Source organism: Campylobacter sp. CN_NE2, from assembly GCF_027797465.1.
Lineage (GTDB): Bacteria > Campylobacterota > Campylobacteria > Campylobacterales > Campylobacteraceae > Campylobacter_B.
Genome location: NZ_CP115608.1, coordinates 1,495,980 through 1,536,821, shown reverse-complemented (window position 1 = coordinate 1,536,821; position 40,842 = coordinate 1,495,980). Strand labels below are relative to the sequence as shown.

The following is a 40,842-nucleotide window of genomic DNA, read 5'->3' as shown; positions in this document are numbered from 1 at the left end:
GGGTTGTTAAGGGGGAAAGGGGCGCTTCGCAAGTCAGCCCCTTTCCCCCTTAAAAAAGCAACTTGCAAAATAATTAAATTTACAAGAATAATTTCGATACCAAATTTGATTGAATTTTTAAATTTGTAAATTCATATTGTGGTGGGCAAGGATGCCCACCCTACGATACTTAAAGTTGATTTACACAGATTAGATTGACAAATTTGAATAATCGTTAATTACTATTCAATTCATCAAGTAAATTTTTATATGTATCAAATTCATCTTTTATGTATTTTGTAAATTCTTGTATTGCTTCATTTTTAGTAAAAAAATAATCAACTAAATCGTTATTATTCTGATTGAATTTACTAGTATCCTTATTGGCAAATCTATCTTTATAAATAACAAATCCCTTTAATTTTAATTGCTCTTTTTCATTTTCATCAATATTTCTGTTTTTTGAGTAAATACCAAAATAAGGTTTTTTGCAACCAAAATACCAAGCAAATCTAAAAACAAAATTATCTTTTTCATTTATTATTATGTTAAAACCGTTGTCATTACCAAATTGTTCGTATTCAATTCGAGAATTTTTATAGATATTAGATGCCTGAATTTTATTTATAAAATTTTCAAAAACTTTTTCCCTATCCTTGTCTGAATTTTCAGTAATCGCCTTTAAAACTTCATAATTTTCCTTGTTCCAAAGCTCTTTTGTTTCCATAACTAACTCCTTATAATTTCCGCAAATTTTATCAATAATTTTAGAATAATCCCGAATATAAAGGCTTAAATTCGTAATATTTCCAACTTCGTTCAAACACATTTCAAGCCAAGTTTTTATTTCTGTACCATAGTGGATACTTTTAAATTTGGCTATAAAAATTCCATTTTCATCTAGAATTTGATTTTTTTCATCGTTTAATCTATACTCTCCCAAGCTATATTTGCTTGGATTTTCCCTATCAAGTGATAGATATAAAACAAATAATTTATTTTCTGGTTTATTTTCTGGTTTTGCTTTAATTTCATCGATATATCTTTGGATTTGTTTTTCTTGGTCTGCTGCATAAATTTTATTTTCTAAAATTATATGATTTTCTCCATCTGTCATGTAAATATCAATATTTTTATATTCCATATAAACTTTTGCATTGCGTAAATTTATAAAATTTTTTAATTCAATGGTTTTTAAAAACAATTTTAAAAACAAATCCTTTTGATAATGTTTTTCCAACGGATTTAAAAGCGAATAAATAAATTTAGAATGTAATCCAACTTCGTCATTTTCTTTTCGCAAAACAGAAAAAATATTAAATTCGTTTATTCCACGCAGTTTTCTAGTTTCAAATTCATTTTTTAAAATTTTTGCTTGTTCTTTTATTTTTTTAAATTTTTCTGAAAGCTCATCTGCCATAAAATATCCTTTCTAAAATTTAATCATTTTTCACCACAAACCCGCAAAAACGCCCTGTTTGCTTCTCTCGGCGATATGAGTAAAGCGAATTTTCGCAATGAGTGCAAAATTTGCTAAATTTGAATTTCTTTATGCCAAGTTCGCTAAATTCAGACTTTAAAGCCAAATTCATATCAAATTTATCGCCACGCTTAAAGGCGTTAAATTCGCCAAGGTCCAAATCGCTTACTTCGTAGCAACTGCCCCTTATATTTGCCCCCACAATCACGCTTAAATCGCAAATTTTCGTGCCGTAAATTTCACTCATTTTCAAAGCTGTTTTGGTTACGATTTTTTGCGTAACCCCAGCCCTACCGGCATGAGCCACGCCCACTGCGCCGCTTTTTTCATCGAGCAACAAAACAGGCGAACAATCCGCCACCATGACACACAGCCCCACACCTTTTAAATTCGTTATCATTGCGTCGCACTCAGGGAAAATTTTCACAAATTCGCTTTGCAAATTTTCACTTTTAAATTCGCCAAATTCAAAGAATTTATCAAATTTCGCCCCAAATTCAGCCATAAATTTTTCATCTACAACGCAAATTTTATCGCTATGAATTTGGTTCATAAAGATTAAATTTTGCAACTCTAAACCCAGCAAATTTGCCATTTTCAGGCGATTTTGCAAAACGCTTTTAAAATCATCGCCAACATGAAAAGCAAGGTTAAATTTGCCAAATTTACCCAAATTTTCGCCGTTCAAATTTTTCGGCGCAGTATCCTTAAAAATTGCGTCAGCTAAACCAAATTTATCGGTAAAGCCGAATTTAAAGGCATTTAGTAAAGGCTTGAAATCAAATTCACCTGATCCCACGACAAACTCTCTTTTTTCTCGCCCACAAAGCCCAAAATTCGCGCTGCGTATCTTGCGAGCAGATCGGTTTCGACATTTACTTTTCGCCCTGCTTGAAACTCGCCAAATAGCGTATCTTTCATAGTTTGCGGGATTATTGTTAGGCGAATTGCGTTAGGCAAGACTTCGTTTATGGTAAGGCTAACGCCGTCAATCGCCACGGAGCCTTTGTTTGCGACAAACGGCATTAAATTTTTTGGCAAATTTATAAAAAAATCATATCCGCTTTTTAGCTTTGTGATTTTTGTGATTTCGCCCACGCCGTCGACGTGTCCTTGCACCAAATGCCCGTCAATGCGCTCTCCCAAACGCATAGCAGGTTCGATATGCACTCTGTCTCTGAAATTTTGCGTGGCTATCAGCCCTGCCGTTTCGCTCGAAATCTCCACGACAAAGCCGTCAGCTAAAATTTGCGTTACGCTAAGACACGCGCCGTTTATAGCGATACTATCGCCGATATGCTCAGGCTTAAATTTTGCCCGAATTCGAAGCGAATTCCCGCTAAAACTAACGACTTCGGCGATTTCCCTAATTAGTCCGTTAAACATAAACTTCCTTTTAATTTTTTGCTGAATTTTATATAAAATTTGCTAAAAATTCCCCATATTTTACGAATTAAAGTGCAAATTTTCGAATTAATTAAATTTTTTAATGCTTTTTTAAGTGGGAAGGGGGCTGACTTTCGAAGCGCCCCCTTCCCACTTAACAACCCCCAACCCCTGCACGCACAAAGTGGCAAATTTAAAAAACTTTCGTTTTTTAAATTTGCGAATTTTTCGATTTATATTTTTAAAATTTAATTTTTGCTAAAATCTCTTTTCAAAAATTTAAGGGAAAATCTAATGAACTATGATATTATCGTTATCGGTGGCGGACACGCAGGGATCGAAGCTAGTCTTGCTGCTGCAAAAATGGGAGCAAAAACACTTTTAATCACGATTTTGGCTGAGCAAATCGGCGCAGCAAGTTGCAACCCTGCAATCGGCGGTCTTGCCAAAGGGCATTTGGTAAAAGAACTCGACGCCTTAGGCGGTCAAATGGGTCGCACCACAGATGAGTGCGGCATTCAGTTTCGCATACTAAATGAGAGCAAAGGTCCTGCCGTGCGTGGTAGCAGAGCTCAAATCGATATGGATAAATACCGCATTTATATGCGAAATTTGCTTTTAAATACGCCAAATTTAGACATCACACAAGAAATCGCAACCGAAATTTTAAGCGAATTTAAGGGCGACAAACCCCAAGTTACAGGCGTTAAAACGCACCTTGATAATATTTACAGCGCAAAAAAAGTCATCATCACAACAGGCACTTTTTTAAATGGCATCATCCACACAGGCACGGCTCAGCTAAATGCGGGCAGGGTCGGCGAACTAAGTAGCACCGAACTTAGCAAATCATTAGCGAATTTTGGGCTAAATTTAGGTAGGCTAAAAACGGGAACTTGCCCAAGAATCGATGCAAAAAGCATTGATTTTAGCGTCCTTGAAGCACAAGGCGGGGACGAAATGCCTAAGCCATTTAGCTTTCGCACGAAAGATTTTGCCCCAAATCAGCTTCCTTGCTATATCGGCTACACAAACGAGCAAACGCACGAGATTATTCGCTCAGATTTTCATCGCGCACCGCTTTTTACGGGGCAGATTAGGAGCACGGGTCCAAGATACTGCCCTAGTATCGAAACCAAAATTTACGAATTTCCTGAGAGAGAACGCCACCACATTTTTATCGAGCCACAAACGGACGCAGCTAGTGAATACTATCTAAACGGGCTTTCTACGAGTTTGCCGTATGATACGCAGGTTAAAATGATTCGCTCCATAAAAGGCTTAGAAAATGCTAAAATCGTTCGTCCCGGATACGCTGTGGAGTATGATTTTGTCGATCCAACAGAGCTTAAACACGATTTGCAGACAAAAAAGGTCGCAGGTCTGTATCTAGCAGGGCAAATCAACGGCACCACAGGCTACGAAGAAGCCGCCGCACAAGGGCTAATGGCTGGGATAAATGCTGCGCTAAATTTGCAAGGCAAAGAGCCTTTGATTTTACGCAGAGACGAAGCATATATCGGCGTTTTGATAGATGATCTTGTTACAAAAGGGACAAAAGAGCCATATCGTGTTTTTACAAGTAGGGCCGAGTTTAGACTACTTTTGCGTGAAGATAACTCCGTTTTAAGGCTTGGCGAATACGGGCGAAATGTGGGGCTGCTTGACGAAGCGACCTATGAGCGAATTTGCAAATTTAAAAACTACATACAAAAAGGTATGGATTTTCTTTTAGAAACGACGGTAACGCCGTGCAAAGAGACTTTACAAATGCTATCAAATTTGGGCGAAGAGCCGATTTCGCAAAATTCAACGCTTCAAAAAATCGTAGCACGAAAAAGCTTTACGAAAGAGAAGCTAAAAGCCTTAAATCCGATGTTTGGCGAATTTTCAGACGGCGTTTTAGAAGAGATTTCAACGCAGTGCAAGTATTATTTTTATATCCAAATGCAAAAGGCAGAAGTGGAAAAAATGAAAGGTATGCTAGGCGTGAAAATCCCTGCTGAGCTTGATTTTAGCAAGATTTCTGGACTTAGCAATGAAGTGGTTGAAAAGCTTAAAAAATTTGCTCCTCCGACGCTGTTTGCGGCGAGTGAAATCAGTGGCATAACACCTGCGGCGATTGATATTTTGCATATTTACATTAAACAAAAGTATAGTTAAATTTCAAATTAAATGAGCCTAGCTTTTGCGTGATTCGTCGCGTTCGCTTCCTTGCAACGCACAGCAAGTGCGTTTCAGTCGCTCACACTCGAAAACGCACGAAATCGTCGGCATTTGGTTACCAAATTTAAGTTGAAACAAGCCTTTAATTCCCCGAACTTGAACGAATTAAAGCCCAAATTTGCAAATTCAAAAAATTTGGCAAAATTAAAATTTACAAATTTAAGCCAAAATTTCTTATAATCAAATTTGCAAATTTACAAATCAAGGGACACAAAATGCCTTATAAAACCGATACGATTTTTACTTTTGATGAATACAAAAAATTTAATAACTCCATTAAAGGCAAATGGCTAACTAGAATAATTTTTATAATATTCGGAATTTGGATTTTATATTCGCTATTTTGGGATTTTTACTGGATTTTCGAAGACGGCTTTATAAGCAACACGCTTTTTATAAATTTAGGAGCTTTGATTTGGCTTGGCGGACTTTATTATTACGCCAATGTTTATTTTGTCAAAAAGACATTTTATTCAAATAAACTCTCGGCAAATCAGCACTCATTTTTTGAATTTTTTGAAGATTATTTTACCCAAAAGACAAACGATTTTAACCAAAATGTAAGCGCCGATTTCTCCCAGATAAAATACGAAGATTTATATAAAATTGTAGAAACAAAGACAAATTTTTATCTATTTGTCGGAAATATTTTAGCCTTTACTATTATAAAACAAAACTGCTCTGCCGAGCTGATAGAATTTTTACGAAAAATCAAAATAGAATTTAAAAAATAGTCTGAATTTGTGAATTTTAGGCTACGAGCCAAAATTCTTAATGAGATTCTTCGCCTTGCTCTGCAAGGCTCAGAATGACGAAAAATTAAATTTACAACAATAACTTTAACTCATTTTCAAATGCAGATTTCGGATAAAGCCCAAGCAGCTGCTTTACGATTTTTCCATTTTTATCAAATATCACGCTCATAGGCGTTCCCATTACGCCACCGACCATATTTGCTAGATACATTGCAGATTTTTTGCTTGTGGCTGTCGGAAATGAAATATTTTTTTCTTTTAGCGTTTTTATATCTTTATCCAGCCCATGCGAATCGCCCAAAACGCCGATAATTCGCACATTTTCACCAAATTCTTTTGCTAAATTTTCTAAAATCGGCGCTTGCTCGGCACACGCACCACAATCGCTAGAAAAAAAGTATAAAACAAAAGGCTTATCATGCCCTATGATTTTTAACTCTTTTTTTGAGCTATCAAATGTCGTTTTAAAGCCATCTTCGTCATTTAGCGTCATGTGGTGGCGTTCGTTTCCCCCGCAACCTAGCACAAAAAATGCAACCAAAATCAAAATAAATTTTTTCATATTTTTCCTTTTTTAATTTCTATTTTATCTAATTTTCCGTGTTTCAAACGCACGATTTTATCGGCATTTAAGCCAAGCTTTTCGTTGTGCGTTACTAAAAGTAGCGTTTTGCCTTCGCTTCTTAACTCATTAAATAAATTTAGCACAATCTCTTCGTTTGCTTCGTCTAAATTTCCTGTTGGTTCGTCGGCGATGATGATTTCAGGCTCGTTTATCAAAGCCCTTGCTATGCAAACTCTTTGCTGTTCGCCACCACTTAGTTCGCTTGGTCTGTGAGAAATTCTATGGGCCAAACCCACTTTTTCTAAGGCTTTTTTGGCACTTTGCAAATCCACACAAGAGTGGTAATATTGATTTAACATTACATTTTCAACGGCATTTAGATACGGCACAAGGTGAAATTGCTGGAAAACTAGCCCTATTTTTTTACGGCGAAACTCTAAAATTTGCTCTTCGTTTAGATGACTTGCGTCGCTTCCGCCTAAAAAATATGAGCCATTTGTGAGAGTATCCATAAGGCTTAAAATATTTACCAAAGTGCTTTTTCCGCTTCCGCTTGGTCCCATTATGCTGACCCACTCGCCCTTATTTACGCTAAAAGAAATATCATCAAGTGCTTTTACTTCGCCAAAATATTTACACACGCTATCAAGTTTTAAAATTTCCATATTATTCCTTTAATAAATTTGCTAAATTTGGATTTAAAGCCCGTTTTATCGGATAATAACTAGCACCAAACGCAAAAATAAGGCTTAAAATCACAGCGCTAAGTAGTCCTACAAACCTAAAATCAACTCCGCTTGAAAAAATCAAAAAGCCTAGCAAATTTGCTAAAAAATATCCAAGCAACGCCCCCAAAACTGAGCCTATCACGCAAATCGTTAAAATTTCAGCCAAAATCATTTTTAATAAATTATCCCTACTTGCTCCAATCGCTCGAAGCAATGCAAATTCTTTAATCCTAGCAAATAAAATCGCGCTAAGGCTCGTATTTATACAAATGGAAGTTATAAATAAAATCACTAGACCGATTAAAAGCATTAAAAGTTTGATTTTATCCAAAATCACCCCTTGTGCTTTTGAAATTTTGCTAATCGGCTCAAAAACGGCGTTTTCATCGCTTAAATTTTGCGAAATTTGCTTGATTTCATCGTAATTTCCAGCAACAATGGCTTGGGCGTAATTTAGCGAATTTGGCATATCAAAAATACGCTGAGCTAATTCAAGCGAGATGATTAAAAGTCCGTCTTCCTTGCCGCCGTCATAAACTATGCCTTTGATTTTCACTTTTGTAGGCATTTTTCCTTTTGGCGTGATTTCGATACTCTCGCCAACTTTTACGCCTAAAAGTTTAGCCAAATCCTGCCCGATTAAAGCATTTTTATCGTCAAAATCGATATTTATAAATTCGCCCGATTTTAAATCCAAAAACGGCATAACTAACCTTAAATTTGAAAAATTTACTCCCATTACGACGCCGCTACTAACGCCTAAATTCGCACTTGCAAAAAGATATTTGTTATATGCTTTTAAATTTGGTATTTTTTCAAATTTGGTATCCAAAATTTGCTCATTTATATGCGAATTTTCAAAATCTTTTGGGCTTATAATCAAATTTGCTCCATAAGAGTTTAGTTCGCTACCGACTTTTTTTTCAATATCGGCATAGATATTTACAAATGCCGCTGTTACGGCACTTCCAAGCATAATGGCTAGAAAAATAACAAATCCCCTTAAACCACTTCCTAAAATGCTTTTAAATATTAGATTTTTAAAAAATGCGCTATTTCCTACCATATAGCACCTCAGCAGGAAGTAATTTTATAACGCTTTTTAGCGGCAAAATCGAACCAAAAATGCAAATTAGTAGCCCAAAAATCACGCTCAAAGGCAAAACCATAAAACTAATGCCAATTGGTGAGCCAAAAATTTGATAACCGATAATAAAGCTTAAAATATAGCCCAAAATCGCCCCGCAAATCGAAGCTATCACACATACGATGAAAGTTTCAGTCGCAAACTGCGTATAAATCATAAAATTTCCAGCCCCCAAAGCTTTTAAAAGCCCAATCTCTTTTTTTCGCCTGTGAATTTCGCTAGTTAGCAAACTCGTAATACAAATCGCAGAGATAAAAAGCGATAAAATGCTAACGACTGCCATTAAATTTTGGATTTTTTTAGTTATTCCGCTTTGAGTTTCGCTTACACTTAAAAGTGCCTTTGCCGTGGCGTTTGGAAAATCTTCGGTTATTTGATACGCAATCGAACTAACATAAGCCGAACAATACCATTTATCATACGCCACCGCATCTAAGCTCTCAAAATCTCGCCTTGCTTTTACGGATAAATCATCTTCTGGGATCGTCATTGCGCTGACTTCTGCTTTGGCGATGAGACCTGCTTTATCTGTGATTTTTTGCACCAAATTTAGGCTCGTTATGATTTTATCCGACATTTCATCGCCGTTTTTTAAAATTCCTACGACTTTTACTTCAAATTCGCCCAAATTTAGCTTTTCGTCAAGCTTTAAATTTAGCCTTTCGCCGACTAAAACTTCATCTAAACTATCATCTTTTGGAAATCTACCATCAACGACCCAAAACGGATAAAGCGTAGCAACTCCGCTTTTAAAATCGCTCTCGCCTTCGATAGGAATAACCTTATCAAAATAAGTTCCAACAATCTCAAATTCATTAAATTTAGTAGATAAAAACGGCGCAAAAGCGACAATGTTATTTCGCCAAAAAATTTCTTTTATCTTATGCAAATCTTTTTCATTTAAATAATCTTCATTTTTAAGCGGCGAATACTCTTTCCCGGCTATTTCGATACTTAAATTTTGCGAACTAGGCAAAACCACGATATTTGAGCCGTAGCTTCGAAGCTCTTTTGCGACTTCATCGCCGATTTTAAGCGTGATATTTAGCATACAAGCGATCAAACTCACACTTAGCAAAATGGTTAGAAAAGCTAAAATTTTATTATCTTTTGAATTTAAAATCGAAGCTTTTATTATGCGAAAAAACATTATTTTAGCTCCTTTAAAACGCCGTTTGTATCAACAAATTTTTCAGGGTTTGCTTCAAATTCGGCTTGGTTTTTTGCGTCTTCAAAAAAATAAGTTCGCCCGTAATATAAATATCTAAATTTAGAGTTATTTTTGATTTTTTCTCTACTTACGGGATCGGTTACTATTTTTTCGACCACTTCGCTAAAAAAACTAGCTCCATTTTCAATCTCTTTAAGCGAGATTATTATCTCTTTTCCGTCAAATTTATATTCGAGCGGAATAGGATTGCAGCCTCCTGCTTTGCCGACACTTGGCAAGAAAATTCGCACATTACAACTAATGCAGATTAACTCATCACCTTTTTTTACATAGCCCATATCGCCACAAATGCTACAAGCATCAAAAACGGCAACGGGAGCGAGTTTATCTTTAAATTTATTGATTAAGAAAAATCGCACTTTATGCCCGTCATCTGTGATATAGGCGTAGCGATGAAGTTTGTTATCTTTTAAAATTTCGGCGTTAAATTTAAATTCATTATTTATAGGTTCGATTATGGTTGGATTATCTATTTTAGGTGGTTTTGAAGCAACTAAAATATAAAAAAGCGAGATAAAAATGATAACCCCACCACAAAGCAAAGCATAAAAAAATTCGCTAAATGCTTTAAATTTGCCGGCTTTAAATTCTCTAAATTCGATAATATTTTCTTTATTTTTGCATTTTTCAAATTTAAGCCCAAATGCCCCTAAAATAATCAAAATCAAAGAAAAAATAATCGGTAAAAAGCTATTAAAATATATAATTTTTGCAATCACAGAAAGCAGTTTTGGTGTCGTTTTAATAATACCTTCTTGCATAAGCGAAAGTCCAAAAAAGCCTAATCTATCGATAATCAACAGAAAAAGAATTAAAACAAAAAAGCAAATTTTGACTTTTTTATTTACCCTTTTTAAAAGCGAATTTAAAAGAAAAAATATGCAAATGAAAATCAAAAATGCAAAACTAGCCATAAATAAATTTGATAAACTTAGGCTATCTAAAAGCGAACTAGTAAAAATTTTAAAATTTGCACTTATAAATTTATAGTCATAACCATAAGTCATAGCAAGTAAAAAGACTATCACAGCAGTCAGATAAACGCTTTTAAATTTAAATAAAATCGGAAAAATTATCAACAATAAAATGCAAATTATGTCAAAAAATATTTTTGCCGTGTCGTTATTTGCCGAAACAGCAAATGCGCTAAAACAGGCAAAACCAAAGATCACGCCACAAACAATAGGGATAAATAGCTCTTTGATATAATTTGTTCTTTGCAAAAAAGACGATATTAAAACTAACGGAAATATCGCAAGTGCAACTTGATAAAAAAATATACTCATTTATAGCCTTGTAAATTTGATTAAATTCCGCCAAGCACGGAGCTTGACGGAAATTTTGGATTACTCTTTTGGAGTTCCTGTGTATTGGAATTTATAATTTACATCAAATGCATCCCACCATTTACCAACGCCGGTTGCCTCATCGGCATGTCGTCCGAAACCTTGAACGCTAGGATTTTCGATATGAAAAGTTAGCTCATAGTTACCAACTCCGCCGTCCATTTTGATATTTGCGCCGTAGTGCGGTCCGTCGCTTGCTACCATAGGCATAAATGTGCCCTCTTTTACTTTGCCGTTATCTGTGTTTTTTAGTATGTAAGAAACTTTTAAATACGGAATCCACTCGCCTTCGCCAAAGCCGTTTTTGTTGCCTTCTATCGCGTGAATATCGGCTTCTAGGTGAATATCTGCTAGGCTTGGGGCTAGATCAATGCCTTTTGGTTCCATGTCGATTGGTTGCAAATAAACAGCAGCTATTTCCATGCCGTTGATTTCAACAGGTTCGCCGATAGGTTGTTCTCCTGCGAACGCAATACTTGAAGCAAGGCTTAATGCCAACACTGATGAAAATAATTTTTTCATTTTATTTCTCCTTTGATAAGATTTTTCTTTCTCATTATAAAAATTCCGATAATTAGTGCCGAAATTAAGAGAATTTGTGGAATTAAACTCTCTAAATATGGATAAATTCCAAGCCATGAAATGGTTGGGAAATTTTCTATAATATGTGGCACAAAAAGTTTGCCTTCAACTAGCTCCATAACGCCTTTTCCGACAAAAACAATCGACATATAAAAAATGATTGCCGAAGTGATAAGGAAAAACGGCTTAATTGCGATTTTAAGCGAGAAAAATTTAACCACAAAATAAACCGCAGCAAGTGCCACAAGCCCGACTGCAAAGCCAAGAGCTACCATACTTAACGCTGAGCTTGATTTGGCATCAAAAATTAACGCCATGTAAAATAACACGGTCTCAGCCCCTTCTCTATAAACAGCTAAAAACACAGTCCACCAAAGCGTTTTGCTATCCCCGCTACTTAGACTTTGGCTAACTTGCCCTTGTATGTAGCTTGACCATTTTTTTGCTCCTGCGTTTGAAAGTAGCCAAAAACCGACATAAAATAGCAAGAAAACGGCGATTAGCATAACAACGCCTTCTAAAATCTCCCTGCTTTGGGCTGCCATTTGTGAGCCAAAGATTAAATTTACGGCATAAGCTGTAACTAGACTTAAAATAACGGCAACCGCTAACGAGCTATAAACTATGCCTAAATGCTTTGAATTTCCTGTTTTGATAAGATAAGCGATGACTGCCGTAACGATAATCAAAGCCTCAAAACCCTCGCGTAAAATAATGATAAAAGCATAAAGAAACAAATCCCAGTTGCTTGATTTTTTGGTTAAATCAAGGCTTTGTTCTAACTGCTCAAAAAGCCTATTCGCAACCGCGATGATTTCGCTTTTATCTGCTTTGTTTTGCATTAGGGCAACGATTTTGCTAAAACTAGCTTCCGTATCTACTTTTAATTGCGAATTTTTAGCACCAACAAGAGCTTCCATACCGCTTGCTTCGTATTCGTCAAAATAAATATCTCCCGCATCGCTAACGGCTGAGTTTATATCGCCATTTTCATAGAGCTTCAAAGCTTCTGCCATTTTTTTACGAATATTTTCAACAACAACGCTAAAATCTGCTTGATCTGCAATTTCTTCTTCTTGCATTTCCTGCATTATGGCTTTTGGCGCAAGAGCGTAAGATTCACTAGGCAATTTTGCGATACTTGTGTTAAGCAAATCATCAATATCTTTTAAAGCTTGAACCACTTGTGTTTGGCTCATTTGCGTGTTTTTGCTAATAACAGCACCCATAACCTGCTGAATCATTTGATCCATTTTAGCCGAATCATATCGTCTAACGGCGATTTCAAGCTGTTTATTGCGATAAAGATCAAATTTAGCCCTGTTTAACGCTTCCTTCATAGCTTCGCCGTCGTTTTTTTCGTAAGCTTCTTTTGCGTTTTTAAGCTCATTTGAAATTTGATTATAAATATTTACCCACGGATTTGCGTTTTGCGTTAAATTTGTCTGGTTTAAATTTTCATTTTTAGGTTCGATTTTAGCAGCACTAATACCGCCGTCATCGCTTCGCTCAGCAACTAGTTTATGTCCGCTTTCAATCACAGGTAAAATTTCGATGATTTCGGCATTTAGTTTATCTATCATAGCTTGAATTTCATCGATCGGTTTTTCATTTTTTATCGCTTTGCGAATATCGCCAAACTGCTTTTCCATAGCGTAGGATTTTTTTTGACCTAAATTTATACGAATTCCGGCTTCCAAATTTTCAAAATGCCCAAAATATGCTTGTTGCGTAAGTTGCCTTGCTTCTGCGTTTTTTCCGTCTTTATAAAGCGTGATTACTTCTTTAAATTTATTTTCTATCTCTTTTGCTTCATTGGCATAATCAGCACCAAATAAAATCGTAAAAGATAAAATAAAATAAATGCTAAATTTTATAAATTTCATAAATCGCCTTTTAAATTTATGTTATGAAAATTATTTTCATATAATGAGCGTAATTTTATAGTTAAATTTCTTAAAAAGCTATAAAAATTTTTATATTATCAATTTGATTAAAAAACGATATTTAGAGATTTTAAATAAAAATTTTAATTTTTTATTTAAGTATATTTATGATAATCTTATTTAAAATTATCAATTAAAAATGATTTTGAATTTAATAAAATTCAAAAAGAAAATATAATGATAAATGATAAAGCTTATAAATTTAGTAAAACGGGGCAAAGTTATGAATTTTATGAGATAAAAATTCGGTAGCTAAATTTAGCTACCGAATTTAAAATTTTAGTGAAGTTTTTCCCAAACTTTCTTTTTCCAAAGTCCTGCAAATACAGCTAAAATCGCAAAATAGATCATAATCCAAATGGTTGTTTTCTCTCTTTCGCTTTTTTTGCTATCGCCGACATTTTCTAAGTACGCAACGACTTGATCTTCTGCTTGTTGATTTAAACCAACGCGTGGCATAGAAGTTCCCGGTAATCTTTTTTGTGGATCGTTAATAAATTCATGCAGATAACTAGCTCTTTTTGATCTAATCATCATAGACAAATCAGGCGGTGTTGAGCCCATATATTTGCTAAGCGCGTCAATATTGCTAGTCATTGCTTTGTTGTCATATTTTACATCGTGGCAACGGCTACAAGCGTTATCAAATACCGCTGAGTTTTCCATCTCTTTTGGTGCGATTGATTTTAAATAGGCTACAATGTCGGCTAGTTCTTGGTTTATATCACCGCCAAGACCGAAAAATCCCGGCATAGGAAACGGAGTTTCATCGCCGAATTTATGACCCAATTTTAATGCCATAACAGGATCTTTGATGATAGCGGCTAAGAATTTTTCATCATATAAATAACCTGCTGTGCTTAAATCAGGCGGATTTACGCCATAAGCATCACTAGCTGTTTCGCCGTCCATAGGAGCAGGAAGTCCTGCTGCTTCTACGCCGTGACATGCCGTACAACCTGCATTTATAAATGTTTCAGCTCCCGTTGAAGCATCACCTTTACTAAAATCAATTTGATTTACTTCGTTCCAAAACAAAGTCGCTTTATCTTGATTTTCTTTTGCCAAATTTAAATCAGCTTCTGCCGCTGCGATAGCTTTTTCGTCATTGCGAGATTTTGCATTTTCAAGTGCGCTTTGAGCCATATCGATATTGTCTTTTGTAGATAAAGCGTCCCCTTGACTAAAATCATAATTCACAGGTGCAACATGCGGACTTAGTTTTGAGTGAGCATAAGGCTCGATAAACCAATATGTAACCAAAACACTTACGATAAGGATTAATAATACTTTTAGTTCTTTATTCATCTGTTTTACCTTTCTTTTCTTTCAGCTATTGTTATCAAAGGCAAAAATACTACTATTAAGAATATGTATATTATAGATAGCAAAAATCCCCAGTAAGTATTTAATACACCAAGCGTAGATCCGTCAGCAGGTAATTTACCAAATAGACTTAAAAGTATCATATCAATAACCAAAACCCAAAACCAGACCAAATATGCTTTGTTTTTGTGTGCCGGTTCTACAACGCTACTTCTATCCATCCAAGGAACTAAAATCAGTGAAATTCCGGCAAACGCAAACGCTATAAGACCAATGTCTGCTGCTTTTAAAGGACCAACATCAAAGAAAAATCCTCTTAAAATTTCATATTGCCACAAGAAATACCACTCAGGATAAATATGAGCAGGTGTTTTCATATCATTTGCAGGATCAAAGTTAATCGGATCCATAGCAAAATCAAAGTGAAAACCTACCAAGTAGAAGAAGAAAATCATAAAGATTGATAGGTAGAAAAAGTCTTTTGATAAAAATCCCGGCCAAAATGGAATAACTTTGCTCTCTTTTGTTTCGCCTTTTAAGTATTTTTCTGCTTCAAGCTCAAAATCAATCTCTTCGCCCTCTAAATTATTTACATGCGGAAATCTTAAAGCATAAAAGTGAAGCGCAATCACGGCAATAACAACAATCGGCAATAAACAAACATGGAGCATGAAAAATCTAGTTAGTGTTGGATCACTTACGGCATAATCACCTCTAATCCACTCAACAACAGCATCCCCAATAACAGGAATTCCGCCAAATAAATTTGTGATAACCATCGCAGCCCAGTAGCTCATTTGTCCCCAAGGAAGCATATATCCACTAAATGCTTCGGCTGAGAAAATCATAAATAGTAGCATACCGCTTACCCAAATCATCTCTCTGCCTTGTTTGTAAGAGCGATAATAAAGTCCAGTAAATAAGTGGATATACATTACTAAAAATACAACAGAAGCAGCAACAGCGTGTATATGTCGCCATAGCCAACCATACTCAACTTCTTGCATGATAGTTTTATTTACGCTATCAAACGCTAATGCTGCGTCCGGTTTATAATACATTACAAGCATTAAACCGCTTAAAAATAAAACAACAAAAAGCGTCATCAAAATAACGCCCATAGCCCATAGGAAGTTAATATTTTTTGGAATCCAATATTCACTCACCATAACTTTCATAAATTTTTTAACAGCTAGTCTTTGATCAAACCAATCTAAAAGGCTAGTAGCTTTTGTGATATGTGCCATATTTTATCCCTCCTACGCTTGCATTAAGGCTTTATATTCAGGGCCTTCTTCGCCCAAAACTATCTTAGTGCCTTCGATTTTAAACGGCGGAATATCAAGCGGTCTTGGCGGTGGTCCAAAAACATTTTCGCCACTCACATCAAACTGACCCCCATGACAGGCACATACAAAAAGTTGTTTGCTAGGATTATAGCTAGGAATACAACCCAAATGTGTGCAAAGACCGATACATACTATATATCTAGCACCATCGACTACAATATCTCTTTTTTCGTTTGCTTCCATTTGTGCGGTTTTTTTAAGCACAAAAATAGGTTTTTTTCGCCATTGAGTTACATAGAGTTCGCCTTCTTTAACGCCACCCAAATCAATAGTCGTAAAACCCGCTGCTCTAACGCTAGGAAGCGGATCCCACGATTTTTTCAAACCGCCAAGTGCCAATATGCCACCCACAGCAGCAGTCGCACCAAAGGCAAGTCCAATAAAATCGCGTCGTTCTTTAAATTTTACAGACATTATCCAATCCTTTCTAAAAATAAAAAATCCTAAAATTATATCCAAATAAATATTAAATGAAAATGATATTTTAGATAAATAATAAAAATTTTATTTTATAAAAAGCCTAATTTTAGATAAAAATCCCAATTTTAGGCAATTTATATAAATTTAATATATGTTTAAAATTTTCTTAAACTTAAAAATGGAAAAATTTAATTTTTGATAAACAAAATTAATTTTGGAAGAAAATTTTGACAAATTTTAAGCAAATTTTTAGCACTAAAAGGCGAAAATTCTAAATTATTTCAAAAAATTTAAAGGCAAATTTATGAAAGAAATTTTAAACAAATTTACTCCTGCTTTAATCAAACAGATAATTTTTATGATTGTTTTAAATGCCATTTATAGTGGTTCAAGCATAGCGATTCTATCGTTTATAAATAAATATTTGCTAAAACTTGAAACAAAAAATCTTCAAATAATGTTTTTCTTTTTTGCTTTACTTTTGCTGTTTTTAGGGCTTTCTATACTATCTCGTGCCGTGCTTTGCAAAATCGAAACAAATTTTGTGTTTAATCTTAGAAGCAAAATCATAAAACAAATCATCGACACAAAATACCAAAAAATCGAGCAAGCAGGTCAGGCAAATTTACTTGCGTCCCTTTCTAGCGACATTTCTCGCTTGACTGACGGCTTTATGCGAATTTCCGAACTCGTCCAAGGTGTGATGATGGTGATTTTCGTGGGAATTTATATCGCTTATATCTCTTTTGATATGTTTTTATTTTTGTTTTTTTGGATTGGTGCATTGATGATTATTTGGCACTTTTTTATGAAAAAGGTTATTGCAAATTTCGACGCTTACAGGCAGGGCGAAGATGCACTTTATAAAAACTATAAAGCAAGTATCGAAGGACATAAAGAGCTTTCTATCAACTCTGTTAAAGCAAAAAATTTATACGAAAACAAATTTCTGCCAAATGCAACAAATTTACGCCAAACATCGCTAAGAGCGCAAATTTATCAGGCTTTTGCTAGTAATTTTATGAGCATTATGCTTTTAGGCGCAGTTGGTGTTGTGCTTTATTACGGGCTTGGCGGAAGCAAAGAAGATCTTGCAAATGCCGTAACCGTTGCACTTACTGTTTTGTTTTTAAGAGGGCCTTTGATGACCGTTGCCTTTTCGTTTCCTAGTTTGCTTCGTGCAAAAATCGCTTTTAATAAAATTCAAGATTTAAATTTGGACGAATTTAAGCCTGAATTTTGGAGTGAAAGTCTGCCTGAGTGGAAAAGCCTAAAACTAAAAAACATAAATTTCAGATACAAAAACAGCGAATTTGGTTTAAAAAATATAAATTTAGAGATAAATAGTGGCGAAATCGTGTTTTTAGTAGGCGATAACGGAAGCGGAAAATCAACGCTTTTTATGATTTTAGCAGGACTTTATGAAGCCACTAGCGGGGAAATTTGGGTAGATGACACCAAAATCACGGAGCAAAATTTACAAAGTTATCGAAATAACATAAGTGCGATTTTTAGCGACTTTTACCTGTTTGACGATGTTTTGGGAGATGAAGAGATCGCCAAAGCATGGCTAGAAAAAATGGCATTAACAGGTAAAGTAAATATCGAAAAAGGTGAAAAAAGCGAAAACGAAGCAAGTAAATTTGCCAAATTTAGCACGACAAATCTTTCTAGTGGTCAGCGAAAACGCCTTGCGATGGTTAGCACACTTTTAGAAAATAATAAATTTTTAATGCTTGATGAGTGGGCAGCCGATCAAGATCCTGTTTTTAGAAAGCAGTTTTACGAAGAAATTTTAGGAACCCTAAAAGCCAAAGGTTATACGATTTTTGCAATCAGCCACGATGATAGATATTTTGAGTATGCAGATAAAATTTACAAAATGAAAAACGGCGAAATTTCTCGCTTAAAATAGGCTTAAAATTTATTAAATTTTGGTCAATTTTGATAAAAATTAAATCTATTTTAAATTTTTTATTTGCCTATATATTTAAGAATTTAGCAAAAAGTTCGCAAAAAATGGCACTAATTTGTAATTTAAGAATAAATTTTATCGATTAGTAAAAAGTAAATAAAATTTTAAATAAATATTTATTTTTTTTCATTATAATGCCACTTGCAATTTACCTGAAAGGATATAAAAATGAAAAAATCACTAATCGTTTGCGCTGCTCTTGCAGCTTTTGCATGTAGTTCTTTTGCGGCTGACGGCGAAGCACTATTTAAAAAATGTGCTGCTTGTCATGGTGCAAAAGCAGAAAAATCTTACCTAAATAAGGTTCCTGTACTTACAACTTTGGACAAAGAAGCTAGACTAGCTGATATGAAAGCTTACAAAGCAGGCACAATCGGCGAAGGCAAAGGTAAAATCGGCATGGGTGCAGTTATGAAAGGTCAAATGGCTACTATGAGCGATGACGATATGGCTGCTGTTAATGATTTCATCGAAACTTTGAAATAATAACTCTATTTCTTATGCGACGGGGATTGAGTCTTCGTCGCATTTTTTATTTTTAATCAAATTTATTTTTAAATTCCAAAAGATTTTTTGCTCATCAGATTAAAATGACAACAATAACAATAATTTGCAAAAGAATTAACGCAAATTTAAATCATTTGTAGGGCAGATAAGCTTATTTACCACAACCACTTTAAAGCAAAATTTATCTTTTAGTAGTCAAATCAAAATCCAAAATCTAAACGAAAGGAGCAAAATCATGCGAGATAAAGCGATTTTGGCGAATTTTCGCCGTGAAATTTCATTAAAAAGTCGCGTTGTAAAATCTAAAAAAATTTACAATCGCAAAAAGGCAAAAGCTGAACTTAACGCACAAAAAGTGCATTAATTTAAGTTTTTTAACATAAAATTTAAATTAACGCACTTTGGATTTTTTGTAGTTTTATTAAAAATTTTCGGTGGGCAAGGATGCCCACCCTACGATACTATTTAATTTTCCAATTAATTTTCCCATTTTTTATCCTTTCGAATTTTAATGTTTTTATTAAAATTTTTCTGTTCTTTGTTTATTTTATGACATATTAAAATAAATATAAAAAGCAATATAAAACCAAATAATATCTTTAAATTTCTCCTAAAATACAGAAAATCCCAAAATTTATCATCTCGTTTTAATAGTTGTTTGCCGTCGCAGTAGGAGTATTCTGATAGTATTTTATATTTGACTAATTTTAATATTATACATTTCTTAGTTACAAATTCTTGTTTAAGTTGTTTGCAAAATAGCTGACCAAATTCTTTATAATCATCATAGTAAATTTGCGATTTATATCCGTATAATGATGATATAAATTTTTCATAAGCCGCATCAGGTCCGACCCCAGTGCTGTTTAATACTTGCCAAGAAAAATCATTGATTTTTATCCTACAACCACTACCGCCCCTATAACTATCAAATTCTTTAAATTCTTCAATAACTCCTTGAAAAATTTGTGGATTTTTAACATCTTTTTCCGTTGGCGAATTCAAATAAATAACCGAAAATAGTATAAAAATAACAAATGGTAATAATAAAAGCATAAACCCCGAAATATTATATTTTCTATCAAAAGCAAATTTGATTAAATCATAAAATCTATCCACATAAACAATCGGATTTTTAAATTTCATTTCTATCCTTTCATTTTCGGCACAAAGCCGTAATTAAATGCAAACTTACAAATTCAAAAACGCCTAATGCTTTGCATTTCTCGCAATGACATTATATAGCAACTTAAATTACAAATGCCGACGATTTTTCGTCAGGCAAACGAAGAGCTAGACTAAATTCGTCTGCCCGAGTTTGCATGACGAAAAAGCTAGGCTCGGTTCAACTTAATAAATTCAAAAAGATTTTTTATTTAGTTTTAAAATTTTCGGTCGTATCGTTATATCTGCAACCACCGACTTTGTGCGTAAAATTTCCAAAACCAAATTTGCTATCTCTTCCGCGTCGATATATGAGCTCTCATCGTCGCTTGGCTCAAAACGCAAATCATCGTAAAACGGCGTTTTGACGATGTCAGGGTTTATACATGTAACCTTGATTTCTTTGCGATTTTCTTCAAAAAGCGAGAGCAAAAAAGCCCTTAGCCCTGCCTTAGAAGCACTATACGCACAAGAAAATTTACTAAAACGCAAAGCTTCAATCGATGAAATGCCGATGATATGGGCGTGGTTGCGTTTTAAATTTTTAAGCAAAAGCGAAGTTATGATTAAATTTGCGCTTAAATTTATATTGATTAAATTTGCGATTTCGCCTGCTTTTTGGCATTCAAGCGGGTCAAATTTGCCAACACCCGCACAGAGCAAAAGTGCCGAAATTTCGTGCTTTTGCGAGAGTTCGCTAACTTCTTTTTCAAGCTCATTTAAATTTTCAAAACGGCTTTTTAGTGTCAAAATTTCATAGCCGTTTGCTTTTAAAATTTTCGCGCACTCCCCGCCGATACCGCCACCAACGCCCGTTACCAAAGCTTTCATCTTGCCCCCTTTAAGGCGATTTTTTCAAAATATGCCTTTTTCATCGCCCTTTCCATCTCGTCATTTGAGCCAAACTCATAGCCAAAACACTCGCTCCAAAGCAATTTTTCTTCCATACACATATAAAAAAATACCTTGCCATGCCACTTTGTAAAACTTTCATAGGCGAATTTAAACATCTCTTTTTTGATTTCGTGTGGATACGAAAATTTGCCGTTGATTTCGCACAAAGGCATTTGCAAAATTTTTGATTTTCGTTTTCTCTCACGCAATTTTTTGATAACGCTTTTTATAAATGTAAGCGTGCCAAAGCTCACACAAGCGATATTTTGCGGGTCAAATTCGCTTTGTAAATGCGCGAAAATGTCAGCGTATTCGCTTTGATAATTTTCATACCAAACCATCGGGTGAAAGTGAAAACCAACCAAAATTCCTTTATCGCTCAAAGCCTTTGCCGCTTTTAATCTCGCGTTTAAATTTGCACTAAAATGCTCTTCATTTTCCACTATTGTAGGTGTATTTAGCGAAAAAGTTGCGATTAAATTCTTTGGAATTTCGTTTTCTAGCAAAAATTTAATATTATCAGATTTGCTTTTAAGCTCTAAAATCACATTTGGATTGTTTTTCGCAAATTCACAAAGAGCCGATAAAATGCCGAATTTATCGCCCCACATAAGCGAGTCCGAGCTTTGACCTGTGCCGATATGATAGATTTGGTTTGGATTGAGCTTTAAATTCTTTAAATTTTTAGCAAATTCGGTATTAAAGCCGATTTTACCACCGTTGTAAAAAGATTGAATAGAACAATATGAGCAATCAAATCCGCATGACTGCACGGCATCAAGCGTTAAAAGGTTGCAACACCTTGTATTAACACTAGCCACAGGACAACGCCCAAGTGCGATTTTATCGCTACTAAAAAGCGAAATTTCATTTTGTTTTGGCGTTAAATTTGGAGTGAAATTTGCATAACTATGCTTAGTTTGCTTTAAATCTTGCCAAATTTTTCGCAAATTTACAAAAATCTCTTTTGCATGAGAATGCTCATCAAATTTGCAAAAATTCGGCACAAAATTTTCATCAAAATACTCATAAATTGGCTTTTCGCACCACGCTTCAAAATCGATTGCAAATTCGCTGATTTGCTTTTTTTCTTGAAACGAAAAATGATATTTTTCAAATAAATTTGTCAAAAAATCTGCCGTTTTGCTGTCTAAATTCATAAAATTCTTTCTATATTTTTGATTTGATTTTTGACAAGATTATACACAAAATTCTTTGAAATTCTCTCAGTGTTTAGATGATCGCTTACGATTTTTACTATTAAAAATGGCACATTAAATTCGGTGCAAATTCGCCTAAATTCATCGCTTTCCATATCGCAAAGCTTAGCTTTTATCGCTGTTTGTGGCGAAGAGACGCACTCTAAATTTGCCGTTTTAAAGCCTTCGATTTTTTCATTTATGCAAAAAATTTCGCCGATTTTAACACTTTTATCACTACAACCACAAATTCCTAAATTTATAACTTTGTTAAAAGAATTTACGCATAAAATTTCAGCTAAATTTGCCGTATTTTTTGCTCCCACACCCAAAACACAGAGCCAAATTTGCTCGTTTTTGTAAATTTTAAATTTTTCGCTTTTATCTAGTTTTAGCTTAAATCGCTCTATTATCGGCATTGCTTCGCATAAAAGTGCCGTATGAATCAAAATCATAAAAATCCTTATAAATTTTTTTGTCTATTTTAACAAATTTCAGCTATAATGAAAGGTTAATTAAATTTTTAAGGCAAAAAAAATGAACGATACAATCAAAATAACGGGCGCAAGAGAGCATAATCTGCAAAATATAAATTTAGAGATTCCAAAAAATAAACTTGTAGTTTTTACGGGGCTTTCTGGTTCTGGCAAAAGCACTTTGGCGTTTGATACGCTTTATGCCGAGGGTCAAAGACGCTATGTAGAGAGCCTTTCAAGCTACGCTAGGCAGTTTTTAGATCGCGTTGGAAAGCCTGACATCGATAAAATCGACGGGCTAACACCTGCTATTGCGATAGATCAAAAAACCACTTCCAAAAACCCACGATCTACCGTGGGGACGATAACTGAAATTTATGATTATTTGCGACTTTTATACGCTAGGGTTGGCGTTCAGCATTGTCATCAGTGTGGAAAACCGATTTCAAAAATGAGTTCAAGCGATATTATCGCAGAAGTTATGAAGCTTCCTAATGGCACGAAAATCTCCATTTTATCACCTTTGGTGCGTGAAAAAAAAGGCACATTTGCCGATATGATTGAAAATTTGCGAAATCAAGGCTTTGTCAGAGCTATCATAGACGGCGTTATGGTTCGCCTAGATGAAGACATCGAGCTATCAAAAACCAAAAAACACACGATAAAAGTCGTCATCGACCGCACCGCCGTAAATAGCGAAAATTCGGTGCGTATCGCAAGTGATATAGAAAAATCTTTAAAACTTAGCTACGGCGAAGTTGAAATCGACATCGCAAACGCTGACGAGATGGGCTTAGAACGAAATTTTATACATTATAGCGAACACATGGCGTGTTTTGATTGTAAAATTTCATTTACGCCACTTGAACCACTCGCATTTAGCTTTAACTCGCCAAAAGGGGCGTGCGAGAGTTGCGACGGGCTTGGAATTCGTTTTAGCCTTGATTTAAACAAAATCATCAACGAAAATATCAGCATTGAAGACGGCGCAGTTAAACTAATGTATGGCTTTAACAAGAGTTATTATTATAAATTTTTGCTTGGTTTTTGCGAAGCAAACGGCATTAGCGTGAAAGTCCCTTACGTCGAACTTAGCGAAGACGAAAAAAAGCTCATTTTATATGGAAATGTCAAGGAAGTGCCGTTTTACTGGAAACACCACAAACTAATGCGTAAATTTGAAGGCGCGATAAAATACGCCTATGATTTGCTAAAAAATGAAAATGATTTGGACGAATATATGAGCGAAAAAATTTGCTCGGATTGTGGTGGCAAACGCCTAAAACCTGAGAGTTTAGCCGTGAAAGTAGCGAATTTAACGCTTGGAGAAGTCATAAGTCTAAGCATTGATGAGTGCGTGGAATTTTTTTCAAACGAAAGCAATTTTAGCAAATTTAGCGAACAACAAAGTCAAATTGCGATGCCGATTTTAAAAGAAATCAACGAACGACTTTTCTTTTTAAAAGATGTCGGACTTGGCTATCTAACACTTGGTCGCGACGCTAGGACGATTAGCGGTGGCGAAGCGCAACGCATTCGCATAGCTAGTCAAATCGGAAGTGGGCTAAGCGGCGTAATGTATGTTTTAGATGAGCCAAGTATCGGGCTACATGAGCGAGATACGATAAAACTCATTAAAACTTTGCGAAATTTGCAACAAAAAGGAAATTCTGTTATCGTCGTCGAACACGATAAAAAAACCATTGAAGAAGCCGATTTTGTGGTTGATATTGGTCCGGGAGCCGGTAAATATGGCGGAAATGTCGTATTTGCAGGAAGTGTGGAAAAACTGCTAAAAAGCGACACACAAACTGCCCTTTATCTAACGCATAAAAAAGAGATAAATTATCAAAAAAATAGAGCGCAAGAGCTATGGCTAGGCATAAAAAATGTGAATATCAATAATATAAAAGGCTTAAATGCGAAATTTCCTTTGCGAAATTTGGTAGGCATTACAGGCGTAAGCGGTAGCGGAAAAAGCTCACTCGTGCTTCAAACCATTTTACCAAGGGCATTAGAACAGCTAAATCACGCCAAAAAGGTTAAAATCGTAAAAGATGCAAAAATTTCAGGCTTAGAAAATTTAGACAAAGTTATTTATCTTGATCAAACCCCAATCGGTCGCACTCCGCGTTCAAATCCTGCTACTTACACAGGTGTCATGGACGAAATTCGCGCCCTTTTTGCCGCTACAAAAGAAGCTGCCTTGCGTGGGTATAAAATCGGGCGTTTTAGCTTCAATGTCAAAGGTGGGCGTTGCGAAAAATGCGCAGGAGAGGGCGAAATAAAAATCGAAATGCACTTTTTGCCTGATATTAGCGTGATTTGCGATGTTTGTAGTGGCACTCGTTACAACGCTCAAACACTTGAAATTTTATACAAAAACAAAAATATCGCCGAAGTTTTGGCTATGAGTATCGATGAAGCTTTGGAATTTTTCAAAGCCGTGCCAAAAATTCAAACAAAACTTAAAACGCTCCAAGATGTGGGGCTTGGCTATGTGGCTCTGGGGCAACCTGCCACTACGCTAAGTGGCGGCGAAGCCCAAAGGGTAAAACTAGCAAAAGAGCTAAGTCGCACGGATACGGGCAATACGCTTTATATCTTAGATGAGCCGACCACCGGGCTTCATTTTGCCGATGTCGATAGGCTTGTTCGAGTGCTTCATCATTTGGTGGATTTGGGGAATTCGGTTTTTGTAATCGAGCATAATATGGATATTATCAAAAATTGCGATTATCTCATTGATATGGGACCAGAAGGCGGGGACGGCGGCGGAAAAATCATAGCACAAGGAACGCCAAAGCAGTTAGCGAAAGCTTACAAAAAAACGGGCTCTTATACGGGTGAATTTTTAGCGAAAGAGATTTAAAATTCCCCATATCACATAGATTAATCGTTAAAAATTTGCCTATTTCGTCGCTCACTACCGACGCAGGTAGCTTCGCTAGAACAGGCAAATTTTTAACGAATACTATACCTACTCTGTCTTGAATATCTTTTGCAAATTAAATAAATTTGCAAAATCGTCGGCATAAATTTATCAAATTTGCTTTTATTTGTGTTTTGCTTTGCCGATTTTTTCCAAATTTTAGTATAATTACCGAAAAAATTTAAAGGCACAAAAAAATGAATTTAAAGATTGATTGGCAAAAGGTCGGTGGTTTGCTTCCTGTGGTGGTGCAAAATGACGCTAACGGCGAAGTTTTGATGATGGCATATATGAACGAAGAAGCGCTAAATTTAAGCCTAAAAAGCGGTTTTGCACACTATTTTTCACGCACAAAAAATCGCATTTGGAAAAAAGGCGAAGAAAGCGGAAATGTCCAAAAAATCAAATCTGCCACGCTGGACTGCGATTTTGATACGCTTTTGTTAAAAGTGGAGCAAACCCGCAACGCGTGTCATACCGGCAAAAAATCGTGCTTTTTTAATGAAATTTCGCTTGAAAACGGCGAAAATTCGGCAAATTTAGCACAAAATGAAATAGTTTCAAAGCCGAAATATGACATTTTAGATGAAATTTATCACACTTGTTTAGAGCGAAAATTTAGTGCAAATACCGAAAAATCCTATGTAGCAAGTCTGTATGCCAAAGGCGAAAATGCTTATCTTAAAAAAATCGCCGAAGAAGCGTGCGAGTTCGCATTAGCGTGTAAAGATTTAAGCAAAGCCGAAAAATACGCTAAATTCGGCATTGAAAGTTTCGGCGAACATAAAAAAGACGAGCCGAAATTTGACGCCGTTTATGAAGGGGCTGACATTTTATTTCACATGCTAGTTGCCCTTGCAGATCACGGAATTCACCCTGAAAATTTGCTAAGCGAACTTAATCGCAGACACGGCATTAGCGGGATTGATGAGAAAAAATCAAGAAAATAAATCACTATTTTTTTGCGAATTTTAAATTTGGCAAAATCGGACGAAATTTAATAATTTAGGATATTTATGAGCGATTTAAATTTTATAAACGAGATGAAAAACAAGGCTATCGCCGGTGAGTGTTTAAGCAAAAACGAAGCGTTAAATTTAGCTAAAACTAGCGATTTGGACGCACTTTTGGACGCGGCAAATGAGATTAGGCAAATTTGCTGTGGCGATGAGTTTAATTTTTGCTCGATTATAAATGCGCGTTCTGGCAAATGCTCGGAAAATTGCAAATATTGCGCCCAGTCTGCGCATTTTAAAACAGGTTGCGAAACTTACTCGCTTTTGGATGCTGCGCCCGTTTTGCAAATGGCAGGGCAAAACGAAAAGGCAAAAGTTCATCGCTTTTCGCTCGTTGCTAGTGGTCGCGGGATAAGCGAAAATGACAAAGATATGCCAAAAATCGAGCAAATTTATCGTGCGCTAAGAGAGCAGACGAATTTGCACCTTTGCGCTTCGTTTGGGCTTGCCACAAAAGAAGCCTTGCAAAAGCTTAAAGATAGTGGCGTGAAAACCTATCATCACAACTTAGAGACTTCGCGCAGGTTTTATCCGCGAATTTGCACCACGCACACTTACGACGATAGGGTGCAAACTATCAAAAACTGCCACGCTGTCGGGCTTGATGTGTGTAGCGGCGGGATTTTTGGGCTTGGCGAGAGCGTGGAAGACCGCATAGATATGGCGTTTGAGTTGCGCACACTTGGCGTAAGCTCCGTGCCGATAAACATTTTAATGCCGATTTCAGGCACTCCGCTTCAAAACTGCGCTCCGCTTAGCGAAGAAGAAATTTTACGCTCTATCGCCGTGTATCGCTTTATTTTACCACGCGTTTATCTGCGTTTTGCGGGCGGACGCGTAAAGCTAGGTAAAAGTATCGAAAAGGCGCTAAATTCCGGCGTAAATTCGGCTATTACAGGGGATTTTCTCACCACCACCGGCGATAGTATAAAAGGCGATATAAAGCTTGTCGCTTCGTTAGGATTTAAGATTTAGTTTTGTAAATTTATACGATTAGTAAATTTTAATCTTATCAGATTTATATCTTTTGCGATATTTGTAAAATTTTTTGCAAATTCGTTTAATTTCTAAAAATTTAGACTAAATTTTTAAATTTGCACGAAGCCTTGCTGCCTTATCTAACTCAATCCTGGCTCTCGCTTCTCTACTACCTGTTAAACTCATAGTTCATCTCCTTTAAAAAAATGTTATTAAATTTTATTTTCTATTCTGTATCAAAAAGGCAAATACCTTATTGGTAAATTATCAATATTTATATTTTTTTGTAGAAAATATTTTTTGACTTCTTTATAAATTTCATCGTTGTATAGATATACTAAAAAATATCTAGCCGAAAACAATATACCGTGACCAGGTGCAGTAAATGATTTATCGGTAACTTGTATAAAAGGAAACACTAAAAATCCTTTTAAACTTTTATTTAAAAATAAATAAAATAAAAATTTGATGAGTATATAGAAAAAACAAAAGAATATAAGCATAACAAAAATAGTTATAAAAAACTTTGCACCTTTATAATACAAAAATATAGCCAACAAAATCATACAATAAACAAATGCAATCATTGGTATTTTATTGTTAATATTACAAGAAGTAAAAAATGGCTTGACAAGCTTGTTTTCTATAATTTCGCATTGTTTTTTTAATTTCCCATTATCAATAAATTCTATATATTGATTTGTAAATTTAATTTTATGCTTCGAAAAATGCGTTTTTTGAAAAAGATAAGCAATCAATATCCAAGCCAACGGGATTATTAACCAAATAATATTAAAAGATACACTATTAAATTTGTAAAAATCTTCTAATAATTCATAAAAATATGCACTAAGTATCCCAGACGGCATAAATAACGAAAGCACAAAAAATTCTTCATAGCTTTGTATTATTAGTGGGTCTTTATCATAATCCCTAAAATTTGGATTATTTTTCTTTTGAAATTCCAAATCTTGTTGATATTTTTGTTCTTTTAATTGTGCCTTTTGAATTTTAGCTTCTGCGTTTTTCTTTAACTGCTCGGCTCTTTCTCGCATTTTATTTTGGTTATTCAAATTTAATCCTTTATGTTTAATTTTCCGTCATTGCGAGAGTTTGAAAAACTCGAAGCAATCCAGTCAAACGGCAAAGCCGTTTATTAAAAAGCAAATTTGCAAATAATAAACGCCTGTCGGCGTTGCTGGATTGACTTCGCCTACGGCTCGTCCAAACCTGCTTCGTGCTATGCACTCGCACCGCTACGCTTGTTTTGCTTCGAAAACTTCGTTTTCTCGCAATGACAAATTTTAGCAATTTCAGGTCGTATCGCTTTTGGCGATACGAATTTATTAAATTTATAAATTCACATTTGACAAGTTATTTTATTTCGCTATTTTCAAACGGAGAATTTTATCAAATTTTAACTTTATTATTTGAAAAATTTGCAAATTTAAGCTAAATTTCATTGACAAAAAAGCGAAATTCGTATATAATGCAACTTTCAATTTCCACAAAATTCAGTAACGGAGCGTAGCGCAGTCTGGTAGCGCATCTGGTTTGGGACCAGAGGGTCGAAGGTTCGAATCCTTTCGCTCCGACCATGTGGTGAGTTTAGCTCAGTCGGTTAGAGCATCAGATTGTGGTCCTGAGGGTCGTGGGTTCGATTCCCACAATTCACCCCACTTTCGCGCTCGTAGCTCAATTGGATAGAGCAACAGACTTCGGATCTGTAGGTTGAAGGTTCGACTCCTTTCGAGCGTACCACTGATTTTGATATGAGCGTCCATAGCTCAGTTGGATAGAGCAACGGCCTTCTAAGCCGTAGGTCAGAGGTTCGAATCCTCTTGGGCGTACCATTTTTAAGTCAGCATTAAGCGATGTTTAGCTAAAATACCATTTCTTTTTTTCGCGGATGTGGTGAAATTGGCAGACACGCCAGACTTAGGATCTGGTGCTTCACGGCGTGGAGGTTCAAGTCCTCTCATCCGCACCATTTTGTTCCGGATTAGCTCAGCGGTAGAGTAGGCGGCTGTTAACCGCTTGGTCGCTGGTTCGAATCCAGCATCCGGAGCCATTTCTTTTTAAATCCTTTCAGTTATTTTCAGTTTCACATAGCTTTTTTGTTGGCTTTGTTTTTTAATTTTAAACAATAAATTTGATTTAGATTTTTAAATTACAAATTTGGATTAGAGAGTTAAATTTGGCTTTATTTTCCGCCAAATTTAAGTAGTGCCGAACCCCAAGTAAATCCGCCGCCAAATGCGTCTAGTAGCATTAACGAACCGGTTTTTAGCCGACCGCTTTCGTAAGCGTCATTTATCGCCATAGGGATTGAAGCTGAGCTTGTATTGCCAAATTTACCTACGGTTACGATACATTGCTCGTCGCTAAATTCAAGTCTAGTTTTAACCGCTTCGATAATACGCAAATTTGCTTGGTGCGGGATAAAAAGATCAACTTTTTTTGGATCGATTCTATTTTTTTCTAAAATATCAATAACATCTGTCGTTAGTGTATTTACGGCGATTTTGAAAACTTCGTTGCCGTTCATATGCACGAAACACAAATTCTCATCAATAACTCTTTGGCTCATCGGGTTTGCACTTCCGGGTGCCGGAGTGATTAGCAAATTCCCTTTGCCGCCGTCGCTTGCAGTATGCACATCGATGATTTCGTTATCATCTCGCGCCGAAATCACAGCTGCCCCTGCTCCGTCACCAAAAAGCACACAGGTGCTTCTATCTTCCCAATTTACAATCGAGCTTAGCTTTTCAGCACCGATTATAAGGACATTTTGTTTTATTCCACTTTCGATTAGACCTTTTGAAATTTGCAGAGCATAGATAAATCCGCTACAAGCCGCACTTATATCAAAAGCTGTAACCCCGCTTGGAATTCCAAGTTTTTCTGCGACTAAACACGCAGTTGAAGGCATACAAAAGTGATCAGGACTAACAGTCGCGCAAATAACGCAATCAATTTCGTCTAAATTCAAGCCACTTCGCTTGATCGCTAATTTTGCCGCATTGACCGCTAAATCGCTAGTGCTTTCATTTTCATCTGCGATATGGCGAGTATGAATTCCCGTTCGCTTCGTTATCCATTCGTCGCTTGTTTCGACCATTTTTTCAAGATCAAAATTTGTTAAAATTCTTTGTGGCACATAAGCACCGATTGAAATCATTGAAGCTTTTTTCATTTTTGTCCTAATTTTCAAAATGTGATAATTTGTTTTCAATTACCGAATTTATGTTTGAATTTGAGAATTTTAGTGCCTGAAATACGGCATTTTTGATAGCTTTTGGTGTGCTTTTGCCGTGGCTTATAATAACACAGCCATTTACACCAAGAAGCGGAGCTCCGCCGTATTCGTCATAGTCTGTATTTTTCTTAACTATCTTAAAAACTTTGTTCATCAAAACAGCGCCTGTTATAGCAATAGGTGATTTTTTAACCTCTTTTTTGATAAGTTTATTTATCGCACTTGCCACGCCTTCACTTGCTTTTAGTACCACATTTCCGATAAATCCGTCGGTTATAATAACATCAACCGAGCCGTCAAAAATTTGATTTCCCTCTGCGTTACCGACAAAATTTTTAAGAGATTTAAGCTGTTTAAAGGCTTCTTTGGTAATTTCATTACCTTTGCTATCTTCTTCGCCATTGGATAAAAGTCCAAGTCGTGGTGAGTTTAAACCCATAATTTCCGTTGCATAGGCTTCGCCCATAACGCCAAATTGAAATAGATATTCAGCCTTACAGTCAGTATTTGCGCCCACATCAAGCACAAGCGTATGAGTGCCGTGCGAATTTGGCATAAGTGTCGCAAGTGGTGGTCTGGCGACATTTTTAAGTCTGCCGATACGCAAAGTCGCTAAACTCATAGTTGCACCACTATGACCTGCTGAAACAACAGCTTTGCACTCGCCGTTTTTAACTAGTTCAACGGCTTTGTAAATACTACTTTCTTTGCGCTTTAAGGCATCGGTCGCGCCCTCGCCCATATCAAAAACCTCATCTGCTTGGACAAAAGTTACTGAATTTTTAAATCGTGTTGGGATCAAAGGCTCGATTTGTGCTTTATCGCCCACCAAAAAAGCATGAAATTCACGCTCTTTTAGTGCCGAAATTACACCGCTTACTATCGGCTCACAGCCGAAATCACCGCCCATTGCGTCAATAGCAATCGAAGTCATATTTTAGTATTCGCCTGTATTTTTATTTATTCTATGTGGAATTTTCCAGCTTCCGTCTTTGTCTTTAACAGGAATCGGAAGAGTTACTTTATAGTGAGTTCTTCTCTTTGCTGCGCGAGTTTTGCTCACTCTTCTCTTTGGAACTGCCATTTTTCTACTCCTTTATAAATTTTCGTTTCTACATGCCATACAATATAAATAATCGCTTTTGTAGGCTTCTAATTCGCTTTGTAAAATTTCATCAAGGTCAATTTGACCGTTAAAAAATTCCATTATATCTAAATTTGCTTGATTTTCATCTTTAAAAATTCCGTCACTTAAAAGCAAATCGATTTCTTCATCGATTTCTAGCTCAAAATCATTTCCACAACGATCGCAAATGTATGGAATCACGCCTTGCATTTTTCCTTTGCAAGATACCAAATTTAGACTTTTTTTAGTTAAATTTCCACTAAATTTAACGCCGTCAGATTCTATACTAAATTCGGTCGGCGAATTTGAAATTTTTTGGAAATTTATCATTTTTTAACTCTTTAAATTTAGCAAATTTCTCTTTTTGCAAAGAAAAATGCGATTTCATTTTTTGCATTTTCTAAGCTGTCGCTTCCATGAACAGCGTTTGCGTCGATACTTTCTGCAAAATCAGCTCTAATAGTGCCTTTTTCAGCTTTTTTAGGATCAGTTGCACCCATAAGTTCTCTATTTTTTGCAACTGCATTTTCGCCTTCAAGCACCATAACCACAACAGGACCGCTTGTCATAAAATCGATTAAATCATTATAAAATGGTCTTTCTTTATGAATTTCATAAAATTTTCCCGCATCATATCTGCTAAGTTGCATTTTTTTTGCAGCCGCAATCCTTAAACCGTTAGTTTCAAATCTACTAATAATTTTGCCTATAACGCCCTTTTTAACGGCATCAGGTTTAATTATAGATAGTGTTTGCTCCATCTTGGATTCTCCTTGAATTTATATAGAAAATTTTTACAGAAATGTGATTATATCAAAATTAGGTTAAAATTTATTTAAGCCCGAAAGTTCGGGCTTAAAATTATGCCATTACCGGTGTATCGCCGTTTCTTAGATCGACACCGATTTCAGCTTTGCTTGGTTGTCCGGCGACAACTTCGCTCCATACGATACAGCCGTCAGTCGGACAGGCACTAGCACATGCCGGTTCGTCGTTGTGTCCTACACACTCAACGCATTTATCGGCATATACATAGTATGTATCTTCTCCTGTTGGGTTATCACTATCATCTACGATCGCGCTAACAGGACACTCATCTATGCAAGAACCACATGCTATACAAATATCGGTAATTTTAACCGCCATAATATTCTCCTTATCAAAAAAGATACAAAATGATACCAAAACAAACTTAAAATTTATATAAATTTAATCAATAAAATTTATTATCTAAAAATTTTTAGCTTTTTTTAAACTAAATTTGGTATAATTTCGCCATAATTTTAAAATATAAGGAGAAAAAAATGATAGTAACTAACAAAGCTATCGATTTTACAGCAACCGCTGTATTAGGAAACAACCAAATAGTTGAAGATTTCAATCTTTACAAAAATATCGGCGAAAAAGGCGCGGTAGTATTTTTCTATCCAAAAGATTTTACTTTTGTTTGCCCAAGCGAAATTATTGCATTTGACAAAAGATATGACGAATTTAAAGCTCGCGGTATCGAAGTTATCGGTGTATCTTGCGATAACGAATTTACTCACCTTGCATGGAAAAACACTCCGGTAAATCAAGGTGGTATCGGTCAAGTAAAATTCCCACTTGTTGCAGATATGACAAAAGACATCGCTAAAAATTTCGATGTTCTTTTCGGTAACGCTGTTGCGCTTCGCGGTTCATTTTTGCTTGATAAAGACGGTACAGTTCGCCACGCAGTAATCAACGACCTACCACTTGGCAGAAATATCGATGAAATGATTAGAATGGTTGATACAATGCTATTTACAAACGAACACGGCGAAGTTTGCCCTGCTGGTTGGAACAAAGGCGACAAAGGTATGAAAGCAGATCCAAAAGGCGTTGCTGATTATCTTTCTGAAAATTCAGGCAAACTATAATACTTAAATTTAAAAATCCCCCTTTGAAATTTTGGAGAGCTTCGGCTCTCCTTTTTTTATGTTCTTAAATAAATTGAAATAAACTAGCTTTTATGCCGAATTTACACCGATAGATAAACCAAATTTTATCTTATGTGAATTCGGCGTGAAATCAACAGCCATTTGGTTTTCAAATTCAAATTAAATACAGAATTTAAGCCAAATTTATCTTTTAGTAGTAAAATCAAAATCCAAAAAATCTAAACGAAAGGAGCAAGATTATGCGAGATAGAGCAATTTTAGCGAATTTTCGCCGCGAAATTTCACTTAAAAGTCGCGTTGTAAAATCTAAAAAAATTTACAATCGCAAAAAGGCAAAGGCTGAATTTAACGCACAAAAAGTGCGTTAATTTAAGTTTTAAAATTAAAATTTAAATTAACGCATTTTGATAATTTTATCTATAAATTTAAAGAATTTAGCCCGAAAATTCGGGCTAAATTTGATTATTCTAGCTCGTCGCTAAAATCTGAATTTGCTATGCGTTTTAGTTGGCGATAGCGTCGTTTAGAATCTGCTTTGTTTGCCTCATAAAGTTCTTGTGCATGTTCAGGATTAACTTTCACAAGTGCATTATAGCGAACTTCGTTCATCAAGAACTCTTGATATGAATCCCAATCAGGCTCTTTTGAAGTTATTTTTAGCGGATTTTTACCTTCTTTAATCAAACTTGGATCAAATGTATAAGTCGGCCAATAACCACATTTTGTCGCTAACTCAGCTTGATTTCCGGATCCTGCCATACCGCCTTTGATACCATGAGCGATACAAGGGCTGTAACAAACAACAAGGCTTGGTCCATCATAGGCTTCCGCTGCCATTATAGCTTTTATAGCACCAGCCATATTTGCATTTGAGTTAATTTGAGCTACGAAAATATTTCCATAAGTCATCGCAATTTGTCCCAAATCTTTCTTTTGAACAGCCTTACCTGCTGCTGTAAATTGAGCGATTGAGCCTTTGCGAGATGATTTTGAGCTTTGACCGCCTGTGTTAGAATAAACTTCGGTATCAAGCACCAAAACATTTACATTTTCACCGCTTGCTAAAACATGATCTAAGCCACCGTATCCGATGTCATATGCCCAACCGTCGCCACCAATGATCCATTGTGATTTTTTAGATAAATATCTGCGAAGTTCTAAAATTTCTTTGACACCTTTTGCGTCTTTATTTTCTTGCAATACAGGGATTAATTTATTGCGAATCTCAGCTGATTTTTCGCTATCGTTTTTATTTTCAATCCAATCTGTATAAAGCGCTTTTAGTGCATTTGGAACATCATCTCTGGTATTTAACATAATATCTACGATTTTATGACGAATTGTTTCAGTTGCTACTTTCATACCAAGACCAAATTCAGCATTGTCTTCAAATAATGAATTTGCCCAAGCGATACCGTTTCCGTTTTCATCTTTTCTATATGGCATAGATGGAGCTGAACCACCGTAAATCGAGCTACAACCTGTTGCATTTGCTACAATCATGTGATCACCAAATAGTCTTGAAACCATAGTTACATACGGAGTTTCGCCACAACCAGGGCAAGCACCGCTAAATTCGAAGTATGGTCTAGCAAAACCAAGACCTTTTACACTTGATTTGCCTAGTAAATCATCTTTGTATTTTACTTTGTTAAACAAATAATCGGCGTTTTCTTGTTCGCCTTTATCAAGCTCTTCGCCAAGCGGAACCATTACCAAAGATTTTTCTTTTGACGGACAATTTTTAGCACAAAGTTCGCAACCAGTGCAGTCTAGAACACTTACTTGAATTTTGTATTTAAGACCTGTTAGTTCTTTACCTTTTGCTTCAAGCAAATGTCCTTTTAAATTCGCAGGAGCGTTTGCTTCATCTTTTTCATCAAGCAAAAATGGTCTAATAACAGCATGCGGACAAACAAATGCACATTGATTACATTGGATACAATTTTCTTCTATCCATTTTGGAACCATAACGCCGACACCGCGTTTTTCGTATTGTGTTGTTCCTGCTTCCCAGCTTCCGTCTTCGTGTCCTACAAATACTGAAACCGGCAAATCATCGCCTTTTGCTGCATTGACAGGTTTAACGATTTTTTCTACAAATTCGCTTCCTACATATTTTGAAGTTTCAGTTTTTACTTCATCAGCTAAATTTGCCCATGCAGGATCAACGCTAACTTTTACAAGTTTATCGGCACCTTGATCGATAGCATCAAAGTTCATTTGAACGATTTTATCGCCTTTTTTGCCGTAAGTTTTTTTAGCGTATTCTTTCATATAACCTTGCGCTTCCTCAAACGGAATAATTTTTGCTAGTTTAAAGAAAGCTGATTGCATAATCGTATTTGTGCGATTTCCAAGACCGATTTCATGTGCTAGTTTTGTAGCGTTTAAAATGTAGAAATTTACATTTCTTTGAGCCAAAATTCTTTTTACTTTATTTGGAATTCTCTCAACTGTTTCTTTTTCGTCCCAGATTGAATTTAAAAGGAAAGTTCCGTTTTCTCTAATACCGCTGACAACATCGTAAATATCAAGGTAAGCCGCAACAGAACAAGCCACAAAATGTGGATTTGAAACTAGATAAGTCGAGCGAATCGGTTTTTTGCTAAATCGCAAGTGGCTTCTAGTATAACCGCCTGATTTTTTGCTATCGTAAGCGAAATAAGCTTGTGCGTAAAAATCAGTGTGATCACCGATGATTTTGATAGAGTTTTTATTTGCTCCGACCGTTCCATCAGCTCCTAGTCCGTAGAATAGACACTCGGTCGCATCGTCATTTGCCAATGACATTTTTGGTTTTAAAGGTAGCGATGTAAAGCTTACATCGTCATTAATACCAACCGTAAAGCCGTTTTTTGGCTCTTTTTCGTCTAAATTTTCAAATACTGCGATTAATTGAGAAGGATCAACATCTTTTGAGCTAAGACCGTATCTACCGCCTACGATAACAGGAGCATTGTCTTTGCCGTAAAATGCTGATTTTATATCTAGATATAGCGGTTCGCCGATTGAGCCCGGTTCTTTTGTTCTATCCAAAACTGCGATTTTTTTAACGCTTTTTGGAAGAACTGCAAAGAAATGTTTCAAGCTGAAAGGTCGATATAGCTTAACTTTTACCATACCTACTTTTTCGCCTTTACTTACCAAATAATCGACTGTTTCTTCTAATGCTTGATTTACAGAACCCATTGCAACGATGATTTTTTCAGCATCTTTTGCACCATAATAAACAAACGGTTTATACTCTCTGCCTGTAACTTTTGATATTTTTTCCATATAATCAGCAACAATATCAGGCATCGCATCATAGAATTTATTTGTTAATTCTCTTGTTTGGAAATAAATATCATCGTTTTGAGCTGTTCCTCTTGTTTTTGGATTTTCAGGGTTCATAGCGTTATCTCTGAATTCTTGCACTGCTTTTCTATCTAAAAGTTTGTCAAATTCAGCATAATCCATAACTTCGACTTTTTGGATCTCGTGGCTTGTTCTAAATCCGTCAAAGAAATGTAAAAACGGAATTCTACCCTTAATCGCTGCTAAGTGAGCTATTCCGCCTATATCCATAACCTCTTGAACACTGTCACTTGCTAAAATCGCAAATCCTGTTTGGCGACAGGCATAAATATCTTGATGATCGCCAAAAATAGATAATGCTTGTGCTGCCAAAGATCTTGCCGCTACATGGATAACACCCGGAAGCATTTGTCCTGCGATTTTATACATATTAGGAATTTTCAAAAGCAAACCTTGTGCCGCTGTGTAAGTAGTAGTTAGCGCACCTGCTTGAAGTGAGCCATGCACCGTTCCTGCTGCTCCTGCTTCACTTTGCATTTCAACAACTTTAACTGGCATTCCAAAAAGATTTTTTTTGCCTTGACTTGCCCAAATATCGGTATAATCAGCCATAGGCGAACTAGGCGTAATAGGATAAATCCCCGCAACTTCGGTAAAAGCATAAGATACATAAGCGGCGGCTTCGTTGCCGTCCATAGTTTTCATAACTTTACTCATACATACTCCTAATAGAAAGTTAATACTCGGAGATTTTATCAATTACTTCCTTAAATTTTCTATTAAACTAAGGATTTTTATGGGACTAGTTATCATTATGTAACAATTTTACACGAATTTAAGCTAATTAAAAACTTTCTAATTACATTTTAAATTTTAAGCAAAAAATTAAAAATTAATTTTATATAAATTTGTTACATATTCTTTGAATTTATCGCCACGCTCGGCGTAAGATTTAAATTGATCCAAACTAGCACAGGCTGGACTAAGTAACGCGATTTCATCACTAGAATTTGCATAGTTTTTATGAATTTTCTCTACTGCAACATTTAAAAATTCGCATTTAACGGCACTTATATTAAATTTTTCGCATAAATTCATCAATTTTTGGGTGTTTGAGCCGATTGCATAAACGCAAATTTGCAAATTTAAAAGTTCCTTAAAAAGTGGCTCTAAATCCACTCCTTTATCATCTCCGCCTAAAATGATATGAATTTTTTTATCTTTGTATCTGCGAAGTGCCTGAATTGCGGCGTCTAAATTTGTCGCCTTCGTGTCATTTACCCAAATTCGCCCAAATTTATCGCTAAACTCTTCAAGTTTATTATTTTCAATCACAAATTTATTTAAAAGCGAAATATTAGCTTTATCAAAAAGAATTTTTTCCATACAAAGTGCCATAACAGCGTCCATCAAAAAAGGCACTTTAAAATTTATCTCACTCAAATTCAAACCAAAAAATTTAGCCAAATCTTCTTCATTTTCATAGCCGATGACTTTTGCAAGACTAGGCGTGTTTGCATACGCTTTTGGCACGATTGCCACGCTTCCTTCGCCCATAGTTTTTAAAGGCTTTAACTTTGCCTTTTCATACTCGCTAAAATCGCCATGCCATGATAAATGATCGGGCGTAATGGGAAGCAAGATATAAATATCTGGTCTAGAAAATTTAGTGTAATGAATAGTAAAAGAACTAGTTTCTAAGACCCAAATTTTGGCATTTTTGTCCAAATTTGCCAAAGGCACACCAACATTTCCGCCCATAGCTGAGCCATAATTTTCTAGCAAAGACTGCGTCATTTGCGTGGTAGTTGTTTTGCCGTTAGTTCCGCTTATCCAAATTTTAACACCGTTAAAATCATCAAAATAATCATATTCGCTGATTAAATTTTTTGCTTTTTGAACTAACTCGTGAGTTCGTGGAAAGCCCGGACTTGGGATTTCAAGCTCACTTGAATTTGCGTTAAATTCGCTAGGATTTAAAAGATTATTCCCAAATTCGTCCTTCGAATTTGAGCTAAATTTATCATCATAAATGTCCCAACCGCCGCTTTTAGCGATTGCTTTTGTAGTTAGTCCATATCCAAAAAGAGATTTTTTCATATTTTTACCTTAATTTTAACGAAGTTAAAGCGATGATATTCATAAGTAGCGCAATTATCCAAAAACGGATTATGATTTTATTTTCCGCCCAGCCTTTTAGCTCAAAATGGTGATGAATAGGCGACATTAAAAAAATTCGTTTTTTTCGTATTTTAAAACTAGCAACCTGCAAAATCACGGACAAAGTCTCCATAACAAAAACCCAACCGATGATGATTAGTAAAAATTCATTTTTGGTTACAATGCCCGTATAGCCGATAAATGCACCCACGCTTAGGCTTCCGCTATCGCCCATAAAAACCTCTGCCGGATAGCAGTTATACCACAAAAAGCCTAGTAATGCCCCCACTAACGCAGAAGCGATAATGCAAAGTTCGCCCACACCGCTAACTTTTGGCAAAAGCAAATATGATGAAAACTCAGCATGTCCGCACAAATAGGCAAAAATTCCAAGACTTATCAATGAAAATACCGACGGAATCGTCGCTAAGCCGTCCAAGCCGTCTGTCAAATTTACCGAATTTGAAGCTGCCGTCATCACCAAAAGCCAAAAAATCACGGCAAAAAACCATAAATTTATGATAGGGAATTTATAAAACGGCAGATAAAGTTCTGTCGTAAGGTCGCTAAAAAAGAAAAGCAAAAACGCAATCAGCGCCGAAATGAAAAGCTGAAATGCGAATTTGGCTCTTGCCGATAAGCCGTCGTGGTTTTTTCCGCCTGTGATTTTGGCAAAATCATCTTTAAAACCTAAAAATGAAAAACCCAAAAGGCATAAAATTCCGCCCACGACATAAACATTATTAAATTTAGCGCAAATCAAACTTGCAATCACGGTTGCTGTTATAAAAACGATTCCGCCCATTGTCGGCGTTGATTTTTTGGCTTGATGAGTTTTTGGAGCAAGTTCGTAAATGGGTTGCTCTGCCTTTTTCTTTTGCGCCCATTTTATGAATTTTGGCATCAAATAAATCGTAACAAAAAACGCTATAAAAAACGCTATACCGCTTCGTACAGTGGTATATGAAAAAAAGTGCATATTGAAAAATTTTGCAATCGCATAAAGCATAAAAATCGACCTTTAAACTAATGAAAGCAAAATTATATTAAAATATTGCTTTTATATTTTTGAAAACGGAAAAAATTTATGAAACAAAAAACGATTTTAGTCATAACTGACGGCATAGGTTCAAATTCAAGCGATAAATTTAACGCTTTTGCAAATGCAAAAAAACCAAATTATGATTATTTTTTTAAAAATGTTCCAAATTCGCTTTTAAAAACTTCGGGACTAGCTGTTGGCTTACCGGACGGGCAAATGGGAAACTCCGAAGTCGGACACATGACCATCGGCAGCGGGCGAATTTTGTATCAAAATTTGGTAAAGGTTGATAGGGCTATCGAAAAAAATGAGTTAAAAGATAATGAAGCTTTAAAAAATTTGCTAAAAATTTGCAAAAATATTCATGTTATAGGTTTATACAGCGACGGCGGCGTGCATTCGCATTTAAGGCACTTTGATGCGATT

At 35.7% G+C, this 40,842-nt stretch carries 38 protein-coding genes and 6 tRNA genes (1 of these 44 cut by a window edge); 17 read left to right on the top strand and 27 right to left on the bottom strand.

The genetic code is table 11. The features are described 5' to 3' along the window. Positions 1 to 214: 214 nt before the first annotated feature. From PF028_RS07730 to PF028_RS07720, 3 genes are read right to left on the bottom strand one after another with little or no spacing between them, the layout of a single operon-like run. The gene (locus PF028_RS07730) at positions 215 to 1,399 is read right to left on the bottom strand and encodes a PDDEXK-like family protein (protein WP_270860622.1); all 1,185 of its coding nucleotides are present in this window, start codon (positions 1,397 to 1,399) and stop codon (positions 215 to 217) included. 19 nt (positions 1,400 to 1,418) lie between these two features. Beyond that, complete coding sequence (locus PF028_RS07725) at positions 1,419 to 2,258, bottom strand: polyphenol oxidase family protein (protein WP_270860621.1); 840 nt, start codon at positions 2,256 to 2,258, stop codon at positions 1,419 to 1,421. Beyond that, positions 2,222 to 2,845, bottom strand: a complete 624-nt coding sequence (locus tag PF028_RS07720) for a riboflavin synthase (protein ID WP_270860620.1) — start codon at positions 2,843 to 2,845, stop codon at positions 2,222 to 2,224. Before PF028_RS07720 ends, PF028_RS07725 begins: the two co-directional genes overlap by 37 nt. A 294-nt stretch (positions 2,846 to 3,139) precedes the next feature. On the opposite strand from PF028_RS07720, the gene mnmG reads away from it, so the two are divergent. Both mnmG and PF028_RS07710 read left to right on the top strand, forming a co-directional pair. Continuing rightward, the gene (mnmG, locus tag PF028_RS07715) at positions 3,140 to 5,008 is read left to right on the top strand and encodes a tRNA uridine-5-carboxymethylaminomethyl(34) synthesis enzyme MnmG (RefSeq protein ID WP_270860619.1); all 1,869 of its coding nucleotides are present in this window, start codon (positions 3,140 to 3,142) and stop codon (positions 5,006 to 5,008) included. Positions 5,009 to 5,286: 278 nt separating this feature from the next. Next, entirely contained in the window at positions 5,287 to 5,805 is a 519-nt protein-coding gene (locus tag PF028_RS07710) for a YcxB family protein (RefSeq protein WP_270860618.1), read from the top strand. A gap of 91 nt (positions 5,806 to 5,896) precedes the next feature. On the opposite strand, the gene PF028_RS07705 is transcribed toward PF028_RS07710, so the two are convergent. The 10 genes from PF028_RS07705 to PF028_RS07660 form a co-directional block, all read right to left on the bottom strand. Beyond that, the gene (locus PF028_RS07705) at positions 5,897 to 6,388 is read right to left on the bottom strand and encodes a TlpA family protein disulfide reductase (protein WP_270860617.1); all 492 of its coding nucleotides are present in this window, start codon (positions 6,386 to 6,388) and stop codon (positions 5,897 to 5,899) included. Next, entirely contained in the window at positions 6,385 to 7,056 is a 672-nt protein-coding gene (locus tag PF028_RS07700; RefSeq protein WP_270860616.1) for an ABC transporter ATP-binding protein, read from the bottom strand. Before PF028_RS07700 ends, PF028_RS07705 begins: the two co-directional genes overlap by 4 nt. A 1-nt stretch (position 7,057) precedes the next feature. Further along, complete coding sequence (locus PF028_RS07695) at positions 7,058 to 8,185, bottom strand: ABC transporter permease (protein ID WP_270860615.1); 1,128 nt, start codon at positions 8,183 to 8,185, stop codon at positions 7,058 to 7,060. Then, complete coding sequence (locus PF028_RS07690) at positions 8,172 to 9,416, bottom strand: ABC transporter permease (protein ID WP_270860614.1); 1,245 nt, start codon at positions 9,414 to 9,416, stop codon at positions 8,172 to 8,174. Before PF028_RS07690 ends, PF028_RS07695 begins: the two co-directional genes overlap by 14 nt. Continuing rightward, positions 9,416 to 10,783 (bottom strand): Fe-S-containing protein, encoded by a 1,368-nt coding sequence (locus tag PF028_RS07685; RefSeq protein WP_270860613.1) that lies wholly within the window; start codon positions 10,781 to 10,783, stop codon positions 9,416 to 9,418. The genes PF028_RS07690 and PF028_RS07685 overlap by 1 nt, the downstream gene beginning before the upstream one ends. A gap of 60 nt (positions 10,784 to 10,843) precedes the next feature. Beyond that, complete coding sequence (locus PF028_RS07680; RefSeq protein ID WP_270860612.1) at positions 10,844 to 11,365, bottom strand: iron transporter; 522 nt, start codon at positions 11,363 to 11,365, stop codon at positions 10,844 to 10,846. Continuing rightward, entirely contained in the window at positions 11,362 to 13,311 is a 1,950-nt protein-coding gene (locus PF028_RS07675; RefSeq protein WP_270860611.1) for an FTR1 family iron permease, read from the bottom strand. The genes PF028_RS07680 and PF028_RS07675 overlap by 4 nt, the downstream gene beginning before the upstream one ends. A 339-nt stretch (positions 13,312 to 13,650) precedes the next feature. Further along, the gene (locus PF028_RS07670) at positions 13,651 to 14,679 is read right to left on the bottom strand and encodes a c-type cytochrome (protein ID WP_270860610.1); all 1,029 of its coding nucleotides are present in this window, start codon (positions 14,677 to 14,679) and stop codon (positions 13,651 to 13,653) included. Between the two features lie 5 nt (positions 14,680 to 14,684). Further along, a complete protein-coding gene (locus PF028_RS07665; protein ID WP_270860609.1) occupies positions 14,685 to 15,944 on the bottom strand; it encodes a cytochrome b in 1,260 nt (419 codons plus the stop codon). Positions 15,945 to 15,956: 12 nt separating this feature from the next. After that, on the bottom strand, positions 15,957 to 16,460 hold the full coding sequence (locus tag PF028_RS07660) for a Rieske 2Fe-2S domain-containing protein (RefSeq protein WP_270860608.1): 504 nt from the start codon (positions 16,458 to 16,460) through the stop codon (positions 15,957 to 15,959). Positions 16,461 to 16,770: 310 nt separating this feature from the next. Between PF028_RS07660 and PF028_RS07655 the strand changes: the two genes are divergently transcribed. From PF028_RS07655 to PF028_RS07645, 3 genes are all read left to right on the top strand, one after another. Further along, on the top strand, positions 16,771 to 18,381 hold the full coding sequence (locus tag PF028_RS07655) for a cyclic peptide export ABC transporter (protein WP_270860607.1): 1,611 nt from the start codon (positions 16,771 to 16,773) through the stop codon (positions 18,379 to 18,381). A gap of 228 nt (positions 18,382 to 18,609) precedes the next feature. After that, a complete protein-coding gene (locus tag PF028_RS07650; protein ID WP_270860606.1) occupies positions 18,610 to 18,927 on the top strand; it encodes a c-type cytochrome in 318 nt (105 codons plus the stop codon). Between the two features lie 256 nt (positions 18,928 to 19,183). Next, on the top strand, positions 19,184 to 19,312 hold the full coding sequence (locus PF028_RS07645; protein ID WP_270860605.1) for a hypothetical protein: 129 nt from the start codon (positions 19,184 to 19,186) through the stop codon (positions 19,310 to 19,312). Between the two features lie 113 nt (positions 19,313 to 19,425). On the opposite strand, the gene PF028_RS07640 is transcribed toward PF028_RS07645, so the two are convergent. The 4 genes from PF028_RS07640 to PF028_RS07625 all read right to left on the bottom strand — a co-directional run bounded on the left by PF028_RS07640 (position 19,426) and on the right by PF028_RS07625 (position 22,660). After that, entirely contained in the window at positions 19,426 to 20,094 is a 669-nt protein-coding gene (locus PF028_RS07640; RefSeq protein ID WP_270860604.1) for a hypothetical protein, read from the bottom strand. Positions 20,095 to 20,307: 213 nt separating this feature from the next. After that, positions 20,308 to 20,943, bottom strand: a complete 636-nt coding sequence (locus tag PF028_RS07635; protein WP_270860603.1) for an SDR family oxidoreductase — start codon at positions 20,941 to 20,943, stop codon at positions 20,308 to 20,310. Next, the gene (locus tag PF028_RS07630; protein ID WP_270860602.1) at positions 20,940 to 22,166 is read right to left on the bottom strand and encodes an SPL family radical SAM protein; all 1,227 of its coding nucleotides are present in this window, start codon (positions 22,164 to 22,166) and stop codon (positions 20,940 to 20,942) included. The genes PF028_RS07635 and PF028_RS07630 overlap by 4 nt, the downstream gene beginning before the upstream one ends. Beyond that, positions 22,163 to 22,660 (bottom strand): phosphorylase family protein, encoded by a 498-nt coding sequence (locus PF028_RS07625; protein ID WP_270860601.1) that lies wholly within the window; start codon positions 22,658 to 22,660, stop codon positions 22,163 to 22,165. The genes PF028_RS07630 and PF028_RS07625 overlap by 4 nt, the downstream gene beginning before the upstream one ends. A gap of 82 nt (positions 22,661 to 22,742) precedes the next feature. Between PF028_RS07625 and uvrA the strand changes: the two genes are divergently transcribed. The 3 genes from uvrA (at position 22,743) to bioB (ending at position 27,604) form a co-directional block, all read left to right on the top strand. Then, positions 22,743 to 25,553 (top strand): excinuclease ABC subunit UvrA, encoded by a 2,811-nt coding sequence (uvrA, locus tag PF028_RS07620; RefSeq protein WP_270860600.1) that lies wholly within the window; start codon positions 22,743 to 22,745, stop codon positions 25,551 to 25,553. A gap of 257 nt (positions 25,554 to 25,810) precedes the next feature. Beyond that, positions 25,811 to 26,563, top strand: a complete 753-nt coding sequence (gene hisIE / locus PF028_RS07615) for a bifunctional phosphoribosyl-AMP cyclohydrolase/phosphoribosyl-ATP diphosphatase HisIE (protein WP_270860599.1) — start codon at positions 25,811 to 25,813, stop codon at positions 26,561 to 26,563. A 66-nt stretch (positions 26,564 to 26,629) separates the two neighbouring features. Beyond that, complete coding sequence (gene bioB, locus PF028_RS07610) at positions 26,630 to 27,604, top strand: biotin synthase BioB (RefSeq protein ID WP_270860598.1); 975 nt, start codon at positions 26,630 to 26,632, stop codon at positions 27,602 to 27,604. 239 nt (positions 27,605 to 27,843) lie between these two features. On the opposite strand, the gene PF028_RS07605 is transcribed toward bioB, so the two are convergent. Further along, positions 27,844 to 28,680: a hypothetical protein gene (locus PF028_RS07605; RefSeq protein ID WP_270860597.1), complete on the bottom strand. Its 837-nt coding sequence runs from the start codon at positions 28,678 to 28,680 to the stop codon at positions 27,844 to 27,846. Positions 28,681 to 29,128: 448 nt separating this feature from the next. Between PF028_RS07605 and PF028_RS07600 the strand changes: the two genes are divergently transcribed. From PF028_RS07600 to PF028_RS07575, 6 genes are all read left to right on the top strand, one after another. After that, positions 29,129 to 29,205 (top strand) — tRNA-Pro (locus PF028_RS07600). A gap of 4 nt (positions 29,206 to 29,209) precedes the next feature. Continuing rightward, positions 29,210 to 29,286 (top strand) — tRNA-His (locus PF028_RS07595). Positions 29,287 to 29,291: 5 nt separating this feature from the next. After that, positions 29,292 to 29,368 (top strand) — tRNA-Arg (locus PF028_RS07590). A 15-nt stretch (positions 29,369 to 29,383) separates the two neighbouring features. Then, positions 29,384 to 29,460: transfer RNA gene (locus PF028_RS07585), tRNA-Arg, on the top strand. Positions 29,461 to 29,512: 52 nt separating this feature from the next. Further along, positions 29,513 to 29,597 (top strand) — tRNA-Leu (locus PF028_RS07580). Between the two features lie 6 nt (positions 29,598 to 29,603). After that, positions 29,604 to 29,678: transfer RNA gene (locus PF028_RS07575), tRNA-Asn, on the top strand. Between the two features lie 132 nt (positions 29,679 to 29,810). Here the strand turns inward: PF028_RS07575 and PF028_RS07570 are convergent. From PF028_RS07570 to PF028_RS07545, 6 genes are all read right to left on the bottom strand, one after another. Beyond that, positions 29,811 to 30,803 (bottom strand): beta-ketoacyl-ACP synthase III, encoded by a 993-nt coding sequence (locus PF028_RS07570; RefSeq protein ID WP_270860596.1) that lies wholly within the window; start codon positions 30,801 to 30,803, stop codon positions 29,811 to 29,813. Positions 30,804 to 30,810: 7 nt separating this feature from the next. After that, positions 30,811 to 31,800 carry a phosphate acyltransferase PlsX gene (gene plsX, locus PF028_RS07565; protein ID WP_270860595.1) on the bottom strand — a complete coding sequence of 330 codons (990 nt, stop codon included), beginning with the start codon at positions 31,798 to 31,800 and terminating at the stop codon, positions 30,811 to 30,813. Positions 31,801 to 31,803: 3 nt separating this feature from the next. Continuing rightward, complete coding sequence (gene rpmF / locus PF028_RS07560; RefSeq protein WP_270860594.1) at positions 31,804 to 31,950, bottom strand: 50S ribosomal protein L32; 147 nt, start codon at positions 31,948 to 31,950, stop codon at positions 31,804 to 31,806. 12 nt (positions 31,951 to 31,962) lie between these two features. Next, positions 31,963 to 32,322: a YceD family protein gene (locus PF028_RS07555; RefSeq protein ID WP_270860593.1), complete on the bottom strand. Its 360-nt coding sequence runs from the start codon at positions 32,320 to 32,322 to the stop codon at positions 31,963 to 31,965. Between the two features lie 17 nt (positions 32,323 to 32,339). Beyond that, the gene (ndk, locus tag PF028_RS07550; RefSeq protein WP_270860592.1) at positions 32,340 to 32,753 is read right to left on the bottom strand and encodes a nucleoside-diphosphate kinase; all 414 of its coding nucleotides are present in this window, start codon (positions 32,751 to 32,753) and stop codon (positions 32,340 to 32,342) included. Between the two features lie 100 nt (positions 32,754 to 32,853). Beyond that, on the bottom strand, positions 32,854 to 33,138 hold the full coding sequence (locus PF028_RS07545) for a DUF362 domain-containing protein (RefSeq protein WP_270860591.1): 285 nt from the start codon (positions 33,136 to 33,138) through the stop codon (positions 32,854 to 32,856). A gap of 158 nt (positions 33,139 to 33,296) precedes the next feature. On the opposite strand from PF028_RS07545, the gene PF028_RS07540 reads away from it, so the two are divergent. Both PF028_RS07540 and PF028_RS07535 read left to right on the top strand, forming a co-directional pair. Further along, entirely contained in the window at positions 33,297 to 33,893 is a 597-nt protein-coding gene (locus PF028_RS07540) for a peroxiredoxin (protein WP_270860590.1), read from the top strand. Between the two features lie 260 nt (positions 33,894 to 34,153). After that, positions 34,154 to 34,282, top strand: coding sequence for a hypothetical protein (locus tag PF028_RS07535; protein WP_270860589.1), 129 nt, complete (start codon positions 34,154 to 34,156; stop codon positions 34,280 to 34,282). A 94-nt stretch (positions 34,283 to 34,376) separates the two neighbouring features. Here PF028_RS07535 and nifJ read toward each other — a convergent pair whose 3' ends face one another. From nifJ to mraY, 3 genes are all read right to left on the bottom strand, one after another. Next, positions 34,377 to 37,931: a pyruvate:ferredoxin (flavodoxin) oxidoreductase gene (nifJ, locus tag PF028_RS07530; RefSeq protein ID WP_270860588.1), complete on the bottom strand. Its 3,555-nt coding sequence runs from the start codon at positions 37,929 to 37,931 to the stop codon at positions 34,377 to 34,379. Positions 37,932 to 38,099: 168 nt separating this feature from the next. Continuing rightward, positions 38,100 to 39,314, bottom strand: coding sequence for a UDP-N-acetylmuramoyl-L-alanine--D-glutamate ligase (gene murD, locus PF028_RS07525; protein WP_270860587.1), 1,215 nt, complete (start codon positions 39,312 to 39,314; stop codon positions 38,100 to 38,102). A 4-nt stretch (positions 39,315 to 39,318) separates the two neighbouring features. Next, positions 39,319 to 40,383, bottom strand: a complete 1,065-nt coding sequence (mraY, locus tag PF028_RS07520) for a phospho-N-acetylmuramoyl-pentapeptide-transferase (protein WP_270860586.1) — start codon at positions 40,381 to 40,383, stop codon at positions 39,319 to 39,321. Positions 40,384 to 40,461: 78 nt separating this feature from the next. On the opposite strand from mraY, the gene gpmI reads away from it, so the two are divergent. Next, a protein-coding gene (gene gpmI / locus PF028_RS07515) for a 2,3-bisphosphoglycerate-independent phosphoglycerate mutase (RefSeq protein WP_270860585.1) crosses the window boundary here: on the top strand, positions 40,462 to 40,842 show its 5' portion. 1,083 nt of this gene lie beyond the right edge of the window; only the first 381 of its 1,464 coding nucleotides appear in the window; it begins with the start codon at positions 40,462 to 40,464; its stop codon lies off the right edge, out of view.

Coding starts and splice junctions, on each gene's coding strand:
- bioB (WP_270860598.1), top strand. CDS start 26,630: ATGAGCGATTTAAATTTTATAAACGAGATGAAAAACAAGGCTATCGCC.
- PF028_RS07730 (WP_270860622.1), bottom strand. CDS start 1,399: ATGGCAGATGAGCTTTCAGAAAAATTTAAAAAAATAAAAGAACAAGCA.
- mraY (WP_270860586.1), bottom strand. CDS start 40,383: ATGCTTTATGCGATTGCAAAATTTTTCAATATGCACTTTTTTTCATAT.
- ndk (WP_270860592.1), bottom strand. CDS start 32,753: ATGGAGCAAACACTATCTATAATTAAACCTGATGCCGTTAAAAAGGGC.
- PF028_RS07720 (WP_270860620.1), bottom strand. CDS start 2,845: ATGTTTAACGGACTAATTAGGGAAATCGCCGAAGTCGTTAGTTTTAGC.
- uvrA (WP_270860600.1), top strand. CDS start 22,743: ATGAACGATACAATCAAAATAACGGGCGCAAGAGAGCATAATCTGCAA.
- PF028_RS07640 (WP_270860604.1), bottom strand. CDS start 20,094: ATGAAATTTAAAAATCCGATTGTTTATGTGGATAGATTTTATGATTTA.
- PF028_RS07665 (WP_270860609.1), bottom strand. CDS start 15,944: ATGGCACATATCACAAAAGCTACTAGCCTTTTAGATTGGTTTGATCAA.
- PF028_RS07570 (WP_270860596.1), bottom strand. CDS start 30,803: ATGAAAAAAGCTTCAATGATTTCAATCGGTGCTTATGTGCCACAAAGA.
- PF028_RS07705 (WP_270860617.1), bottom strand. CDS start 6,388: ATGAAAAAATTTATTTTGATTTTGGTTGCATTTTTTGTGCTAGGTTGC.
- PF028_RS07650 (WP_270860606.1), top strand. CDS start 18,610: ATGAAAAAATCACTAATCGTTTGCGCTGCTCTTGCAGCTTTTGCATGT.
- murD (WP_270860587.1), bottom strand. CDS start 39,314: ATGAAAAAATCTCTTTTTGGATATGGACTAACTACAAAAGCAATCGCT.
- mnmG (WP_270860619.1), top strand. CDS start 3,140: ATGAACTATGATATTATCGTTATCGGTGGCGGACACGCAGGGATCGAA.
- PF028_RS07540 (WP_270860590.1), top strand. CDS start 33,297: ATGATAGTAACTAACAAAGCTATCGATTTTACAGCAACCGCTGTATTA.
- PF028_RS07635 (WP_270860603.1), bottom strand. CDS start 20,943: ATGAAAGCTTTGGTAACGGGCGTTGGTGGCGGTATCGGCGGGGAGTGC.
- PF028_RS07535 (WP_270860589.1), top strand. CDS start 34,154: ATGCGAGATAGAGCAATTTTAGCGAATTTTCGCCGCGAAATTTCACTT.
- PF028_RS07630 (WP_270860602.1), bottom strand. CDS start 22,166: ATGAATTTAGACAGCAAAACGGCAGATTTTTTGACAAATTTATTTGAA.
- PF028_RS07545 (WP_270860591.1), bottom strand. CDS start 33,138: ATGGCGGTTAAAATTACCGATATTTGTATAGCATGTGGTTCTTGCATA.
- PF028_RS07680 (WP_270860612.1), bottom strand. CDS start 11,365: ATGAAAAAATTATTTTCATCAGTGTTGGCATTAAGCCTTGCTTCAAGT.
- PF028_RS07675 (WP_270860611.1), bottom strand. CDS start 13,311: ATGAAATTTATAAAATTTAGCATTTATTTTATTTTATCTTTTACGATT.
- PF028_RS07555 (WP_270860593.1), bottom strand. CDS start 32,322: ATGATAAATTTCCAAAAAATTTCAAATTCGCCGACCGAATTTAGTATA.
- PF028_RS07655 (WP_270860607.1), top strand. CDS start 16,771: ATGAAAGAAATTTTAAACAAATTTACTCCTGCTTTAATCAAACAGATA.
- PF028_RS07690 (WP_270860614.1), bottom strand. CDS start 9,416: ATGTTTTTTCGCATAATAAAAGCTTCGATTTTAAATTCAAAAGATAAT.
- PF028_RS07685 (WP_270860613.1), bottom strand. CDS start 10,783: ATGAGTATATTTTTTTATCAAGTTGCACTTGCGATATTTCCGTTAGTT.
- PF028_RS07710 (WP_270860618.1), top strand. CDS start 5,287: ATGCCTTATAAAACCGATACGATTTTTACTTTTGATGAATACAAAAAA.
- PF028_RS07670 (WP_270860610.1), bottom strand. CDS start 14,679: ATGAATAAAGAACTAAAAGTATTATTAATCCTTATCGTAAGTGTTTTG.
- PF028_RS07625 (WP_270860601.1), bottom strand. CDS start 22,660: ATGATTTTGATTCATACGGCACTTTTATGCGAAGCAATGCCGATAATA.
- PF028_RS07660 (WP_270860608.1), bottom strand. CDS start 16,460: ATGTCTGTAAAATTTAAAGAACGACGCGATTTTATTGGACTTGCCTTT.
- PF028_RS07695 (WP_270860615.1), bottom strand. CDS start 8,185: ATGGTAGGAAATAGCGCATTTTTTAAAAATCTAATATTTAAAAGCATT.
- PF028_RS07645 (WP_270860605.1), top strand. CDS start 19,184: ATGCGAGATAAAGCGATTTTGGCGAATTTTCGCCGTGAAATTTCATTA.
- rpmF (WP_270860594.1), bottom strand. CDS start 31,950: ATGGCAGTTCCAAAGAGAAGAGTGAGCAAAACTCGCGCAGCAAAGAGA.
- hisIE (WP_270860599.1), top strand. CDS start 25,811: ATGAATTTAAAGATTGATTGGCAAAAGGTCGGTGGTTTGCTTCCTGTG.
- plsX (WP_270860595.1), bottom strand. CDS start 31,800: ATGACTTCGATTGCTATTGACGCAATGGGCGGTGATTTCGGCTGTGAG.
- nifJ (WP_270860588.1), bottom strand. CDS start 37,931: ATGAGTAAAGTTATGAAAACTATGGACGGCAACGAAGCCGCCGCTTAT.
- PF028_RS07700 (WP_270860616.1), bottom strand. CDS start 7,056: ATGGAAATTTTAAAACTTGATAGCGTGTGTAAATATTTTGGCGAAGTA.